Origin of the sequence: Streptomyces sp. NPDC048696, from assembly GCF_043198895.1 — a bacterium.
Lineage (GTDB): Bacteria > Actinomycetota > Actinomycetes > Streptomycetales > Streptomycetaceae > Streptomyces.
On the sequence record NZ_JBICVJ010000022.1, the window covers coordinates 56,230 to 99,601 of the forward strand.

Annotated in this window: 45 protein-coding genes (1 of these 45 cut by a window edge); 21 read left to right on the plus strand and 24 right to left on the minus strand. The window is 71.1% G+C overall.

Annotated features, from left to right (window positions below):
* Positions 1–292: the beginning of a family 20 glycosylhydrolase gene (locus tag ACGFRG_RS32710; protein WP_393269832.1), read on the minus strand. Its footprint begins 1,352 nt before the window's first position; 292 of the gene's 1,644 nt are visible here — the first part of the coding sequence; it begins with the start codon at positions 290–292; its stop codon lies off the left edge, out of view.
* 381 nt (positions 293–673) lie between these two features.
* Between ACGFRG_RS32710 and ACGFRG_RS32715 the strand changes: the two genes are divergently transcribed.
* The 5 genes from ACGFRG_RS32715 to ACGFRG_RS32735 all read left to right on the plus strand — a co-directional run bounded on the left by ACGFRG_RS32715 (position 674) and on the right by ACGFRG_RS32735 (position 4,827).
* Positions 674–1,189 (plus strand): 2-oxo-4-hydroxy-4-carboxy-5-ureidoimidazoline decarboxylase, encoded by a 516-nt coding sequence (locus tag ACGFRG_RS32715; protein WP_393269901.1) that lies wholly within the window; start codon positions 674–676, stop codon positions 1,187–1,189.
* A 228-nt stretch (positions 1,190–1,417) separates the two neighbouring features.
* Positions 1,418–1,798 (plus strand): succinate dehydrogenase, cytochrome b556 subunit, encoded by a 381-nt coding sequence (sdhC, locus tag ACGFRG_RS32720; RefSeq protein WP_361429674.1) that lies wholly within the window; start codon positions 1,418–1,420, stop codon positions 1,796–1,798.
* An 8-nt stretch (positions 1,799–1,806) separates the two neighbouring features.
* Positions 1,807–2,283: a succinate dehydrogenase hydrophobic membrane anchor subunit gene (locus ACGFRG_RS32725; protein ID WP_361429672.1), complete on the plus strand. Its 477-nt coding sequence runs from the start codon at positions 1,807–1,809 to the stop codon at positions 2,281–2,283.
* A 31-nt stretch (positions 2,284–2,314) separates the two neighbouring features.
* Positions 2,315–4,069 carry a succinate dehydrogenase flavoprotein subunit gene (gene sdhA / locus ACGFRG_RS32730; RefSeq protein WP_361429670.1) on the plus strand — a complete coding sequence of 585 codons (1,755 nt, stop codon included), beginning with the start codon at positions 2,315–2,317 and terminating at the stop codon, positions 4,067–4,069.
* Complete coding sequence (locus ACGFRG_RS32735; RefSeq protein ID WP_361429668.1) at positions 4,069–4,827, plus strand: succinate dehydrogenase iron-sulfur subunit; 759 nt, start codon at positions 4,069–4,071, stop codon at positions 4,825–4,827. Before sdhA ends, ACGFRG_RS32735 begins: the two co-directional genes overlap by 1 nt.
* Positions 4,828–5,052: 225 nt before the next feature.
* Here ACGFRG_RS32735 and ACGFRG_RS32740 read toward each other — a convergent pair whose 3' ends face one another.
* Positions 5,053–5,565 (minus strand): MarR family transcriptional regulator, encoded by a 513-nt coding sequence (locus ACGFRG_RS32740; RefSeq protein ID WP_361429666.1) that lies wholly within the window; start codon positions 5,563–5,565, stop codon positions 5,053–5,055.
* 93 nt (positions 5,566–5,658) lie between these two features.
* Here ACGFRG_RS32740 and ACGFRG_RS32745 point away from each other — a divergent pair, with 93 nt between their 5' ends.
* The gene (locus ACGFRG_RS32745) at positions 5,659–6,915 is read left to right on the plus strand and encodes an MFS transporter (protein ID WP_393269837.1); all 1,257 of its coding nucleotides are present in this window, start codon (positions 5,659–5,661) and stop codon (positions 6,913–6,915) included.
* Between the two features lie 62 nt (positions 6,916–6,977).
* Complete coding sequence (locus ACGFRG_RS32750) at positions 6,978–7,721, plus strand: TetR family transcriptional regulator (protein ID WP_393269904.1); 744 nt, start codon at positions 6,978–6,980, stop codon at positions 7,719–7,721.
* Positions 7,722–7,913: 192 nt separating this feature from the next.
* Here ACGFRG_RS32750 and ACGFRG_RS32755 read toward each other — a convergent pair whose 3' ends face one another.
* Both ACGFRG_RS32755 and ACGFRG_RS32760 read right to left on the minus strand, forming a co-directional pair.
* A complete protein-coding gene (locus ACGFRG_RS32755; RefSeq protein ID WP_393269840.1) occupies positions 7,914–9,470 on the minus strand; it encodes an ABC transporter substrate-binding protein in 1,557 nt (518 codons plus the stop codon).
* Positions 9,471–9,660: 190 nt separating this feature from the next.
* On the minus strand, positions 9,661–9,936 hold the full coding sequence (locus ACGFRG_RS32760; protein ID WP_393269843.1) for an SCO4848 family membrane protein: 276 nt from the start codon (positions 9,934–9,936) through the stop codon (positions 9,661–9,663).
* Positions 9,937–10,045: 109 nt separating this feature from the next.
* Here ACGFRG_RS32760 and ACGFRG_RS32765 point away from each other — a divergent pair, with 109 nt between their 5' ends.
* Positions 10,046–11,377 carry a D-alanyl-D-alanine carboxypeptidase gene (locus ACGFRG_RS32765; protein ID WP_361429640.1) on the plus strand — a complete coding sequence of 444 codons (1,332 nt, stop codon included), beginning with the start codon at positions 10,046–10,048 and terminating at the stop codon, positions 11,375–11,377.
* Here ACGFRG_RS32765 and ACGFRG_RS32770 read toward each other — a convergent pair.
* The 4 genes from ACGFRG_RS32770 to ACGFRG_RS32785 are packed head-to-tail and all read right to left on the minus strand — an operon-like array spanning position 11,331 to position 14,246.
* Positions 11,331–12,314, minus strand: a complete 984-nt coding sequence (locus tag ACGFRG_RS32770) for a YihY/virulence factor BrkB family protein (RefSeq protein ID WP_361429638.1) — start codon at positions 12,312–12,314, stop codon at positions 11,331–11,333. The two genes, ACGFRG_RS32765 and ACGFRG_RS32770, sit on opposite strands and share 47 nt — an antisense overlap.
* Entirely contained in the window at positions 12,302–12,778 is a 477-nt protein-coding gene (locus tag ACGFRG_RS32775) for a GtrA family protein (RefSeq protein WP_393269847.1), read from the minus strand. Before ACGFRG_RS32775 ends, ACGFRG_RS32770 begins: the two co-directional genes overlap by 13 nt.
* Positions 12,775–13,716, minus strand: coding sequence for a decaprenyl-phosphate phosphoribosyltransferase (locus tag ACGFRG_RS32780; RefSeq protein WP_393269850.1), 942 nt, complete (start codon positions 13,714–13,716; stop codon positions 12,775–12,777). Before ACGFRG_RS32780 ends, ACGFRG_RS32775 begins: the two co-directional genes overlap by 4 nt.
* Positions 13,713–14,246, minus strand: a complete 534-nt coding sequence (locus ACGFRG_RS32785) for a phosphatase PAP2 family protein (RefSeq protein WP_361429634.1) — start codon at positions 14,244–14,246, stop codon at positions 13,713–13,715. The genes ACGFRG_RS32780 and ACGFRG_RS32785 overlap by 4 nt, the downstream gene beginning before the upstream one ends.
* 198 nt (positions 14,247–14,444) lie before the next feature.
* Between ACGFRG_RS32785 and ACGFRG_RS32790 the strand changes: the two genes are divergently transcribed.
* Positions 14,445–15,797 carry an FAD-binding protein gene (locus ACGFRG_RS32790; protein WP_393269853.1) on the plus strand — a complete coding sequence of 451 codons (1,353 nt, stop codon included), beginning with the start codon at positions 14,445–14,447 and terminating at the stop codon, positions 15,795–15,797.
* Between the two features lie 35 nt (positions 15,798–15,832).
* Complete coding sequence (locus ACGFRG_RS32795; protein WP_361429630.1) at positions 15,833–16,588, plus strand: decaprenylphospho-beta-D-erythro-pentofuranosid-2-ulose 2-reductase; 756 nt, start codon at positions 15,833–15,835, stop codon at positions 16,586–16,588.
* Between the two features lie 9 nt (positions 16,589–16,597).
* On the opposite strand, the gene ACGFRG_RS32800 is transcribed toward ACGFRG_RS32795, so the two are convergent.
* From ACGFRG_RS32800 to glyA, 3 genes are all read right to left on the minus strand, one after another.
* The gene (locus tag ACGFRG_RS32800) at positions 16,598–17,173 is read right to left on the minus strand and encodes a 2'-5' RNA ligase family protein (protein ID WP_361429628.1); all 576 of its coding nucleotides are present in this window, start codon (positions 17,171–17,173) and stop codon (positions 16,598–16,600) included.
* 95 nt (positions 17,174–17,268) lie between these two features.
* Complete coding sequence (gene trpS / locus ACGFRG_RS32805; RefSeq protein WP_361429626.1) at positions 17,269–18,282, minus strand: tryptophan--tRNA ligase; 1,014 nt, start codon at positions 18,280–18,282, stop codon at positions 17,269–17,271.
* Positions 18,283–18,446: 164 nt separating this feature from the next.
* Positions 18,447–19,718, minus strand: a complete 1,272-nt coding sequence (gene glyA, locus ACGFRG_RS32810; protein WP_361429624.1) for a serine hydroxymethyltransferase — start codon at positions 19,716–19,718, stop codon at positions 18,447–18,449.
* A gap of 258 nt (positions 19,719–19,976) precedes the next feature.
* Here glyA and rocD point away from each other — a divergent pair, with 258 nt between their 5' ends.
* Entirely contained in the window at positions 19,977–21,185 is a 1,209-nt protein-coding gene (gene rocD / locus ACGFRG_RS32815) for an ornithine--oxo-acid transaminase (RefSeq protein WP_361429622.1), read from the plus strand.
* A 360-nt stretch (positions 21,186–21,545) separates the two neighbouring features.
* Complete coding sequence (locus ACGFRG_RS32820) at positions 21,546–22,241, plus strand: polysaccharide deacetylase family protein (protein WP_393269858.1); 696 nt, start codon at positions 21,546–21,548, stop codon at positions 22,239–22,241.
* A gap of 9 nt (positions 22,242–22,250) precedes the next feature.
* On the opposite strand, the gene ACGFRG_RS32825 is transcribed toward ACGFRG_RS32820, so the two are convergent.
* Positions 22,251–23,441 (minus strand): glutathionylspermidine synthase family protein, encoded by a 1,191-nt coding sequence (locus tag ACGFRG_RS32825; protein WP_361429618.1) that lies wholly within the window; start codon positions 23,439–23,441, stop codon positions 22,251–22,253.
* A gap of 3 nt (positions 23,442–23,444) precedes the next feature.
* Positions 23,445–23,756, minus strand: coding sequence for a hypothetical protein (locus ACGFRG_RS32830; protein ID WP_361429616.1), 312 nt, complete (start codon positions 23,754–23,756; stop codon positions 23,445–23,447).
* A gap of 120 nt (positions 23,757–23,876) precedes the next feature.
* Here ACGFRG_RS32830 and ACGFRG_RS32835 point away from each other — a divergent pair, with 120 nt between their 5' ends.
* Together ACGFRG_RS32835 and ACGFRG_RS32840 are read left to right on the plus strand one after the other, a co-directional pair.
* Positions 23,877–24,731 (plus strand): hypothetical protein, encoded by an 855-nt coding sequence (locus tag ACGFRG_RS32835; protein WP_393269907.1) that lies wholly within the window; start codon positions 23,877–23,879, stop codon positions 24,729–24,731.
* Positions 24,732–24,856: 125 nt separating this feature from the next.
* On the plus strand, positions 24,857–25,687 hold the full coding sequence (locus ACGFRG_RS32840; protein ID WP_361429614.1) for an alpha/beta fold hydrolase: 831 nt from the start codon (positions 24,857–24,859) through the stop codon (positions 25,685–25,687).
* Here ACGFRG_RS32840 and ACGFRG_RS32845 read toward each other — a convergent pair.
* Entirely contained in the window at positions 25,684–27,168 is a 1,485-nt protein-coding gene (locus ACGFRG_RS32845; protein WP_393269863.1) for an XRE family transcriptional regulator, read from the minus strand. The two genes, ACGFRG_RS32840 and ACGFRG_RS32845, sit on opposite strands and share 4 nt — an antisense overlap.
* Before the next feature lie 307 nt (positions 27,169–27,475).
* On the opposite strand from ACGFRG_RS32845, the gene ACGFRG_RS32850 reads away from it, so the two are divergent.
* Complete coding sequence (locus tag ACGFRG_RS32850; RefSeq protein WP_361429610.1) at positions 27,476–27,664, plus strand: hypothetical protein; 189 nt, start codon at positions 27,476–27,478, stop codon at positions 27,662–27,664.
* A 5-nt stretch (positions 27,665–27,669) separates the two neighbouring features.
* The gene (locus ACGFRG_RS32855; RefSeq protein ID WP_393269867.1) at positions 27,670–27,888 is read left to right on the plus strand and encodes a hypothetical protein; all 219 of its coding nucleotides are present in this window, start codon (positions 27,670–27,672) and stop codon (positions 27,886–27,888) included.
* A 126-nt stretch (positions 27,889–28,014) separates the two neighbouring features.
* Here the strand turns inward: ACGFRG_RS32855 and ACGFRG_RS32860 are convergent, their stop codons facing one another.
* The gene (locus ACGFRG_RS32860) at positions 28,015–29,445 is read right to left on the minus strand and encodes a PLP-dependent aminotransferase family protein (protein ID WP_393269870.1); all 1,431 of its coding nucleotides are present in this window, start codon (positions 29,443–29,445) and stop codon (positions 28,015–28,017) included.
* Positions 29,446–29,526: 81 nt separating this feature from the next.
* On the opposite strand from ACGFRG_RS32860, the gene ACGFRG_RS32865 reads away from it, so the two are divergent.
* Genes ACGFRG_RS32865 through ACGFRG_RS32875 form a run of 3 tightly spaced genes read left to right on the plus strand, consistent with a single transcriptional unit; the run spans position 29,527 to position 31,198 of the window.
* Positions 29,527–30,033, plus strand: coding sequence for a carboxymuconolactone decarboxylase family protein (locus ACGFRG_RS32865; RefSeq protein ID WP_361429604.1), 507 nt, complete (start codon positions 29,527–29,529; stop codon positions 30,031–30,033).
* Positions 30,030–30,479: a carboxymuconolactone decarboxylase family protein gene (locus ACGFRG_RS32870; protein WP_361429602.1), complete on the plus strand. Its 450-nt coding sequence runs from the start codon at positions 30,030–30,032 to the stop codon at positions 30,477–30,479. The genes ACGFRG_RS32865 and ACGFRG_RS32870 overlap by 4 nt, the downstream gene beginning before the upstream one ends.
* Positions 30,467–31,198 carry an isocitrate lyase/phosphoenolpyruvate mutase family protein gene (locus ACGFRG_RS32875; protein WP_393269874.1) on the plus strand — a complete coding sequence of 244 codons (732 nt, stop codon included), beginning with the start codon at positions 30,467–30,469 and terminating at the stop codon, positions 31,196–31,198. Before ACGFRG_RS32870 ends, ACGFRG_RS32875 begins: the two co-directional genes overlap by 13 nt.
* 24 nt (positions 31,199–31,222) lie before the next feature.
* On the opposite strand, the gene ACGFRG_RS32880 is transcribed toward ACGFRG_RS32875, so the two are convergent.
* The 7 genes from ACGFRG_RS32880 to ACGFRG_RS32910 all read right to left on the minus strand — a co-directional run bounded on the left by ACGFRG_RS32880 (position 31,223) and on the right by ACGFRG_RS32910 (position 38,831).
* Complete coding sequence (locus tag ACGFRG_RS32880; RefSeq protein WP_393269877.1) at positions 31,223–32,269, minus strand: hypothetical protein; 1,047 nt, start codon at positions 32,267–32,269, stop codon at positions 31,223–31,225.
* Positions 32,270–32,273: 4 nt separating this feature from the next.
* Positions 32,274–32,657, minus strand: a complete 384-nt coding sequence (locus tag ACGFRG_RS32885; RefSeq protein WP_361429596.1) for a hypothetical protein — start codon at positions 32,655–32,657, stop codon at positions 32,274–32,276.
* Positions 32,644–34,338 carry a hypothetical protein gene (locus tag ACGFRG_RS32890; protein WP_393269880.1) on the minus strand — a complete coding sequence of 565 codons (1,695 nt, stop codon included), beginning with the start codon at positions 34,336–34,338 and terminating at the stop codon, positions 32,644–32,646. Before ACGFRG_RS32890 ends, ACGFRG_RS32885 begins: the two co-directional genes overlap by 14 nt.
* A gap of 243 nt (positions 34,339–34,581) precedes the next feature.
* Positions 34,582–35,571 carry a malate dehydrogenase gene (locus ACGFRG_RS32895; protein ID WP_361429592.1) on the minus strand — a complete coding sequence of 330 codons (990 nt, stop codon included), beginning with the start codon at positions 35,569–35,571 and terminating at the stop codon, positions 34,582–34,584.
* 213 nt (positions 35,572–35,784) lie between these two features.
* Positions 35,785–36,849, minus strand: a complete 1,065-nt coding sequence (locus ACGFRG_RS32900) for a DUF2690 domain-containing protein (protein WP_393269884.1) — start codon at positions 36,847–36,849, stop codon at positions 35,785–35,787.
* A gap of 359 nt (positions 36,850–37,208) precedes the next feature.
* Positions 37,209–37,937, minus strand: coding sequence for a DUF3017 domain-containing protein (locus tag ACGFRG_RS32905; RefSeq protein ID WP_393269887.1), 729 nt, complete (start codon positions 37,935–37,937; stop codon positions 37,209–37,211).
* A 33-nt stretch (positions 37,938–37,970) separates the two neighbouring features.
* Complete coding sequence (locus ACGFRG_RS32910; RefSeq protein WP_361429586.1) at positions 37,971–38,831, minus strand: bifunctional methylenetetrahydrofolate dehydrogenase/methenyltetrahydrofolate cyclohydrolase; 861 nt, start codon at positions 38,829–38,831, stop codon at positions 37,971–37,973.
* A gap of 205 nt (positions 38,832–39,036) precedes the next feature.
* Here ACGFRG_RS32910 and ACGFRG_RS32915 point away from each other — a divergent pair, with 205 nt between their 5' ends.
* Positions 39,037–39,657, plus strand: a complete 621-nt coding sequence (locus ACGFRG_RS32915) for a hypothetical protein (RefSeq protein WP_361429584.1) — start codon at positions 39,037–39,039, stop codon at positions 39,655–39,657.
* A gap of 216 nt (positions 39,658–39,873) precedes the next feature.
* Here the strand turns inward: ACGFRG_RS32915 and purH are convergent, their stop codons facing one another.
* Together purH and purN are read right to left on the minus strand one after the other, a co-directional pair.
* The gene (purH, locus tag ACGFRG_RS32920) at positions 39,874–41,430 is read right to left on the minus strand and encodes a bifunctional phosphoribosylaminoimidazolecarboxamide formyltransferase/IMP cyclohydrolase (RefSeq protein WP_393269891.1); all 1,557 of its coding nucleotides are present in this window, start codon (positions 41,428–41,430) and stop codon (positions 39,874–39,876) included.
* A complete protein-coding gene (gene purN / locus ACGFRG_RS32925) occupies positions 41,427–42,062 on the minus strand; it encodes a phosphoribosylglycinamide formyltransferase (RefSeq protein WP_361429580.1) in 636 nt (211 codons plus the stop codon). The genes purH and purN overlap by 4 nt, the downstream gene beginning before the upstream one ends.
* A 357-nt stretch (positions 42,063–42,419) precedes the next feature.
* On the opposite strand from purN, the gene ACGFRG_RS32930 reads away from it, so the two are divergent.
* Positions 42,420–43,253: a hypothetical protein gene (locus ACGFRG_RS32930; RefSeq protein WP_393269895.1), complete on the plus strand. Its 834-nt coding sequence runs from the start codon at positions 42,420–42,422 to the stop codon at positions 43,251–43,253.
* Positions 43,254–43,372 lie beyond the last annotated feature (119 nt).

The following is a 43,372-nucleotide window of genomic DNA, read 5'->3' on the forward strand; positions in this document are numbered from 1 at the left end:
CGGGCCGGAAACCGGGACCGCGCGCGGGCTCGTGCCGGGCCACGGCGGGAATGGTGCGCGGCGGCGAGGAGAGCGGGTAGATCTGGGTGGGCGAGGAGGACGCGCCCGGCTCGGCCTCGGCCCGCCCGCCGTGGCCGCCGTGGGTGTCGTCCTCGGGCCAGACCACCACGGTGAGCGCGAGGGCGGCGACCGCCGCCACGGCGACGCGCGCCACCAGGGCGCCCCGGGATATCCGGGTCGTCCGGTCACCCCGGGCGCCATCGGCGCCGCCGGCACTCCTGGACTGCGACATTACTCAGAATCCTCCCATACGGGAACAAGTCCGGCGAAAGCGAGCGGCAGCGCCCCGGAGGCGTCCACTATGCGCACCTCACCCCGCACGTCCGGGTGAAATGCGCGCATCCGTCGGGCACCCCCCACCCCGCGTCGATAGCGTGGCGGCACTCCCACCTCCGCTTCCCCTCCCGCCTCCGCGTCGTCTCCGTCTCCCCGGCGGCGTGCGCATGAAGCCGCCGTTCCCCCGTACGTTCCACCAGCTCGTCGCCCGCTCTAGGAGCCCACGCTGTCCAGCGAATCCCACGCCGGCCCCCGGAAGCGACCTTCGCCACTTCATCACACTCCCTGCCCGACGACCCGTCCGGCCGTAGCGGGGCAAGCACTTACGAATGCCAGCATTCCGGACGCGTACGAGCCCATCACCGACGGACTCCGGCGTCTCAACCATGCCCCGGCGGCGGCCGCCGAAGCCGCGCTGCTCGCCTGCTGCGCCAGCCGTCGCTGGGCGCTGCGGCTGGCCGCCCACCGCCCCTATCCGGACCTGGACGCGCTGCTCGCCGCCGCCGACGAGGCCAGCTACGACCTCTCCCCCGCCGATCTCGCCGAGGCCCTCGCCGACGAGCGCTCGCCCGGTCTGCGCCCCTCGGCCCCGCAGTCGGCGCACACCGCGCTGCGGGCCGCGCACGCCGCGTACGAGAGCAGGTTCGGGCACGTCTTCGTGATCTGCCTGGAGGGGCTGCGGCCCACCGAACACCTCAACCAGCTGCTGGCGGGCATCCGGGTGCGGATGACCAACGAGCGCCACGCGGAGTCCGCCATCGCCGCCGAGGAGCTGCGCCGACTCGCCCGCGCACGGCTCGCCCATCTCGTAACCAATCATCCAGAACCGGACACCGCGGTCGCCGTCCGCTGAACACCTGCCCGCCACCGGCCCGCTGACGGCTCGTCCAGGGCCGCGCGGGGCCCGCTCCATAGCCCGTCCGTGGCTGTTTGATTGCCTGTTTGATCACACCTGCGGACCCCGCGCGAACGAACCGACATCTCGTCGCTACGATGACCGGGGCCGGTGGACCGTACCCGGCCGGGTCAGACCGACAGTCAAGCCGGCCGGCCCTAGTCCCCGCTCCCGGAGGGTTTTTCCGTGCCGGCTGGAACGCTGTACCGCGGCCGGGAAGGTATGTGGTCGTGGGTGGCTCATCGAGTCACCGGTGTCCTCATCTTCTTCTTCCTGTTCGTCCATGTCCTCGACACCGCACTCGTGCGGGTCTCCCCCGAGGACTACGACAAGGTCGTCGCTACCTACAAGACGCCCATCGTGGGTCTTCTGGAGTACGGCCTCGTCGCCGCCATCCTCTTCCACGCGCTCAACGGTCTCCGCATCATCGCGGTCGACTTCTGGGCCAAGGGTCCGCGCTACCAGAAGCAGATGCTGTGGTCCGTCGTGACCATCTGGCTCGTTCTGATGATCGGCGCGCTGTACCCGGTGCTCGGTCACGCCGCCCGTGAACTGTTCGGGAGCTGAGGTCTGACATGTCTGCCGAAACCACTTCCGCGATCGGCGAGGTCGAGGGCGCGAGCCTGTACGACGCCGACAACCCGGCGCCGCTCATCGAGGCCCCGCGCCAGCGGACCAAGAAGACGCCGAAGTCGACGCGCACCAACTTCGAGCTGTACGGCTGGCTGTTCATGCGGCTGTCCGGCGTCGTCCTGGTCGTGCTGGTCATCACCCACCTGTGCATCCAGCTGGTGCTCGACGGTGGCGTCTCCAAGATCGGCTTCGCCTTCGTGGCGGGCCGCTGGGCGAACCCCTTCTGGCAGGTCTGGGACCTGGCCATGCTGTGGCTCGCGATGCTGCACGGCGCCAACGGCCTGCGCACGGTCATCAACGACTACGCGCAGCGGGACAACACCCGCTTCTGGCTGAAGATGCTGCTCTACACCGCCACGGTGTTCACCGTCCTGCTGGGCACGCTGGTGATCTTCACCTTCGACCCGAACATCCGCTAGGCCACGGGCTGAGGGACAGAGGAATTCACTGATGAAGATCCACAAGTACGACACCGTCATCGTCGGCGCCGGCGGCGCCGGTATGCGCGCCGCCATCGAGGCGACGAAGCGCAGCCGCACCGCCGTGCTGACCAAGCTCTACCCCACGCGTTCCCACACGGGCGCGGCGCAGGGCGGCATGGCCGCGGCGCTCGCCAACGTGGAGGAGGACAACTGGGAGTGGCACACCTTCGACACGATCAAGGGCGGCGACTACCTGGTCGACCAGGACGCCGCCGAGATCCTGGCGAAGGAGGCCATCGACGCCGTTCTCGACCTGGAGAAGATGGGCCTGCCCTTCGGCCGTACGCCCAAGGGTGAGATCGACCAGCGCCGTTTCGGCGGTCACTCCCGCAACCACGGCGAGGCCCCGGTCCGCCGCGCCTGCTACTCGGGCGACCGCACCGGCCACATGATCCTCCAGACCCTCTACCAGAACTGCATCAAGGAGGGCGTGGAGTTCTTCAACGAGTTTTACGTCCTCGACCAGCTCATCGCCGAGGTCGACGGCGTCAAGACGTCCGTCGGCGTGGTGGCGTACGAGCTCGCGACCGGCGAGATCCACGTCTTCCAGGCCAAGTCGGTCATCTACGCCTCCGGCGGCACCGGCAAGTTCTTCAAGGTGACGTCGAACGCGCACACCCTGACCGGTGACGGCCAGGCCGCCTGCTACCGCCGCGGTCTGCCCCTGGAGGACATGGAGTTCTTCCAGTTCCACCCGACGGGCATCTGGCGCATGGGCATCCTGCTGACGGAGGGCGCCCGTGGTGAGGGCGGCATCCTCCGCAACAAGGACGGCGAGCGCTTCATGGAGAAGTACGCGCCGGTCATGAAGGACCTCGCGTCCCGTGACGTCGTGTCCCGCTCCATCTACACGGAGATCCGTGAGGGCCGCGGCTGCGGTCCCGAGGGCGACCACGTCTACCTCGACCTCACCCACCTCCCGCCGGAGCAGCTGGACGCGAAGCTCCCGGACATCACCGAGTTCGCGCGTACGTACCTGGGCATCGAGCCGTACACGGACCCGATCCCGATCCAGCCCACCGCGCACTACGCCATGGGCGGCATCCCGACCAACGTCGAGGGTGAGGTCCTGGCGGACAACACCACCGTCGTACCGGGCCTGTACGCGGCCGGCGAGGTCGCCTGTGTCTCCGTGCACGGCGCCAACCGCCTGGGCACCAACTCGCTGCTCGACATCAACGTGTTCGGGCGCCGGGCGGGCATCGCGGCGGCGGAGTACTCGGCCAAGGCCGACTACGTCGAGCTGCCGGAGAACCCGGCCGAGCTGGTCGAGAAGACGGTCAAGAACCTGCTGTCGTCCACCGGCACCGAGCGGGTCGCGGTCATCCGCAAGGAGCTCCAGGAGACCATGGACGCCAACGTCATGGTCTTCCGCACCGAGCAGACGATCAAGACGGCCGTCGAGAAGATCGCCGAGCTGCGCGAGCGCTACAAGAACGTCTCGATCCAGGACAAGGGCAAGCGGTTCAACACCGACCTCCTGGAGGCCATCGAGCTGGGCAACCTGCTCGACCTGGCCGAGGTCATGGCCGTGTCGGCCCTGGCGCGCAAGGAGTCCCGCGGCGGTCACTACCGCGAGGACTACCCCAACCGCGACGACGTCAACTTCATGCGCCACACCATGGCGTACCGCGAGGTCGCGGACGGCGGCAAGGACTCGATCCGCCTCGACTACAAGCCCGTCGTCCAGACCCGCTACCAGCCGATGGAGCGTAAGTACTGATGGCCACCCCCACTCTGGAAAAGGCGGAGGCGGGCTTCGCCGACTCCCCGTACATCACGGTCACCTTCCGGATCCGCCGGTTCAACCCGGAGATCTCGGACGAGGCCACCTGGCAGGACTTCCAGGTCGAGATCGACCCGAAGGAGCGCGTGCTCGACGGTCTCCACAAGATCAAGTGGGACCTCGACGGTTCGCTGACCTTCCGGCGCTCGTGCGCGCACGGCATCTGCGGTTCGGACGCCATGCGGATCAACGGCAAGAACAGGCTCGCCTGCAAGACGCTGATCAAGGACCTGAGCCCGGAGAAGCCGATCACGGTCGAGGCCATCAAGGGCCTCACGGTCCTCAAGGACCTGGTCGTGGACATGGATCCGTTCTTCCAGGCGTACCGCGACGTGATGCCCTTCCTGATCACCAAGGGCAACGAGCCGACGCGCGAGCGTCTGCAGTCCCCCGAGGACCGCGAGCGCTTCGACGACACGACGAAGTGCATCCTGTGCGCCGCGTGCACGTCCTCGTGCCCGGTGTTCTGGAACGACGGCCAGTACTTCGGCCCGGCGGCGATCGTCAACGCGCACCGCTTCATCTTCGACTCGCGTGACGAGGCGGCGGAGCAGCGGCTGGAGATCCTGAACGACAAGGACGGCGTGTGGCGCTGCCGCACCACGTTCAACTGCACGGACGCGTGCCCGCGTGGCATCGAGGTCACGAAGGCGATCCAGGAAGTCAAGCGCGCGCTGATCACTCGCCGCTTCTGAATTCCTTTGCAGTACGCGTGCGAGGCCCCGTTTCCCTTCCGGGAGGCGGGGCTTTCGCGTTCGTCCGCGGGCCGTGCTGGGTTGCGCGCGCCCACGCGGCGGAGCCGCAAATGTCACAGCCCCGCGCCCCTTAGATGGGCCCTTCGGGCCCTCCTTCAGGGGCGCGGGGAACTGCGCGACCAGCCCCCACCCACCCGCAGGCAAAGAACCGCCCCCGCGAAGCGGTCAGCGCGTCTCCGCCAGGACCATGACGCGGCGCAGCATGTCGTTCAACTGCTCCCGCTCGGTGGGCGACAGGGCGCCCAGGACCCGGGACTCCTCGTCCCCGAGTACATCCATCGCCCCGTGCCACGCCGCCCGACCGGACTCGGTCAGCTCGACGTGGACCCGGCGCCGGTCGGTCGTGGACGGCGTGCGGCGCACGAACCCGCGGCGCTCCAGCGCGTCGAGCCGCCCCGTGACGGACGCGGGCGCCAGATCCAGATCCGTGGCGAGCTGCGACGGCGTCGCCGTCCCCCCGCGCCCCGCCAGCTTGTGCAGCGTGTCGAACTCCGGCCGGTCCAGCGCGAAGTCGACGAGGGACTGCTCCCGTACCCGCCGCAGGTGGTCGGAGAGCTTCTTCATCCGGGTCACCGCGCCCTCGACCACCGGGTCGAGCCCCGGCAGCACCGGCAGCCACTGCTCCACATGCCCGTCGGTCCAGTCCCGCGTCCCGTCGGCCCCTGCTGCGCGCTCCATACCTTGATCGTACGTACGTCGCCGGAAGAAGCCATCACTTCGGCACCAGATATTTCGTTGACGAATTATTCGGTACCGAAATACATTGCGCTCATGAGCTCCCCACCCCACTCCCTGCCGCACCCCCTGCGCACCCGCTCGTTCCGGCTGCTGTTCATCGGCCGGTCGCTCTCGCTGCTCGGGGACGCGGTCATCCCCGCCGCCCTCGCCCTCGCCGTCTACATGGCGACCGGCTCCACCGGTCAGCTCGCGATCGTGCTCGGCTGCGCGATGGTCCCCAAGCTGCTGCTCCTGCCGTTCGGCGGGGTGGCGGGCGACCGCTTCAACGCCCGTACGGTCGCGCTCACCACCGACCTCGTACGGTGTGCCACCCAGCTCTTCGTCGGCTTCGAACTGCTCGGCGGGGACCCGAGGTTGTGGCAGATCGCGCTGGCCGAGGCGATCGGCGGCAGCGCGTCCGCGTTCGCGATGCCCGCGCTCGCGCCGCTGCTCACCGGCACGGTCGACAAGGAGAACCGGCAGCGCGCCAACGCCCTGATGGGGGTGGTCAACAGCGCGACCCGGCTCGGCGGCCCGGCGCTCGCGGGCGTGCTCATCCTCACCGCGGGACCCGGCTGGGCCTTCATCCTCGACGCCTCGTCCTTCGCGGTCAGCGCCGTGCTGCTGAGCGCGATACGGGTGCGCCATGTGCCGCCGGAGCGGCGCTCGCTGGCCGCCGACCTCAAGGAGGGCTGGGGCGAGGTGCGGTCCCGCGACTGGTACTGGACCAGCCTGTTCGCCCACTCCGCGTGGAACGGCGCGGCCGCCGTCCTGATGACGCTCGGCCCGGCCATCGCCTTCAAGGAGTTCGACGGGAAGACGTTCTGGCTGGCGTTCCTCCAGGCGGGCGCCATCGGGCTGCTGCTCGGCTCGCTGGTCGCCGGGCGCGCCCGGCCCAGGCGGCCCATCCTCACCGCGAACCTGGGCCTGGCCACCTACGCCCTGCCGCTCACCCTGCTCGCCGTCTCGGCCCCGGCGCCGGTCGCCATCGCCGCGTACGGCATCGCCCAGGCGGGCCTCGGCTTCCTCTCGCCGGTCTGGGAGACCTCGGTCCAGTCGGCCATCCCCGCGCACATCCTGGCCCGCGTCACCTCGTACGACTGGCTGCTCTCCCTGGCGGCGGCCCCCGTCGGCTACGCGCTCGCGCCGCTGGCCGCCGATGCCTGGGGGCCCGAAGTCCCGCTCCTCGCGGCCGCGTTGCTGGTCGGCGGGGCGTGCCTGGCGACGGCGGCGGTCCCGGGCGTACGCCGGTTCGGGCGGCCCGAGCGGACTCCGGCGGCGCGGCCGGAACCGGTGCCCGCGAAGGGGTGACCTGCGGCGAGCGCCGTCGGATGGCCGATTACGCTCGTGCCGTGCCAGCAGAGAACGAGCGTGTGCCCGTCGGGTCCGAGCCTTCCCACTCCGAGCCTTCCCGCAGCGCGTCGAGCCCCGCCAAGGGCGAGCAGACCCGCACCCTGATCCTGGAGACCGCCATGCGGCTGTTCCAGGAGCTCGGTTACGACAAGACGACCATGCGGGCCATCGCCAAGGAGGCGGGGGTCTCCGTCGGCAACGCGTACTACTACTTCGACGGCAAAGAGCACCTGATCCAGGGCTTCTACGACCGGATCGCCGCCGAGCACCAGGCGGCGGTCCGGGACGTGCTCGACCGCGAGACCGATCTGGAGGCGCGGCTCGCCGGGGTGCTGCGCGTCTGGCTGGACATCGCGGCGCCGTACCACGAGTTCGCCGCGCAGTTCTTCAAGAACGCGGCGGACCCGGACAGCCCGCTCAGCCCGTTCTCCGCCGCCTCGCAGCACGCCCGCGAGGCGGCGATCTCCGTGCACCGCGAGGTGCTGGCCGGGACGAGGACGAAGGTCCCGGCCGAACTCGCCGACGTACTGCCCGAGTTGATGTGGCTGTCCCAGATGGGACTCGTCCTGTACTGGGTCTTCGACCGCTCCGAGGACAGCGAACGCAGCTACCGCCTGGCGGCACGCGGCGCCAGACTCACCACCCGGGGCGTGTCCCTGGCCCGCTTCCGCGTCCTGCGCCCCCTGGTCCACGAGGTCCACGAACTGTTCACGGACTTCCTGCCGGGAATGGCGCAGACGGTGACGTCCCGCAAGCAGCGCTGAACCCTAGGGCCTGTCCGGTGGATCTGGCCGCCTTCGGTGCCGGTCGCCGTTTCGGTACTGGTGAGCGGGGTCGTGGTGCGTGCAGCTGCAAGGCGGAGGAGGGCGGCGACGCGGAGCGTCGGCAACCGACGACAACGCGGCAGATGTGCGTGCCACGACCGCGCGGCCCAGGCAAGATCCACCGGACAGGCCCTAGATCCACCCCAGCTCCCACAGCCTCCACACCCCCGTCCCGTCGGACAGATACTGCAACCCGCTCACACTCCGGTGGCTGACCACATAGTCCTTGCCCTGCCAGAGCGGAATCAGCGGCACGTCCTCCGCGACCTTGTCCTGGAGCGCCTTGAAGTCGTCGGCCGTCCGGCCCCGGTCGCTGTACTGCTGCGTACGCCGGATGATCTCGTCGACGGACTTGTCCGAGTACCCGGTGTGCAGGCTGTTGCCGGTGCCGACCAGCGGCTGGCTGAAGTTGTCGGGGTCCGGGAAGTCGGCGATCCAGCCCGCCGTGTACGCGTCGTACACACCCGCCGCGTAGTTCTTCTGCATCTTCGGCCAGTCGGACTCGGCGATCAGCTCGACCTTGAAGAGGTCGCCCCTCTCCAGCTGGGCCTTGAGCTGCTCGGCCTCCGCGCCGTTGGCCCCCAGCTTGCGGTACGCCAGCGTGAACTTCACCGGCGTCTGCACCCCCGCCGAGCGCAGCAGCCCCTTCGCCTTCGCCACGTCGACCTTGGGATAGGTGTCGAAGAACGCGGTGCTGTGGCCGGTGAAGCCCTGCGGGATCAGCGAGAACAGCGGCTCGACCGTGCCCTGGTAGACCGAGGCCGCCAGCGCGGGCCGGTCGATCAGCGTGGCCGCGGCCTCGCGGACCTTGGCCTTGGCCAGCGGACGGCCGAGGCGGACGTTGAGGTTGAGGTTGCGGGTCTCGGCGCCCGGCGTCTCGCTGATGCGGATGCTCGGGTCGCCCGGCGACAGCTTGGCGAGCACGGCCGGCGGCATCTCGCGGTGCGCCACCTGGACGTCCCCGGCCTGCCACGCCCGGTTGAGCTGGTCGGACTCGGCGAAGTAGTGGACCTCGACCGGCAGGCCCCTGCGGGTCACCGCGCCCCGGTAGTGCGGGTTGGGCTCAAGCACCGCGCTCTGCCCGCGCTTGTACGTCTTGAGCAGATACGGGCCGGAGCCGACGACCGAGTTGCCCTTGCGCAGCGCCTTGTCCGGGTACGCGCTGCTGTCGACGATGGCCCCGGCGCCGGTCGCGAGCTTCGAGGGGAAGGTCGCGTCCTTGGTCTTCAGATGGAAGACGACGTTGGGCCCATCGGCCTCGACCGAGCCGATGACGGCGAGCAGCGGGGACGGCCCCAGCTCGCTGTTGATCTTCGCCACCCGGTCGAAGGAGAACTTCACGTCGGCCGGCGTGACCTTGCGACCGGACGAGAACGTCAGGTCGTCGCGGAGCACGCACTGATACGTCGTCAGCTCCGGGCCGGTGAACTTGCAGCTGCGCGCGGCGTCCGGCACCGGCTCCGCGGAGCCGGGCCGGAAGGTGAGCAGCGACTGGTAGACGTTGCTGTAGAGCGCCCAGGAGCCGGCGTCATAGGCGCCGGCCGGATCGAGCGAGGTGATCACGTCGGTGGTGCCGACCGTGATCGGGTCCTTCTTCTGCTGATCGGACGGCAGCAGCTGCCATCCGCCCACCCCGACGACCACCAGGGCCGCACAAACCGCCAGAATCCGCATACGGATCGACCGCATCGCCGTGCTCTCCTCGGAACGCCCACCCGCCCCCAAGCTCTTAAAGAGCAGGGGGACCCCCCTCGCCGTGCCGAACCCCCTCGTGCACAGCCTGTGATGGCGCTCACCCAATCACACGGGTTTCACATTCGGAAGAGGAAATCTTCACCGCACAGGTACTCGTTGGCCGCGCGTGACAAGGGGGTTGAGGCTAGTCGTTAGCAGCCCGTGACCCGGCCGCACCTGCGGTTTCGGTACGCAGCTGGCGCAGCGAACGCAACCCGATGAGGCCGACGGCCGTCCCCAGAAGAAAGGACACGATGGCGAGCGTCAGGTGCACCCAGAAGTACGCGGTGGGGTCGCCGGCGGCGTCGAAGGCGAGCCCGCTGCCGTCCTTCCACAGATTCTTGACGAAAGTGGTCCAGATGACCCAGCTCCATCCTCCGAACGCGAGCAGGAACCAGGAGAGGGGGCGGTTGAGCTTCATGGGTTCAGTATCCGACGCGGGGGCCGGGCACCCCCGGGCGGGTGGGAGCTCCCGGCGGGTCCCCCCGCCGGTGTCGGGATCGCCGGGCCGGACCTGTACGTTCTCGTCCGTGTCTGCTGTGAAGAAGCCCGCGAGAATCGCACTGGCGGCGGCCGTCGCCGCGCTGCTGCCCGTACTCGCCGCCGCGCCCGCCGCGGCCGTGCCGTACGACGACAAGCCGGGCACGCCGGGCCCCTCCCCCAGCCGGTCGGCCTCGCCCGGCCCGTCGGCCTCCCCGGGCAAGCCCGGCGCCGACGCCAAGCCCGGCCGGACCCGCAAGGACCCCGACCCGCCGCCGGCCTCGATGTCGACGGTCGGCGGCGCGCTGCTCGGCCGGCCGGGCACCCAGGCCAAGCTCGGTCCCGGGGCGCCGGTGCTGCCGATGGATCTGTCGGGCCGTTCCTGGATCGTCGCGGACGCCGAGAGCGGCCAGGTGCTCGCCTCGCACAACGCGCACTGGCGGCTGCCGCCCGCCTCCACCCTGAAGATGCTCTTCGCGGACACCGTGCTGCCGACGCTGCCCAAGACCGAGGTGCACAAGGTCACCGAGGCCGATCTGGAGGGCGTCGGCGAGGGCAGCAGCATGGTGGGGGTCAAGGAGCACGAGTCGTACACCGTGCACGACCTGTGGCTCGGTGTCTTCCTGCGCTCGGGCAACGACGCGGTGCACGTCCTGTCGGCGATGAACGGCGGTGTGCCCAAGACCGTCCAGGACATGCAGGCGCACGCCGACGACCTCCAGGCGCTCGACACCCATGTGATCTCGCCGGACGGCTATGACGCGCCGGGCCAGGTCTCCAGCGCGTACGACCTCACCCTGTTCGCCCGCTCGGGGCTGCAGAAGAAGGACTTCCGCGAGTACTGCGCCACCGCGTCCGCGAAGTTCCCCGGCGGCGAGGGCAAGAACAACGAGCGCGACTACTTCGAGATCCAGAACACCAACCGGCTGCTCACCGGCGACTACGGCATCAGCCCGTACAAGGGCATCGCGGGCGTGAAGAACGGCAACACCACCAACGCGGGCGCGACCTTCACCGGGGTCGCCGAGCGCGACGGCCGGGTGCTGCTCGTCACCGTGATGAACCCGGACTCCGGCGAGAGCCAGGCCGTCTACAAGGAGGCCGCCCGGCTGCTCGACTGGGGCTTCGCGGCGGCCGGCAAGGTGACTCCGGTCGGCGAGCTGGTCCCGCCCAGGTCGGCGCTGCCCAGCGGTTCCGCGTCCAGCCGGGCCGGGGCCAAGGACCCGGTGAAGGCGACGGTCGCCGCCCGCAAGGAGCCCGGCTCCGGCGGCGTCGGGACCGCGCTGGCGATCGCGGGCGGCGCGCTGGTGGTGATCGCGGGCGCGGTGTTCCTGCTCAACCGCCGCTGGCCGCTCCCGGAGCTGGTCCGCCGGAAGAAGTGATCCCGGGGGCGCCCGGCCCGGTCGGCGAGGCGGGCTCGGCCGGGCCGTCGGGCTTCGCCGGTTCGTCCGCCCCGGCCGGCTCGTCCTCCTTGGACCCGGTGGCCGTCCAGGCCGCGCAGAACAGCAGCAGCTTCGCGGTGAAGTTGATCCACAGCAGCAGCGCGATGGGCACCCCGAAGGCGCCGTACATGCTCTTGCCCGCGACCCCCTGCATATAGCCGCCGAGCAGCAGTTTCAGCAGTTCGAACCCCACCGCGCCGATCAGCGCGGCGACCATCAGACGGCGGCGCGGCGGGGACACCCCGGGCAGCAGGGTCAGTACGTACAGCAGGACCAGGAAGTCGGCGGCGACCGCGACCGCGATGGCGGCGATCCGCAGCAGGAGCCGGCCCGCGCCGTTCTCGTCGATGCCGAGGTGGTTGGCGCTCCAGCCGACGGCCGTCGAGCCGACGGACGAGGCCAGGAACGAGGCGAGGCCCGCGCCGCCGAGGCCGAGCAGGATCCCGCCGTCCTTGAGCTTGCGCAGGAACGGGTTCTCGCCCTCCTCGTCGTCCCGGTCCCACACCGCCCGCAGACAGCCCCGCATCGAGCCGATCCAGCCGATGCCGGTGAACAGCAGCAGCGCCCCGGCGACGACCCCGACCGTGCCCGCGTTACGGGTGAGGTCCTGGAGGTTGAGCTGGTCGGAGATGCCGGGGACCTGGTCGGCGAGGGTGTTCTGGAGTTTCTGCACCCGGCCCGGGGTCAGCACGGCGGCGGCGACGGCCGCGCTGACCGTGAGCAGCGGGAAGAGCGCCAGGAAGCTGATGAAGGTGATCGCGGCGGCGAGCCGGGACCATTTCACCCGGTCGAGCCGCTCGTACGAGCGCCACACGTGCGTCCGCATGAAACGTGCCACCAGCGGCCCGATGACGGGAAGATTCTTCAGCCAGTCCATGAAGTCCGAGTACCCCTCTGAACCCTGTGCTCATCCGGGGGACGACCCCCGGCTCCCCGGCCGAAGACCAGGGTGCGGGTCCCCCAGAACCGTACGCAGGTGGCGAGCGCCATGCCGAAGACCGCGCCCGAGAGCGTGTCGGCGCGCGGCGAGGTGAGGCCGAGGCCGTAGTGCGTGACGCCGAGGCACAGCAGTTGCACGAGCGCGCCCGCGAGGTTCACCGCGAAGAAGACGACGTACTCGCGCCGCCCGGCCCGGCTGCCCCGGTAGGTACCGAAGGCGTTGCCCAGGTACGCGACCGTGCAGCCCACCACGAACGAGAGGGACTTGGCGGCGATCGGATCCCAGCCGAGGCCCGAGCGCAGCCAGACGAACAGGCCCAGGTCGGCGGCGTACGCGCAGATCCCGGCGAGCGCGAACCCGACGAGCTCGGCGCGCCGCACACCGGCATGCGCGCGCCTCACAGGTCCGCCACCGCGAGGCCGTAGAGCGCGATCCAGACCAGGCCGATGACCGCCAGCGCCCGGTCGTGCAGGATCACGTCCTCGGGGGCCCCGGCCGTGCCCCGGTCGGCGAACACCGCGTACCGCAGGATGCCGCCGATGAACGGGACCATCGACAGCTGCCGCCAGGGCAGCAGCGAGCCGCCCGTCATGCCGCCGCTCTCCAGCGCCCACATGCAGTACGCGAGGACCGCGACCCCGGCCGCGAGCTGCCAGACGAACCGCAGATAGCCGGTGGTGTACGCGTCCAGCAGCGCCCGGGTGGCGCCGCCGTGCCCCTCCATCTGGACGGCTTCCGAGTACCGCTTGGCGGCCACCATGAACAGCGCGCCGAACCCGGCGGTGATCAGGAACCAGCGCGAGAGCGGAATGGCGAGCGCGACCCCGCCGATCATCGCCCGCATCAGGAACCCGGCGGTGACGACCACCAGGTCGACGACGAGGACGTGCTTGAGCTTCACGCAGTAGGCGAGCTGCATCACCACATAGCCGGTGAGCAGCGTCGCGGTCATGGCGTTGCAGGTGAGGGCGGCGGCGAGCAGGGCGAGCACCGCGAGCAGGGCGCCGACCGCGTACGCGAGGGGCACCGGCACCTGTCCGGTCGCCACCGGCCGGTGGCATTTCTGCGGATGCGCGCGGTCGGCGGCCGCGTCGCGCGCGTCGTTGACGAGGTAGACGGCGGACGCGGCGGCCGTGAACAGCAAGAAGACGACGGCGAGTTGACGCAGGGTGTGGCGCGAGTCCAGCTGTCCGGCGGCGGCGGGCGCGGCGGCGACCAGCACGTTCTTGATCCACTGGCGCGGCCGCGCGGTCCTCAGCAGCCCGGCGGGCAGCGCGAGCGCCCGCCGCGCGGGCCCGGCCGGACGCTCGTCGAGGACGGCGAGCCCGGGCCGGTTCACGCGCTCGCCCCGGGCGCCTGCGGCCGCCGCATCCAGCCCGCGCCGAGGCGTGCCGTGGCGCCGCCGAGGAGGGCGCCGACCAGCACGTCCGAGGGGTAGTGGACGCCGACGACCAGCCGGGACACGCACATCGCGGCCGCGAGCGGCGGCGCGAGGCGGGCCCCGGCGGGCCGCAGCGCGCCGTACGCCACGGCCGCCGCGGCCGCCGAGGTGGCGTGCGAGCTGGGGAAGGAGTGCCGCCCCGCCGTGCGCACCAGCGGCTCGCGGGCGGGCAGCCGGGGCCTGGGCCGCCGCACCACCCGCTTGACCCCCATGCTGGTCAGGTGCGCGGCCGCGACCAGCGCCGTGCCGCGCAGCCAGCCGCCCCGCCGGTCCCGGTCGACGGCGGCGGCCACGGCCCCGGCCGCCAGCCACACCGCGCCGTGCTCCCCGGCCAGCGAGAGCGCGCGGGCGACGGCCGCCACGCGTGGGTCCGCCCCGCAGTCGCGCAGCGCCGACAGGAGCCGGCGGTCCGCGTCGGTGTACCGCATCTGCCACCCCGCTTCCGTAAGACAGCCCGCCGAGCGGCCGCAGTGCACCGCGTCGGCCGTACGCGACTCTCCCGGGCCACGGCGCCGGATCCGCGTCAATGCGGCTTGACACTCACTCAATCACCCATTTCGGTGAGTATCTGAATGAATGGCACATAACGCCACACATGCCTACCAACCGGCGCTACGGTCGGTCTCATGCCTGCCACCCCCCTGACCCCCGTGACCGGCTGGGGCCGCACCGCGCCGACGGCCGCCCGGCTGCTCGCGCCGCGTACGTACGAGGAAGCGGCGGCGGCGGTGCGCGCCCGCGGGCCGCGCGGGGCCATCGCCCGGGGGCTCGGCCGGGCGTACGGCGACGCGGCGCAGAACGCGGGCGGCGCGGTCCTGGACATGACCGGCCTCGACCGGATCCGCACCATCGACGCCGAGGCGGGCGTGGTGGTCTGCGAGGCGGGGGTCAGCCTGCACCGCCTGATGGAAGTCCTGCTGCCGCTGGGCTGGTTCGTGCCGGTCACCCCCGGGACGCGGTACGTGACGGTCGGCGGCGCGATCGGCGCCGACATCCACGGCAAGAACCACCACGGCTCGGGCTCCTTCACCCGCCATGTCCGCGCGCTCGACCTGCTGACGGCCGACGGCACGGTACGCACGCTCGCGCCCGGCGACGAGCTGTTCGACGCGACGGCGGGCGGCATGGGCCTGACGGGCGTGATCCTGTCGGCGACGGTCCGACTCCACCGCGTCGAGACGTCGTTGATGTCGGTCGACACCGAACGGGCGGCGGATCTCGACGACTTGATGGCCCGGCTGACCGCCACGGACCACCGCTACCGCTACTCGGTGGCGTGGATCGACCTGCTGGCGCGCGGCGCGCGCACCGGCCGGGCGGTGCTGACCCGGGGGGACCACGCCCCCCTGGACGCCCTGCCCGCCCGCACCCGCCGCTCCCCGCTCCGCTTCCGCCCGGGCCAACTCCCGCCCGCGCCACGGCACTTCCCGGCCGGGCTGCTGAACCGTGCCTCGGTGACGGCGTTCAACGAGCTCTGGTACCGCCGCGCACCCCGGCACCGCACCGGCGAACTGCAGCGCATCCCCACCTTCTTCCACCCCCTCGACGGCGTCCCGCACTGGAACCGGATCTACGGCCAGGGCGGCTTCGTCCAGTACCAGTTCGTCGTCGGATACGGGCAGGAGGAGGCGCTGCGCCGGATCGTGCGCCGCATCTCCCGGCGCGGCTGCCCGTCCTTCCTCGCCGTCCTCAAGCGCTTCGGCGAGGCCGACCCCGGCTGGCTCTCCTTCCCGCTCCCCGGCTGGACCCTCGCCCTGGACATCCCGACGGGCCTGCCGGGCCTGGCGGGCTTCCTCGACCAGCTGGACGAGGAGGTCGCGGGCGCGGGCGGCCGGGTCTACCTGGCGAAGGACGCGCGGGTGCGGCCCCGGACGCTGGCGGCGATGTACCCGAGGCTGGCGGAGTTCCGGGAGCTGCGGGCGCGGCTCGACCCGGACGCCGTCTTCACCTCGGACCTGTCCCGACGCCTCGACCTCTGACCCACCAGGCCCCCACACAACGGAGTCGGCAGCCCATGAAGGACGCCTTCGGCACCCCGCAGTCCCTGCTCGTCCTCGGCGGTACGTCCGAGATCGCCCTGGCCACGGCCCGCCGCCTGGTGGCCCGGCGCACCCGGCGGGTCTGGCTCGCCGGGCGCCCCTCGCCCGCCCTGGACGCGGCGGCGGCCGAGCTGCGCGAGCGCGGCGCGGACGTGCGCACGGTCGCCTTCGACGCGCTGGACGCGGCCTCCCACGAGTCGGCGCTGGCCAAGGTCTTCGCCGAGGGTGACATCGACATGGTGCTGCTGGCGTTCGGGATCCTGGGCGACCAGGTCCGCGACGAGAGCGCCCCGCTGGCGGCGGTGCGGGTCGCCCAGACGAATTACACGGGTGCGGTCTCGGCGGCCCTGGTCTGCGCGAAGGCGGTGCAGTCCCAGGGCCACGGCTCGCTGGTGATCCTGTCCTCGGTGGCCGGTGAACGCGCCCGCCGGGCCAACTTCATCTACGGCTCCAGCAAGGCCGGTCTCGACGCCTTCGCCCAGGGCCTGGGCGACGCGCTGCACGGCTCGGGGGTGCACGTCATGGTCGTCCGCCCGGGCTTCGTCCGTACGAAGATGACGGCCGGGCTGCCCGAGGCCCCGCTGGCGACCACGCCGGAGGCGGTCGCCCGGGCCATCGAGTCGGGCCTGCGCCGCCGCGCGGAGGTGGTGTGGGTGCCGGGGACGCTACGGGTGGTGATGTCGGCGCTACGGCATGTGCCGCGGCCGATCTTCCGGCGACTGCCGGTCTGAGGGGTGCGCTTACGCCCGTACGGACGGCTCGTCGCGTGACGTGCCCTGGGCCGGGACGCCGCTGAGCCCGAAGCCGTACTCGTACAGCTTGCGCCAGACGCCGTCCGCGCCCTGCTCGTAGAGGGCGAAGCCGCCGCAGGTCCACTCCGCCTCGAAACCGGCCAGCTCCGCGTACGCCCGGTCCATCCCCTCCTCGGAGATGCCGTGCGCCACCGTCACATGCGGGTGGTAGGGGAACTGCAGCTCGCGCACGAGCGGGCCCGCCTCGTCGCGGACCCGCTGCTGGAGCCGGGCGCAGTCCGGCCCGCCGTCGACGACCTGCACGAACACGACCGGCGAGAGCGGCCGGAACGTCCCGGTGCCCGAGAGCCGCATCGGGAAGGCGCGCCCGGCCGCCGCGACCTCGGCGAGATGCGCCCGGATCGCGGGCAGCCGGGCCGCGTCGACCTCGGTGGGCGGGAGGAGGGTGACATGGGTGGGGATGCCGTACGCGGCGGGATCCCCGAAGCCCGCGCGCCGCTCCTGGAGCAGGCTGCCGTACGGCTCCGGGACCGCGATCGAAACGCCGAGCGTTACGGTCCCCACGTCGTTCTCCTCCATCGTTGTCCGGGTACGTCTGTGTGCGTCAGTGTGCAGTGTGGCCCTCGCGCCGCCGTTCTGCCAGAGCCGTCAGGGGCGTCTCAGTGCTTCGCGGGCAGGAACCCGACCCTGTCGTACGCCGTCGCCAGCGTCTCGGCGGCCACCGCGCGGGCCTTCTCGGCGCCCTTGGCCAGGACCGAGTCCAGCGTCTGGGGGTCGTCCAGATATTCCTGCGTACGGGTCCTGAACGGGGTGACGAAGTCCACCATCACCTCGGCGAGGTCCGTCTTCAGCGCCCCGTACATCTTGCCCTCGTACTCCGTCTCCAGCTCGGCGATCGTCTTGCCGGTGAGGGTGGAGTAGATCGTGAGCAGGTTGGAGACGCCCGGCTTGTTCACGGCGTCGTACTTGATCACCGTGTCGGTGTCGGTGACGGCGCTCTTGACCTTCTTGGCGGTCGCCTTCGGCTCGTCGAGCAGGTTGATGAGGCCCTTCGGCGTCGACGCCGACTTGCTCATCTTGATCGACGGGTCCTGGAGGTCGTAGATCTTCGCCGTCTCCTTGAGGATGTACGGCGCCGGGATGGTGAACGTGGCGCCGAACCGGCCGTTGAAGCGCTCGGCGAGGTCGCGGGTGAGCTCGACGTGCTGGCGCTGGTCCTCGCCGACCGGGACCTCGTTGGCCTGGTAGAGCAGGATGTCCGCGACCTGGAGGATCGGGTAGGTGAACAGGCCGACGGTGGCGCGGTCCGCGCCCTGCTTCGCCGACTTGTCCTTGAACTGCGTCATCCGGGACGCCTCGCCGAAACCGGCCAGGCAGTTCATGACCCAGGCGAGCTGGGCGTGCTCGGGCACATGGCTCTGCACGAAGAGCGTGCACCGGTCCGGGTCGAGCCCGGCGGCGAGCAGCTGGGCGGCGGCGAGCCGGGTGTTGGCGCGCAGCTCCGCCGGGTCCTGCGGAACCGTGATCGCGTGCAGGTCCACGACCATGTAAAAGGCGTCGTGGGACTCCTGGAGAGCCACCCACTGACGGACCGCACCGAGGTAGTTGCCGAGGTGGAACGAGCCTGCGGTGGGCTGGATTCCGGAGAGCACACGAGGACGATCAAGGGCCATGTTCATCATTCTCTCAGGTGGCGCCGACAGCTCGGAAACCGTCGCCGGTACGAACCCGGGCGCGCGGGCCGGCAGGAATCCACGACCAGCCCGTACGCGCCTGATGAGACGAGGAACACAGTGGCGAGGTGCCGTCTCCGACGACGACACCTCGCCAGGTCCGGCTAGTCCGTCGGCAGGCCCGGCGCCGGGAACGCGGCCATCAGTTCGGCGACCTCCGCGCGGATCGCGGCGAGCGCGTCCTCGTCTGCGGTACGGGCCGCGGTGACGCCCCGGTCGATCCACTCGGCCACCGCCGCCATGTGCTCGACGCCCAGGCCCCGCGAGGTCAGCGAGGGGGTGCCGATCCGGATGCCCGAGGGGTCGAACGGCTTCCTCGGGTCGTACGGGACGGTGTTGTAGTTGACCACGATCCCGGCCCGGTCGAGCGCCTTGGCGGCGACCTTGCCCGGGACGTCCTTGGGGGTGAGGTCCATCAGGATCAGGTGGTTGTCGGTGCCGCCGGAGACCAGGTCGAAGCCGCGGGCGAGCAGCTGCTCGGCGAGCGCCCGGGCATTGCCGACGACGGCCTGCGCGTAGTCGCGGAACGAGGGCTGGGCCGCCTCGTGCAGGGCGACGGCGATCGCGGCGGTGGTCTGGTTGTGCGGGCCGCCCTGCAACCCCGGGAAGACCGCCTTGTCGATGGCCTTGGCGTGCTGCTCGCGGGACATCAGCATGGCGCCGCGCGGGCCGCGCAGGGTCTTGTGGGTGGTCGTGGAGATGACGTCGGCGTGCGGCACCGGGGACGGGTGCGCGCCGCCCGCGATCAGTCCCGCGATGTGCGCGACGTCGGCGACCAGGACCGCGCCGGACTCGCGGGCGATCTCGGCGAAGGCGGCGAAGTCGATGGTGCGCGGCAGGGCGGTGCCGCCACAGAAGATGATCTTCGGGCGCTCCTTGAGGGCGAGCTCGCGCACCTCGTCGAAGTCGATGAGCCCGCTGTCGTGGCGTACGCCGTACTGGACGCCCCGGAACCACTTGCCGGTGGCCGAGACGCCCCAGCCGTGGGTGAGGTGGCCGCCCATCGGCAGGGCCATGCCCATCACGGTGTCGCCGGGCTCGGCGAAGGCGAGGTAGACGGCGAGGTTGGCCGGGGAGCCGGAGTAGGGCTGGACGTTGGCGTGCTCGACGCCGAACAGCGCCTTGGCCCGCTCCACCGCCAGGGTCTCGACCAGGTCGATGTTCTGCTGGCCCTCGTAGTAGCGGCGGCCCGAGTAGCCCTCGCTGTACTTGTTCTGCAGCACCGTGCCCGAGGCTTCGAGCACCGCCTGCGAGACGTAGTTCTCGCTGGGGATCAGCCGCAGCGTGTCCGACTGCAACCGCTCCTCGGCGGCGACGAGCGCGGCGAGTTCGGGGTCGGTGGCCGAAAGGGCCGGGTGGGAAAGGGGCAGGCTCATGGCGTCCTCCGGGGTCCGTTCAATGGTCCCGGGTGCCCAGGCGGGCGGCACCTCGTGCGCTGGCGACGCACAGCTCCCCCGGGGTCGCTTCCCCGCTCGCCAGTCGCCGTACGCACCTCCCACACTAGCGGCCACGTCACGATTGGAGGTTTCTTCGTCCAGCATCCGAGCGACGATAGAAAACGACGATAGAAAAGGGGACCACCTCAGAAAAGGTGTCCACCCCTGCCCCACGCCGCACGATGAAACGGAGACCCCGTGTCTACAACATCGGACGCCATCCGCTCTGCCGAGGCTCACAGCGCGCACAACTACCATCCGTTGCCTGTCGTCGTCGCCTCGGCCGAAGGGGCGTGGATGACCGATGTCGAGGGCCGGCGGTTTCTCGACATGCTCGCCGGCTACTCGGCGCTCAACTTCGGCCACGGCAACCGACGCCTGATCGACGCCGCCAAGGCCCAGCTCGACAGAGTCACGCTGACCTCGCGGGCCTTCCACCACGACCGGTTCGCACAGTTCTGCGGTCAACTCGCCGAGCTGTGCGGCAAGGACATGGTGCTGCCCATGAACACCGGGGCGGAGGCGGTGGAGACGGCCGTCAAGACCGCCCGCAAGTGGGGCTACCGCGTCAAGGGCGTGCCGGACGGGATGGCGAAGATCGTGGTCGCCGCCAACAACTTCCACGGGCGCACCACCACGATCGTCAGCTTCTCGACCGACCCGGAGGCCCGCGCGGACTACGGCCCGTACACCCCGGGCTTCGAGATCGTCCCGTACGGCGATCTGACCGCGCTCGCGGCGGCCGTCACCGAGAACACGGTGGCGGTGCTGCTCGAACCGATCCAGGGCGAGGCCGGAGTGCTGGTGCCGCCCGCCGGATATCTGCCGGGCGTACGGGAGTTGACGCGCGAGCGGAACGTGCTGTTCATCGCGGACGAGATCCAGTCGGGCCTCGGCCGGACCGGGAAGACGTTCGCGTGCGAGCACGAGGACGTGGTGCCGGACCTGTACGTCCTGGGCAAGGCGCTCGGCGGCGGGGTCGTGCCGGTGTCGGCCGTGGTCGGCTCGGCCGACGTACTCGGCGTGTTCCAGCCCGGCGAGCACGGCTCGACCTTCGGCGGCAACCCGCTGGCCTGCGCGGTGGGCCTTGAGGTCATCGCGATGCTGCGGACCGGGGAGTACCAGCAGCGGGCGACGGAGCTCGGCGAGCACCTGCACCACGAGCTGGGGCTGCTCGCTCACACCGGCGCGGTGGAGGCGGTCCGGGGGCGGGGGCTGTGGGCCGGGGTGGACATCAACCCCGCGTACGGGACCGGGCGGCAGATCTCCGAGCGGTTGATGGACCGGGGTGTGCTGGTCAAGGACACCCACGGGTCGACTATTCGGATCGCGCCGCCGCTGGTGATCTCCAAGGAGGATCTGGACTGGGGGTTGGATCAGTTGCGGGCGGTCCTGGCGGGGGCCTAGGCGGGCTGTTCGACTGCGGGCCGACTTGGCCCCCCCCACCCCACCCCTTCCCTAAAGCCCTGGGCGGGCAGCCGGGTGGTTTGGCTGCGGGCCGGTGGGGGCTGAGCGCGCAGTTCCCCGCGCCCCTAAATACCCAGGGGCGCGGGGAACTGCGCGAGCAACCCAGCACGGTCCGCAGACAAAGCGGGGTGCAGGGGCGCAGCCCCGCTCGGGGTCCGGGGGCGCAGCCCCCGGCAAACCGCCTCCACCCTCACCCACCCCCGGAGGGTCAAGGGAAGGGGCGGGGTGGGGGGCGGCCCCCAACGGACTTCTCCCGCACGGGCGTTGACAATCGACATGGTCCAGACCAATGATGCCGCCATGCCGAGACCCCGCACCGCGCGCCCCGCACCGTCGGCCCGCGCAGCGTTCGCCCTGCTCGTGTCCCTCCTCGCCGTACTCTCCGTCGGCGGCCCCGCGCAGGCGGCGGACTGGCCCGAGCCCGTGCCCGTCGTGTCGCACGTCGACACCGCCGACCCGGTCGTCTTCATCACCCTCGACGACGGCTGGACCCACGACCCCGCGGCCCAGAAGCTCCTGCTCGACCGGCAGGTGCCCGCCTCGCTGTTCGTGCTGCCGGGGGCGTACGCGTACGATCCCGGCTACTTCCGCACCCTGCTCGACCACGGGCCCGCGCGGATGGAGAACCACACCGTCGACCACCCCGATCTGACCACGCTCGACGCGGCGGGCCAGCGCGCGCAGCTGTGCGGGGCGCGGGACCGGACGCTGGCGCGGTTCGGCGCCGAGCCGAGGCTCGTGCGGCCGCCGTTCGGCACGTACGACGACGTCACCCGGACGACGGCCCGGGCGTGCGGCGCCAAGGCGCTGGTGACCTGGACGTACGACTTCACGACCTGGGGCCAATGGACGCCGCCCACGCCGAAGTTGAAGGCCGGTGACATCGTGCTGCTGCACTTCAACGACACCGTGGCGAGCGACCTGACGCGGGCGCTGGCCGCCGCCGACGCGGCCGGGCTGCGGCCCGCGCCGCTGCGGGACTACATCCCGGAGTAGCCCGGGGCGCTACCGGATCACGTGCGGCAGGAACCTCGCGTATCCGTCCGTGACCAGGCCCGACGACTCGCGGATGCCCAGGCCCGCCGGCTCGTCCTCGACGACCCACGCGCCCAGCACCACCCGGTTCCCGTCGAAGTCCGGGAGCGGGGACAGGGCCTGGTAGCAGCGGGGTTCGTCGGGCGGGGCGCCGGGGGCATCCGGGGTGCCGGGGGCGTGGACGCTCACTCCGGCGCCCTCCCGGCCGAGCAGCGGCTTCGCGACGTAACCGCAGGTGTGGGCCAGCTCGCGCGGGCCGTCCAGGTACGCCGGGAGCAGGTTCGGGTGGCCGGGGAACAGCTCCCACAGGACCGCCAGCAGCGCCTTGTTGGAGAGCAGCATCTTCCAGGCGGGCTCGATCCAGCAGGTGGTGCCGGTGCCGCCGCCGTTGTCGAGGGTGGCGAGGACGTGCGGGCCGAACCGGTCCGAGGCCAGCCACTCCCACGGGTAGAGCTTGAAGCAGCCGCGGATGAAGCGGAGGCGGTCGTCGACGAACCGGCCGGTCAGGCCGTCCCAGCCGATCCGCTCCACCGACAGCGCCGCCGTCTCGATGCCCGCCTGCTCGGCCGTCTCGCGCAGATACGCGACGGTCATCAGGTCCTCGCCGAGTTCGTCGTCCTCGGAGTGGGCGAAGTGGAGCGGGCCGGGCGGAAGCAGCGGGGCCTGCCGCCGCCAGGCGGCGACCAGGCGTTCATGGAGCGAGTTCCACTGGTCGGCGCCGGGGAAGCGGTCCTCCATCCAGAACCACTGCGGGCTCGCGGCCTCGACCAGCGAGGTGGGGGTGTCGGCGTTGTACTCCAGCATCTTGGCCGGGCCGGTGCCGTCGTAGCGCAGGTCGAACCGCCCGTACAGGGAGGGCAGTTCGGCCCGGCGGTGCCAGGACTCGGCGACGCGCGCGACGAGCGCGGGGTCGGTGATCCCGAGATCGGCGAAACGATCCTGCTCCACCATGTGCGCGGCCGCCGCCAGACACATCCCGTGCAGCTCCTCGACGACCTCCTCCAGCGCCTCGACCTCGGGGAGCGTGAAGGAGTAGTACGCGCTCTCGTCCCAGTACGGGCGCAGCGAGTCGTCCGGGTAGCGGGTCAGGGGGTAGATCAGGCCCTGCGCCTCGACGATCTGCTGCCAGCCGGGGCGGGGCTCGATGCGGTGCCGCTCCATGGGTCAGCCGCCGCCGGAGCCGGAGTGACCGCCGATGCCGCCGCGCTCGACGCCGGAGCCGTGTCCGGACTCGTGCCCGGAGCCGGAGCCCGACCCCGACTTCCTGAACGAGCCGCCGCTGACCAGTCCGTTGCGGCTGGAACCGCCGTAGTAGTACGAGCCGTGGCCGCCGCTCCCGCACTCGTACGAAGGGAGTTCCTTGTGCGTGACGGGGTCGACGCAGCGGCGGTCGGGCTCGGAGGAGCAGGCGGCGAGGGCGGCGGCGAGCATGCCCATGCCGCCGAGCACCACGGTGGTGGACCGGAACCTGCGCATAAGCCTCTCCCCGTTGATTTCCATCTGCACACGTCTGGGACGTGATCCGGCCACACCCTAGTTCCCGGCCGGGGACGGGTGGCATCCGGCGTCCACTACAGTCCGTGCGTGCTCCTTGGGATGATCTGCGCGCTGGGTTCGGCGGTCTGCTACGGCACCGCGACGGTTCTTCAGGCCGTGGCGGCCAGGTCTGCGGCGGCGCCCGGCCCTGACACCGGCGGCTCCGGGGTCGACCCCGCGCTCCTGCTGCGGGCGGTGCGCCAGTGGCGCTACATCGTCGGGCTCGGGCTCGACGGGCTCGGGTTCGTCCTCCAGATCGTCGCCCTGCGGTCCGTGCCGATCTACGCGGTCGGGGCGGCGCTCGCGTCCTCCCTCGCGGTGACGGCGGTGGTCGCGGCCCGGGTGCTCGCGGTACGGCTGTCCGGTACGGAGTGGGCGGCCGTCGGGGTCGTCTGCGCGGGCCTCGGGATGCTCGGGCTCGCGTCCGGCTCCGAGGGCCATCGGGACGGACCCGCCGCGCTGCCCTGGGCGCTGCTCGCGGTCGCCGCGGCGATCCTGGTGGCGGGGGCGGTCGGGGGCCGACTGCCGGACCGGGCGCGGGCGTTGGTGCTCGGGCTCGGCGCGGGCTGCGGTTTCGGGGTGGTGGAGGTCGCGGTCCGCCTCATCGACTCGCTCGACCTCACCAACCCGGCGTTGTACGCGCTGCTGCTGGGCGGGGGCGCGGCGTTCCTGCTGCTGACGTCGGCGCTGCAGCGGGGTTCGGTGACGACGGCGACGGCCGGGATGGTTCTCGGCGAGACGATCGGGCCCGCGCTGGCGGGGGTGGTGTGGCTGGGCGACCACACGCGGGACGGGCTTGGGTGGCTGGCGGTGACGGGGTTCGCGGTGGCGGTGGTGGGGGCGCTGGCGCTGGCGCGCTTCGGCGAGGCCCCGGATTCGCCCCCCACCCGGTCCCTTCCCGAAGTGCCGAGGTAGGGGTTCTGGCGGACAGCTGCCGGTCAGGACAGAAGACTCTCGGTGCCGTCTGCGGGCCATTCCCGACACTTGAGGTGGGCGTCGAACGGGGCGCGCTCGGTTTGCGTCAGTACTAGGCTCGCGCCATGCCTACAGCTGACAGCGTGACACTTCGAACGCTTGATGGTCTGCACCTGGCTGGCACCCTCGTGAGCCCAGATACGCGCACCTCGCGCGGTGTCGTACTTGTGCATGGCGGTGGCGTCACCCGTGAAGAGGGCGGGTTCTTCACGCGATTGGCCGCAGGACTGGCTGATAGCGGTGCGGCGTCTCTCCGCTTCGACATGCGAGGCCACGGCGATAGTGAGGGCCGACAAGAAGAGCTGACGCTCGCCACGATCCTCAATGACATTCGTGTGGCCATCGCCTATCTGCGCAACGCCACGGCCGCACAGGAAATTACACTGTTGGGCGCCAGCTTCGGAGGCGGCATCTGCGCGTACTACTCCGCAAGGCGCCCGATGGACCTTTCGCGGCTAGTGCTGTTCAATCCCCAGTTGGACTACAAATGGCGGACCATCGATACGCGTTCCTATTGGGTGGATGATTCGATCAGCGAGGAAGCAGCACAGCAACTCACCGAACACGGATTTATTCAGTTTACACCGACACTACGACACGGACGGCCTCTACTCAATGAGGCGTTCTGGCTGCACCCATATGAAGTGCTCGGCGAGGTGCAGGCCCCGACACTTATCGTGCACGGCACCCGAGACACTTTTGTGCCCATCGACTCGTCGCGGTCCGCTGTACAGAATTTCCACGCCCCGTGTAAACTCATTGAGATTGAAGGGTCACAGCACGGTTTCGCCGTACATGATGATCCAAAATATCTAGACCCTCAGAGCCTGGAATGGCAGGCGTTCGTCATTCACGCCGTAACCGAGTGGCTGAATACAGACCCTTCGCAGGTCTAGGCCGTCTTGAGCATTTCACGGAATTCATGCACCTTGGGGCGACCGCGCCAGCGACTCAATGTTTGCGATACTTCACGCAATACTCGCATGGTGCGTTCGGACTTCATCGCGTGAGCCACCTCTGCCGAGGCGGAACCAATCCGGGCCGCCTCGTCCGGCTCGCCGCTCAGTGCCAAGGCTGCCGAACGCCGGGCATTGAAGAATCCAACGTCACGGCGGGAGAGTGTTCCGGCGGCAATGATTTTTCCGAACAAGTCAGCGGCGAGACTCGGCTTACCTGCCTCGGTGTAGCTCACTGCATTCCGGAGCAACAACGTGTGTTCGTTGAAATAGGTGCCAAGGTCGCTTGGTTCACTGTCGGCAGCGTGGGCCAGTAGTTCATGAGCCGTACCGAGTTTCTGCTCTACCAGCGAGAACGGTTCACCCATCATGGCGCACCCTAGCGCTTCCTGTTGCAGCAACTCCGATTGCACGCGCACCGGGAGTTGCCACCTCTCATGCTGTCCCGCTTGTGCCAGGGTCAAAATGCGCCCAGCATCCCCGTCGTCATACGCCATTTGGGATTTCTTCAGCAGCATATATCCCTGCATGGCAGGGTCGTTGGCTTCTTGCGCCCATTCCATGGCCCGGTCATACCAGAAAACAGCAATGGCGGGTTGCTGGATATCACGGAATAGCCATCCTGCAAACTCCGCACCGTCGGCACCAACCGACAGCAGCTCTCGCCGCACCCCGGGCTTCACATCGCGGGCTCTCTGCTCAATAGCACCCAACAGACCAAGAACTAGCGGTAGGGTTTTCCACGCACCCAGCGCACCATCATCATTCTTGGCCACTTCGAGCTGTTTGCGGAAATAATCAACCACCGGACCATCAAGGTAACGGTACGCATCTTCCAGCGCTGCGGCCACGTGTTGGATTTCTTCTAGGTCGACCCCTGCCATGTCGGCAGCGACGGCCCCTCCTTTGAGGAGGGTGCGACGACTAAGCAGGCTCTCAGCCTCGCGTTCCGCAGTCGGGGCGATTCTCCATGCGGAACTACCCTGGGCTGCCAATTGGTTGTGGAGACCAAGAATAGTGGCGGGTGCGTCATGCTGCGACTTCACCCCAAATTCGGTTACAGACCCGACGCTGGTGCAAGCGCCGGTGGTTCCGTCAATGCTTTCCGGGGAATCCTCCCACGACCTTCTCGGCAGACCCATCATTTCCCCGGGAATGCCGAATCCGTCAGCCACGCGTTCGATGACCTCGCGTCCCCGGATACCACGGACACCTCGAATGATGTCGCTGACGCGTGAGCTGGTCATCTTGCCGATGGCTGCCGCCATGGCCGCATGGCTTGAGCCGGTGCGCCGGTTCACGAGTCGGAAGATCTCTTGGAAGTCCCTTGCGACGCAGGCTTGTTGCATGGCGTCACTCTGTAGAAGCGCGTCGGGGATCGTCAGCGGATAACCGCTGCGCTGGGTCTCGCGTTCGTCCATGGACGCCACCTGGGAGGGACGGGAGTTGATTTTCTTCCAGAGTAGTCCCGGGCCGTGAGCGGGGTTCCCCGAACGCCTCGGAACGGGGTTCCCCAAAGTGTCTTGCGGGGTTCCCCGTTCGCTGTTCCCTGATACGTCCTGCCGGACTGAAGCTCTTCAGACGGCACTTCTCGCGTGCCGGACAGCACGTACCCCCGCGACGCTGCGAACGTCCGGGGGCGTGGCCACCAACCGCATGGAGGTTGACGACAGTGCTCAAAGCTACAACCAGGCTCATCCCCCTGCACCAACGAGCAGGGGGCACCGCATGACTGACACCGACGCCGCGCAGTGGGAGTACTCGACGTACGCACCCAAAGGCGAGGCGTGCCCCGCGTGCCTGAAGCCTGTCAAGAGCCTCGAACCCTGCCGCCGGGGCATGCTGGCCCGCCGGGACTCCTCTCCCGTCGTCGCGTACTGGCACATGGGCTGCGCTCAGAAGGAGGAGGGGCAGTGATCCCCATGGACCAGTACAAGAGCGCACTCGCGGAAGCAGAACACACGGCGGAACTGCTGCGAGCAGCACTGCAACGCGCAGGAATCCCCGAACATGAGGCCACGCAGGTACGCCCGCTCGTCACCAGTAAGGGACGTGCATACGTGGAAATCGGTGCGCTTCCGGTCGGCTCGGCGGTGAAGCTGCTGAACACGCTTCCCCCGGCATCGGAGACGACGGGATGACCCGCGCCATTCTCCGATTCGTGGACCGCACCATCAGGCGCGAGACGGTACACGGGGAACTGCGCGATCAGCCACAGACAACCCGCAGCCGAAACTCAACGCGCTCCAAAAACGCGCCGCCACCCGCTAAGGCAGCACCCGACACAGCGCGTCCAACGCCCCCGCCCAAGAGCTGTCGGCCGGTGCCGCGTACCCCACCACCAACGCGTCCCGCCCGGACGGGAGTTCGGGGTGGCGGAAGTGGGACAGGCCCTGGAGGGCCAGGCCCTGCCAGGCCGCGGCCTGGATCACCGCGCGCTCGGTGCCGGGCGGCAGCTCCAGCACCGCGTGCAGACCCGCCGCGATCCCGCTCACCCGCACCTCCGGCGCACGCGCCGCCAGCGCCGAGACCAGCTGATCCCGACGGCGCCGGTAGCGCAACCGCATCGACCGCACATGCCGGTCGTACGCCCCCGACGCGATGAACTCCGCCAGCGTCAGCTGCTCCAGCGCGCCGCACGACCAGTCGACGGCTCCCTTCGCCTCGGCCACCTCCCCCGCGAGCCGCTCCGGCAGCACCATCCACGCGAGTCGCAGGCCGGGGGCGAGGGACTTGCTGGCCGTGCCGAGGTAGACCACGTGCTCGGGGTCGAGGCCCTGGAGCGCCCCCACGGGCTGGCGGTCGTAGCGGAACTCGCCGTCGTAGTCGTCCTCCAGGATCAGCCCGCCCGTGCCCCGCGCCCAGTCCACCGCCGCCGAACGCCGCTCGGGCGGCAGCGCCACCCCCACCGGGAACTGGTGCGCGGGGGTCAGCAGCACCGCCCCCAAGCCCTTGTACGCCGAGGCCGAAGCCAACTCCTGTGTTCGCGTGCCCAGTTCGTCGAAGCCCAGCGCCGCCGCGCGCAGGCCCGCCCCGGACACCAGGTCGCGGTGCACGTCCAGGCCGTACGCCTCGACCCCGACCTCCCGTACCCGGCGCGCCCGCAGCACCCGGCCGAGCAGCATCAGGCCGTGCACGAACCCCGCGCAGACCACGATCCGCTCGGGGGCCGCGTACACCCCGCGCGCCCGCGCCAGATAGTCGGCAAGCACCGTGCGCAGCTCGACGCGGCCGCGCGGGTCGCCGTAGCCCAGGGCCTCGTTCGGCGCGGCCGTCAGCGCCCGCCGGGACGCCTTCAGCCACTCCGCGCGCGGAAAGGACGCCAGGTCGGGGGTGCCCGCGACCAGGCTGTACGTCGGCTTGCGGCGGGTGGCCGAGCGGGGCGCGGCCGCCTGCGGGCGCCGGGGCGCGGCCCGCTGGGCGACCCGGGTGCCGGAGCCCTGGCGGGCGGTGAGCCAGCCCTCGGCGACGAGTTCGGCGTACGCGTCGGCCACCGTGTTGCGGGCGACGCCCAGGTCGGCGGCGAGCGAGCGCGAGGAGGGCAGCCGGGTGCCGGGCGCGAGCCGTCCGGTGCGTACGGCCTCGCGCAGCGCGTCCATGAGACCGGCGCGCAGCCGCCCGCCGCCCATCTCCACATGGAGATCGACACCGAAGACTTCGGCCAGTGTTCCGGAAGAAGTGGCCCAGGATTCCGCCATGAAAATGGACCATACCTGTGTGACATGCCGCGCGTAGCGTCGGCTCCGTACGCGAATGGGACACGACGAACGGGATATCCGGTGAGCGAGACCAACGACAGCCAGCCCGCCTCCTACGCGGCCGAGCACACCCCCCGGCTGCACTGGGCCAAGGCCGCCCCCGAGGTCTACAAGGCCATGGTCAAGCTGGACGCGGCGGCCGGGCGGGGTGTCGACCCGGTGATCCACGAGCTGGTGAAGATCCGCGCCTCGCAGCTCAACCACTGCGCCTTCTGCCTGGACATGCACACCAAGGACGCGCTGGCGGCGGGCGAGTCGGTCGAGCGGATCGTGCAGCTCAACGCGTGGGAGGAGTCGCAGCACTTCTACACCGCCAAGGAGCTCGCTGCGATCGAGCTCACCGAGGCGATCACCGTGCTCACCGACGGCTTCGTGCCCGACGACGTGTACGCGCGCGCCGCCCGCCACTTCGACGAGACCGAGCTCGGCCACCTCATCGCCGCGATCACCGTGATCAACGCCTGGAACCGGTTCGGCGTCACCACCCGTATGGTCCCGGGCCACTACACCCCGGGGATGTACAAGTGACCGCGCGCGGCTGGCAGGTTCCGCAGGAGGTCTATGTGGCGCTCGCCGGGGTCAGCGCGGCCGCCAAGAAGGAGCTGGACCCGACGCTCGCGGAGCTGGTCATGGTCCGCGCCTCGCAGCTCAACCACTGCGCCTTCTGTCTCGACATGCATCTCGACCTCGCCCGCAGGCACGGCGAGACCGAGGGACGGCTCGATCTCGTCGCGGCCTGGCAGGAGGCCGGGGACCGCTTCACCGAGCGCGAGCGCGCGGCCCTCGCCCTCACCGAGGGCATAACGATCCTCACCGAGGGATACGTTCCCGACGACCTGTACGAGCAGGCGGCGAAGTACTTCGACGCGTCCGAACTCGCCCATCTCATCGCCGCGATCATCGCCATCAACAGCTGGAACCGGCTGATGGTGGCCCGCCGCACCGCACCCGGAGAGACCGAATGGCACAGCTGAACCCCACCGCCGCCTTCCGCGCCCTGCACCAGGGGCGCGCCTCCGGCGACCCGCTGATCCTGCCCGGGCCGTGGGACGCCGCCAGCGCCCGCGTCTTCGAGGAGGCGGGCTTCCCGGCGCTCGCCACGCCGAGCGCGGGGGTCGCCGCCTCGCTCGGGTACGCGGACGGCGAGACGCCCGGCGACGAGATGTTCGCGGCGATCACCCGGATCGTGCGGGCCGTCTCCGTACCGGTCTCGGCGGACGTCGAGCGCGGCTACGGCCTGTCCCCCAAGGAGCTGGTGGCCCGGCTCCTTGAGACCGGCGCGGTGGGCTGCAACCTGGAGGACTCCGAGGACGGCGCGCTCGTCGACCCGGCGCGTCACGCCGACTGGCTGGCGGAGGTGCGCGCGGAGGCCGGGGACCGGCTCTTCATCAACGCGCGCGTGGACACGTACATCATGGGCGTGCAGGACCTCGACGCGACCATCGCGCGGGCGCGCGCGTATGTGACGGCGGGCGCGGACGGCGTCTACCCGTACGGGGCGCCCGCCGATCACCTGCCGAAGATCGCGGCCGCCGTGCCGGCCCCGGTCAACCAGGTCGCCAAGACCGACGGCCCGACCCCGCGCCGCCTGGGCGAACTGGGCGCGGCCCGCGTCACGTTCGGACCGGGACTCCAGAGCCGCGCGATGAACGCGGTACGGGACATCGCCCAGCAGCTGCGCACCGGCGGCTGACCACCGCCCGGCCGGACGCCGCGCTCAGCTCGGTACGAACGTCCTGAGCGCCGCGTCCAGCACCGCCGTCTGCGCGGGCCAGTCGGCGACGGGCCCGGAGACCAGGACGGTGTACGGGACCCCGTTCGCGGCGACGAAGGCGCGGGCGACGCCCTGGACGCGTACGCCCGTACTGGGCCGGTCGAACGCGTAGACCAGCTCGGCCGCGTCGGTGCTCGTCACCCCGGTCGTCCGGCGCAGGCTGATCTCCTTGTAGCCGAGGTTCGCGGCGAGGTCGCCCGAGGTGACGGTGAGCGCGGCGTACGGGGTGATGCCCGGTTCCGTCAGCCGGTAGATCTGGAGCAGATACGCCTGGTCGGGCGGGCGGTACAGCGCGCTGCCGCGCTCCTCGGTGCGGCTCCAGCCGTCCCGTACGGCGACACTCCAGCCGAGGGGGTCGGCCACCCGGTGGTAGCCGCTCGGCACGGTGGTGCTCCCGGGCGGGGACACCGACGCGGACGAGCTGTCGGTGGGTTCGTCCGTCGAGGTCCCGCCGGTCGCGGTCCCGCCCGTCGGGGTCCCGCCCGTCGGGGTCCCGCCCGTCGAGCCGTCGGTGGGGTTGTCGGTCGGTGTGTCCGTGGACGGGGTGCTCGGGGTGTCCGTCGGCGTGCCCGTCGTGTCGTCCTGCGGCGAGGTCGGCGACGCCGAGGCCGACGAGACCGAGCCGGATCCCGAGCCGCCGTCCCTGCCCCACAGCGCCCAGCCGCCGACCGCACCGCCCGCGAGCACCACGGCCGCCACGGCCGCGACGACCAGCCGTTGCCGCCGCTGCCCGGCCGGGTCGACGGGGGCGTACGGCGAGTACACCGGCTCCCTCGGCAGCTCGTACCCGGCCTGCGTCTCCACCTCGTACGAAGGGGGCGCGTACGGCGTCGCGTGCGGCGGGCCAGGCTGACCCGGCGGGCCGAACGGCGGTGGGGCCGGGGGCGGCGGGGGCACGGGCGCGCTGTACCGGCGGGGCGGGGGCTCGCCCCGCTCCCAGCTCTGCGTCTCGTCGTTCCAGTGGGCGGGGCCACCGTATCGCTCGTTCATCGGCTCAGCCGCCCAGGAGCTCGGCGAGGGCGCGGCCGACCGTCGCCGCCGAGGTGAGCAGGCCGGTCAGACCCTCCGCCTCGGTGAGCGCGCGGCGCAGCCGGGCCAGTCTGCCCGGACCCGCCGCGCCCGTCGACGCGATCTCCTCCTCGGTGTCGGCCGCCGCCGCGTCCAGCGCCCGGGTGCGGTCGGTGGCGACCGCGCGGGCGAGATCGGCTCTCAACTCCCGCACCGCTTCCAGTAGTTCCGCCTGCGCCGGGTCGGCGGCCGGTACGCCGTGATGGCTGGTCACCGTGTTGTGGTCGCCGATGGCCATCGCGCCCACCACGCTGCCGATGCTGATCCCCCGCTGTTCGCCGTCCCGCTTGTGCCCGTCATCCGTCGCCACGGCCGCCTCCCGTTCCCGTTCTGGTCGTTCTGTTGACCACGGTGTTGCGGTCGCCGATGGCGATGGCGCCCTTCGCGGTCTCGATGAACGTGGCCCCCTCGGCGACGTTCACGATCTTCTGCACGAACTCGTCCGTCTCCCAGCCCGCCTCCTGGAGCGCGAGCCGTACGCCGTTGGCCACCCGGTCCTGAATGGACTTCAGATAGCGGCTGACGTCCATCTCCTGGAAGAGCGAGGCGTCGTTGTCGGAACCCATTTCGCGCACCGACCTGGCGGGCCCCTCCGGCAGCGCCCTGCCATAGCCGCCGGTGGCCAGGCGCCACAGCGAGACCGCGCCCCGGCACAGCGTGAGCACCGCGCGCCCGGCGGCGGCCGGGGCGTGCCCCATCGCCCAGACGGCCTTGCCGAAGTGGTTGTTGTGCCGGTAGCGGTGGGCGGAGAGGTCGACGTCCTGGTAGAGCCGGTTCACCGGGCGCAGCACATGCGGGGCGACCTCCAGCATCAGCATCCCGCCCTGGGTGTGGACCCGTACGAAGACCGTCGTGACGATCTCCTCGCCCCAGCCGCCGACCCGGATCCGCAGGAAGTGCCGCCGGGTCTCGCCGCCCTCCTCGATCGCGCGCGAGCGGTGCTCCTCGAACTGCCGGGTGGTGTACGGCGCGTCGGCGCGGGACGGCAGCCCTGTCACCGGCAGGAAGACGATCTCGTCGAGCTCCAGATCGCGCAGCCGGTCGCGGACCGCGGCCGCCAGCTCCGGCGAGCCGTGCGGAGACGGGACGCGCAGGGCCTCCAGGAGCGGGACGACGCGGCGCAGGATCGCGCTGTTGTCGAGCGGTTCCGGCTCCCGGTCCCGGCCGGGGCGCAGCTCGACGGAGAGGGACCACGGCTCGTACGGCTGTCCGGCGCCGCAGAACGGCCGGGTCACGCGGTAGAGCACCAGCGGCGCGTGCTGCTCGGCCCGGATGCGGCGGGCCAGGCGCTGGAAGCGCCGGCCGTCCGCCGCCTCGGCCGGGTCGGCCGCGACCTCGGGGAAGCGATGTCTGGAGAGCTCCTCGGTGAGCGATCTGGCGAACTGGCCGCGCTGCATGGCGACGGCCCACGCGAGCACCAGCGGCAGCACCAGGGCGCACCACGCCTGGAGGCGGTCGCCCCCGTATGACCGGCCGCCGAACGGGCCGGGCAGCCCCACGGTGTCCGCCGCACCGCCTTGCAGCGCGGGCCCCAACAGCAGCACCAGGGTCCCCAGATAGAACACCCACCCGATCCCGCGTACGTACCAGCCGGCGATCCTGCGGTACCACGCGGGCCGCTCCTGCGGGCCCCGGATCCAGCCCGCCACGGTGAACAGCGCGAACGCCGGCAGATAGAGCAGGATCAGCCACTGGGTGAGCGGCACCGCCACGATCCACAGCAGTACGATCGCGGCCGCCCAGCCGAGCTCAAGGCGCCGGGCGCGCAGCGCGTGGGCGAGCACGCGGGCCGCGTCGATGCCGAGCGAGGGGGCGGCGATGCGCTCCTCGTGGACGTACAGCTCGTCGATGACCGCGTCCCGGAACACCGCGTCCTGATAGGCGCCCGCGCACAGCAGGCGGGTGGCCTCGCTGGACCCCGGCGCCTTCGGGTCGACGGCCCCGCGAGGGCCGGACGCACCTGGCTGCCGGGGTGCGTAGGTCTGCGTCAACGGTCCCCCCCGATGAGCGAACTTCCGGCGTCCGCAGGCGAGTTGCCTGTGACGAAGGCCACAGCGTAGAGGAGGCCCGGGCTCCGTGTCGTACGCCAAAAAGACCACCCCCGGCAGCCTGGTGAGGCTGCCGGGGGTGGTGTTACCGCTGGGGGTGCGGGAGTCGGCTGAATCCGCGCTCGCGCACGCCGGTCAGATGAGACCGCGCTCGCGCACGGCGACGCTTATCAGATGAGCGCGGGCTCAGATGAGGCCGAGCTCGCGGACCGCGTCGCGCTCTTCCTTGAGCTCCTGCACCGACGCGTCGATGCGGGCGCGCGAGAAGTCGTTGATCTCCAGGCCCTGGACGATCTCGTACTTGCCGTCCTTGACGGTGACCGGGAAGGACGAGATGAGGCCCTCGGGGACGCCGTAGGAGCCGTCCGACGGGATGCCCATCGAGGTCCAGTCGCCCTCGGCGGTGCCGTTGACCCAGGTGTGCACGTGGTCGATGGCGGCGTTGGCGGCGGAGGCGGCCGACGAGGCGCCACGGGCCTCGATGATCGCGGCGCCGCGCTTGGCGACGGTCGGGATGAAGTCGTCGGCGAGCCACTGCTCGTCGTCGACCAGCTCGGCCGCGTTCTTGCCGCCGACCGTGGCGTGGAAGATGTCCGGGTACTGGGTGGCCGAGTGGTTGCCCCAGATCGTCAGACGCTGGATGTCCGAGACGGCCGCGCCGGTCTTCTTCGCCAGCTGCGAGATCGCGCGGTTGTGGTCCAGACGGGTCATCGCGGTGAACCGCTCGGCCGGTACGTCCGGAGCCGCGGCCTGCGCGATGAGCGCGTTGGTGTTGGCCGGGTTGCCGACGACGAGCACCTTGATGTCGTCCGCGGCGTTGTCGTTGATGGCCTTGCCCTGCGGCTTGAAGATGCCGCCGTTGGCGGAGAGCAGGTCGCCGCGCTCCATGCCCTTGGTGCGCGGGCGGGCGCCCACGAGGAGGGCCACGTTGGCGCCGGCGAACGCGACGTTCGGGTCGTCGGTGATGTCGATGCCGCGCAGCAGCGGGAAGGCGCAGTCGTCGAGCTCCATGGCGGTGCCCTCGGCGGCCTTCAGGCCCTGCGGGATCTCCAGGAGACGGAGCTTGACCGGCACGTCCGCGCCGAGCAGGTGACCGGAGGCGATACGGAAGAGCAGCGCGTAGCCGATCTGTCCGGCCGCGCCGGTGACGGTGACATTCACGGGAGTGCGGGTCATGGCGATCTCCGTTGAGAACAGCAGGTGGTGGGGGTTGTGCCCCTGGTTCCGGCTATCTCTTCACGTCAAGGTCCCGCTCGGGAATCGTCGTGATCCCGAACTGAATCTTGACGTGAAGAGATATCCAGCGGTCAGGCTATCCGACACCGGCCGCCGCCAACCCCCACCCCCCTGTGGGACGCCTCACCTCGTGTCCCATGCGTCCCGTACGGGTCACTGGGGAACGGTGCAGCCCTTCTTGCCGGACACGAGCGTGGCGCACGCCTTGGCCGCCGTCGGGCCGTCCACCGCGAGCATCTTGGTGTACGCCTCCTTGTCCGCGCCCACCGTCCCGCTGCCGCCCGCCGTGGTGGCCGTGCTGATCTGCACCTTGTCGCCGGGCACGCCCTGCTGGAGACGGGCCCAGGCGGCGCCGCAGGTCTGGCTGTAGCGGACCTGGACGAGGGTCGCGCCGACCTTCGCGGACGACACCGTCTTGGCGAACGCGCCGCCGCAGCCCATCACTTCGGGGTCCTGGCCGGTGCAGCCGCCCTTGGTGCACTTCACGCCCGCCGGGAGCGACGGCGTGACGGACGCGCTGGGCGTCGCCGTGGGCGTCGCGGCCGCCTTGTCGTCGCCGCTGCTCCCCAGATCGGTGAGCAGGAAGGCCGCCGCGATGACGAGCAGGGCGCCGACGACGCCCGCCGCGAACATCATCAGCCTGCGCCGCCCGCCGGTGCCGCCACCGGATGCGCCGGGGCCTTTGGGTCCACCGGGTCCGCCGCGTCCCCGGTCCGGGCCGCGCAGCGGTATGCCCTTGCCGCGTTCCGTGCCCGGCACGATCAAGGGCGGCGCGCCGAGACCGGCCGACGGGGACGCCGTCGGCAGCGACTCGGCGGGCCGCCGTTCCTGGGCGGCCGGAGCCATGGGAGACGTCTGCGGACCGCCGGGAACGGGGCCGAACTCACCGAGCGCCGCGCGCGCCTGGGAGATCCGGATCTGCTCCATCGTCATGTCGTGGCGCATCTCGGAACGGCTCCAGGCGCGCTCCGCGAGCTCCCACATGGTGGTCAGATGGATGGGGTTGGTGCCGGTCACCTCGGCGAGCGCGACGATCGCCCCCTTGGGCGCGAGCAGTCGGCCGCCCAGATACCTCTCCCACGAGGTCTTGCTGTAGCCGGTGCGGTCGGCGACCGCGGCGAGGCTGAGTCCGCTGCGGTCCACGAGTCTGCGCAGCTGACTCGCGAACTCCCGTACCTGCGGGTCCAGTTCCTCCGGCAACGCCTTCCAACGCGGCATGTGCTCCCCCTGTCCCCCCATACGTACCCGATGTACCCCCGAGGCCCGATGCGGCCCCCGCCGCGCCCTTGGCCCCTGTTCCGCCCCCATCCTCCCATCGGCGGGAGGTGCCGTCACCCACGCCCTGAGTGCGTCTGGGGCGGCTGTTGCGGGACGTACACACAGTTGCGGAACGGTCACCTCCGCGCCACAGGCCACGGGCTTCCCTTGTAGCGGGTTGGCGGGTGCATGACGCTTATCTCCACGGGGGACAGACGGCGCCCGTCTTCCCACGGGGGAGAGGACGGGCGCCGTTCTGTTTTACGTGTGTACGCGGGGCGGGTACGGGATGTTCAAGGACCCGGCTGTTCGCGCGCGCCTCAGCGCACGGTGAAGCGGACCGCGTCCTCCAGGAACGGGATGTCCAGCCACGGCTTCGGCTGCGCCACCAGGGCGAGCAGCACGATCACGGTGCCGAGCACGCCGTACGTGGTGATGTCGGTGAACCGGGACCGGACCGCCAGCATGCCCACCGACGGCAGGATCCAGCGCAGCACCGCGCCCGCGAGCAGCGCCAGGCCGATGATGATCAGGCCGACGCGGAACAGGTCCACGGAGACCAGCAGCAGCCCGAGCCCGACCGACCCGAGCACGGCGAGCAGCGGCCACTGCCGCGCGGGCGCGGGCGACGCCCCGGAGGCCGCCCGCCCGCCCCCCTCCGGGCGCGCGGTGTCCCGCGTGATGGAAGGGAACCGCCGCGAGACCTTGCGCGGCGCGGGCGCGGCGGCGGCGGTGCCGTTCACCGAGGGCTGGACCCCGTTGACGGACGGCTTGGCGCCGTTGGCCGACGCCTTGACCCCGTTCACGGACGGCTTGGCGCCGTTCGCGGACGACGCGGCGCCGTTCACCGACGCCCTGCCCCCCGTCACGGACGACGCTGCACCGTTCGCCGACGCCCTGCCCCCCGTCATGGACGGCTCGGCGCCGTTCGGTGACGGCTCCGGGCCCGTCGTGGTGCTGCTCGGGGGCGGCTGGGCGCCGTTCGTCGGCGGGTGGGCGCGGTCGTCCGCGCCGGCCCCGCCGTCCCCCGTACTCATCTCGGCGTCCATGCCTCGTGTTCCTTCCGTCCGGCTCGCGGCGGCTCAGCCGGCGGCGGCGTTGCGCTCTGCCGCCTCGACGACGTTGACCAGCAGCTGGGCGCGGGTCATCGGGCCGACGCCGCCCGGGTTGGGGGAGATCCAGCCGGCCACCTCGGTGACACCGGGGTGCACATCGCCGAGGATCTTGCCGTTCTCGTCCCGGCTGACGCCGACGTCGAGGACGGCCGCACCGGGCTTGACGTCCTCGGGCTTGACCAGGTGCGGCACACCGGCGGCGGCCACGATGATGTCGGCCCGGCGCAGGTGCCAGGCCAGGTCGCGGGTGCCGGTGTGGCACTGCGTCACCGTCGCGTTCTCCGAGCGGCGGGTCAGCAGCAGCGGCATCGGGCGCCCGATGGTGACGCCACGGCCGATCACCACGACCTCGGCCCCGTTGATCTCCACGCCGTGCTTGCGCAGCAGCTGGATGATCCCGTACGGGGTGCACGGCAGCGGGCCCGGCTCGTTGAGCACCAGCCGGCCGAGGTTGGTCGGGTGCAGCCCGTCCGCGTCCTTGGCCGGGTCCATCAGCGTCAGGATCCGGTTCTCGTCGATGCCCTTGGGCAGCGGGAGTTGGACGATGTAGCCGGTGCACTCCGGGTCCTCGTTGAGCTCCCGTACGACCGCCTCGATCTCCTCCTGCGTGGCGGTGGCGGGCAGTTCGCGCTGGATGGAGGCGATGCCGACCTCGGCGCAGTCGCGGTGCTTGCCCGCCACGTACTTCTGGCTGGCGGCGTCCTCACCGACCAGCACCGTGCCGAGACCGGGGTGGATTCCCCTCTCCTTGAGGGCCGCCACGCGGACGGCCAGATCGGACTTGATCGCTGCGGCGGTGGCCTTGCCATCGAGAATCTGGGCGGTCATGTTTCCCATTCTTCCAGGGCGACTGATGATCGCCCAAGTTGCACTCGCACAACACATCCAGCATCCGGCTGGACAAACTTATGTCTTGTTTAGAACGATGATCCGAGCAGTACCGCGGGCAGTGCCGGGGGGCGAACCGCTCACAGACCAGCTTTCCTCCGCTCGGGCCGCGACGTCCCCGCACGAACAACGGAGGAATCCCGCCATGAGCTTCGGCGACCCGAACAACCCGTACGGCCAGGCGCCGCCGCCCCCGCAGGCGCCCCCGGCCGGCTACGGCTACCCGGCGGCCCCGCCTCCGCAGCAGCCGTACGGCTACCCGCAGCAGCCCGCGTACCCGGGCTACCCCGGCGGCGTCGTCATGCCGCCGCAGATGCCGGGCCTGATGCAGACCGCCCGCGTCTTCCTGTTCATCGTGGCGGCCGTCCAGGCGCTCGGCGGCATCGGCATCCTGTTCGTCGCGGCCGCGGCCAACGACGTGTCGAACAAGTCGGACGACACCTTCGGCAGCACGCCCTTCGGTGACATAGGGCACGCCGCCGCCGGCATCCTCTTCGTGTTCGCCATCTTCTTCCTCGGCCTCACCGCGCTGTCGATCACACTCGGTGTGCGGCTCTCCAAGGGTGGCCAGGGCGTCCGTATCACGACGATGGTCTACGGCATCCTGGGCGCGATCGTCGGCCTGCTCGCCCTGATCGGCGCCGCGAACGGCCACTCCTCGGGCGCGCTGATCTGGGCGATCCTGTGGATGACCTTCGGCGGCATCATGGCGGCCGCCATGATGACCCGGGACGGCGCGGCCTGGTTCAACCGCCCGCGTTACTGACCCACTTGGCAAAGGGCCGCACCCCGCACGGGGTGCGGCCTTTCGCATGTTCTGAGGCAGTAACCGACGTTCCCCAGCGCCGCTAAGGGGCGCGGGGCTGCGTCATTGTGCGGCTCCGCCGCGATGGGGGTCCCCCCTGTTCGAGCGGAGCCGAGAACTTGGGGGAGCGGCCAGCCACCAACGGTCCGCAGCCGAAGACCCACCAGAGCACTCCACTCAGTGGAAGAAGTGCCGCGTCCCGGTGAAGTACATCGTGACGCCCGCCTTCGTCGCGGCCTCGACGACAAGCTCGTCCCGCACGGAGCCACCCGGCTGGACGACGGCCTTGACGCCCGCGGCGGTCAGGATCTCCAGCCCGTCCGGGAACGGGAAGAACGCGTCGGACGCGGCGTAGGAGCCACGCGCGCGCTCCTCACCGGCCCGCTCCACCGCCAGCTTCGCGGAGTCGACCCGGTTGACCTGCCCCATCCCGACGCCGACCGACGCCCCGTCCTTGGCCAGCAGAATCGCGTTGGACTTCACGGCCCGGCACGCCTTCCAGGCGAACGCGAGCTCGGCCAACTCGGCAGGCGACAGCGCCTCTCCGGTCGCCAGCGTCCAGTTCGCCGGGTCGTCGCCCTCGGCCTGGAACATGTCCGTCTGCTGGAGCACGGCGCCGCCGGAGACCGGCTTGATGTCACCGGGCTGGTGCGGGGTGCCGTCGACCTTCAGTACGCGGATGTTCTTCTTGCGCGCCAGGACCTCGACCGCGCCGTCCTCGTACGCCGGAGCCGCGATCACCTCCGTGAAGATCTCCGCGACCTGCTCGGCCAGCTCGACCGTCACCGGGCGGTTGACGGCGATGACGCCGCCGAACGCGGAGAGCGGGTCGCAGGCGTGCGCCTTGCGGTGCGCCTCGGCGAGGTCCGCGCCGATCGCGATGCCGCACGGGTTGGCGTGCTTGATGATCGCGACACAGGGCTCGTCGTGGTCGTAGGCGGCGCGCCGGGCGGCCTCGGTGTCCACGTAGTTGTTGAAGGACATCTCCTTGCCGTGCAGCTGCTCGGCGTTGGCGATGCCGCCCGGCTGGCCGTCCGTGTACAGCGCGGCGGCCTGGTGCGGGTTCTCGCCGTAGCGCAGGGTCGACTTGCGCTCCCAGGTCCCGCCGAGGAACGGCGGCAGTACGGCGCCGTCCTCGGGCGCGTACACATTGGTCATCCAGGAGGCGACGGCCACGTCGTACGCGGCCGTGTGCTGAAACGCTTCGGCGGCCAGGTGCTTACGGGCGTCCAGGTCGAACCCGCCGTTCTTGACCGCCGCGAGCACGTCCGCGTACCGCTCGGGGCTGGTGACGACGGCCACCGACGGGTGGTTCTTGGCGGCGGCGCGGACCATCGACGGGCCGCCGATGTCGATCTGCTCGACGCACTCGTCGGGGGACGCGCCCGAGGCGACGGTCTCCTTGAACGGGTACAGGTTCACGACCACCAGCTGGAACGGCTCGACGCCGAGCTCCGCCAGCTGCTCGCGGTGCGAGTCCAGGCGCAGATCGGCGAGGATCCCGGCGTGCACACGCGGGTGCAGCGTCTTGACCCGGCCGTCCAGGCACTCGGGGAAGCCGGTCAGCTCCTCGACCTTGGTGACGGGCACGCCCGCGGCCGCGATGCGCGCGGCCGTCGACCCGGTGGAGACCAGCTCGACGCCCGCCTCGTGCAGCCCGCGCGCCAGCTCCTCCAGTCCGCTCTTGTCGTAGACACTGACCAGCGCGCGACGGATCTCCCGCTTGCTACTCACGGCAACAGAACCTTTCGTCCCTCAATGCGATAGCCGTCGCGGGCCAGCCGCCCCACGACGTCGACGAGCAGCCTTCGCTCGACTTCCTTGATGCGCTCGTGGAGCGCTTCCTCCGTGTCGTCCGCCCGGATCTCGACCACGCCCTGGGCGATGATCGGTCCGGTGTCGACGCCGTCGTCGACGAAGTGGACGGTGCATCCGGTCACCTTGGCGCCGTACGCGAGCGCGTCACGGACGCCGTGGGCGCCGGGAAAACTGGGCAGCAGGGCGGGGTGCGTATTGACCACCCGCCCGCCGAACCGGGCGAGGAATTCCTTGCCCACGATCTTCATGAACCCCGCCGAGACGACGAGGTCGGGCTCGTACGCGGCGGTGGCCTCGGCCAGCGCGCGGTCCCACGCGTCGCGGGTGGGATGGTCCTTCACCCGGCAGACGAAGGTGGGGAGCCCGGCGCGCTCGGCCCGCTCCAGACCGGCGATGCCGTCGCGGTCGGCGCCCACGGCCACGATCCGCGCGCCGTAGCCGTCCGGATCGGCCTCGATGGCGTCGAGGAGGGCCTGCAGATTCGTACCGGACCCGGAGACCAGCACGACAAGGCGGGCCGGAGCGGCGGAAGGGGACGGGGAGGCCACGGCTGGGCCCTTTCTCGCGGTGCGGGGTGAGGCGTGGTGGTGCGTGCTGAGGCGTGGGTGTGGCTCGGTGGTGCGGGTGGGGTGGGCGATGCGCGGTGCGCGGCCCACCTTTGTATGGTCGTACGAACGAGTCGCACCCCTCGATACGGGGAACCCTACGAATGCGCCGACCGTCAGCAACGATACCGGCACACCGAACCGCCCCCACGGGACGGGGGCAGGCCCGGCAGGTAGCGTCTGGGGAGGCGCCGTCCGAGGACGGCACCGCGACGACGACAAGAGCCGTACGTGACGAGCAGTACGGACTCGACGAATGCGACCCCCTGGCCCGGGGTCCGAGGGGAAGACGTTCACCAGATGCCGGACCGACGCGACCAGCCGTTCGCAGAACGCCAGTCCCCCGCGACGACGGATTCGACGGACCCGAATGCGCCGAAGAACCCGGATCCGTCGGGGGACGGCAAGCCGCGCGGCGGGACTTCGGGGGACGCGCCCGCCGACGACAATCCGTTCGCGCCGCCGCCGGAGGGCCGCCCGGACCAGCCCTGGCGCCCGCGCCACCCCTCCGGCTCGTCCCCGCAGGGCGACTCGCCGTGGGGGCCCGGGACCCCGCCGCCGGACTCCTCGCAGTGGGGCAGCCAGTGGAGCAGCCGTCAGCCGGGCCCCGGCAAGGGCGGCTTCGGCAACCGCCCCGACGACCCGGAGCGCGGCCCCGGCCAGAAGCTCCCGCAGGGCCAGGTCCCGCGCTGGGACCCGACCGACCCGGCCCAGCGCCGGGCGCGCTACGCGCTGCTCGCGGGCATGTGGGCGTTCTTCTTCGCCCTGTTCGACATGATGGAGATCTCACTGCTGCTCGGCTCGCTGGCCCTGTACTGGGCGATCAGCTCGCTGCGCGCCAAGCCGGGGCCCGCTCAGAGCGCGGCGGCTCAGAACGCGGCGGCCCGGCCGGGCTCGCCCGCGACCCCGCCGCCTCCGCCGGCCCCGCCCGGCAGGCAGCAGACGACGGCGGCGGTGACGGGGCTGGTGACGGCGATCCTGTCGCTGTCGATCGTGGCGGCGACGTTCACGATGCAGATCGTGTACCGCGACTACTACACGTGCGTGGACGACGCTCTGACCAAGACGGGGTCGCTGTCCTGCAATGACTTGCTGCCGAAGCCGTTGCGGCCGTTGTTCGGGGTGAAGGAGTAGAGCCGGGGGGGGGGGGGGGGGGGGGGGGGGGGGGGGGGGGGGGGGGGGGGGGGGGGGGGGGGGGGGCCGCGGGCCCCCCCCCCCCCCCCCCCCCCCCCCCGCCGCGCGGGCGCGGCGGG

Bases quoted from the DNA above. Each gene is read 5' to 3' on its own strand.
- ACGFRG_RS32760 (WP_393269843.1), bottom strand. From the start codon at position 9,936: ATGAAGCTCAACCGCCCCCTCTCCTGGTTCCTGCTCGCGTTCGGAGGA.
- ACGFRG_RS32740 (WP_361429666.1), bottom strand. From the start codon at position 5,565: ATGGAGCGCGCAGCAGGGGCCGACGGGACGCGGGACTGGACCGACGGG.
- ACGFRG_RS32825 (WP_361429618.1), bottom strand. From the start codon at position 23,441: ATGGAGCGGCACCGCATCGAGCCCCGCCCCGGCTGGCAGCAGATCGTC.
- ACGFRG_RS32915 (WP_361429584.1), top strand. From the start codon at position 39,037: ATGAGCTTCGGCGACCCGAACAACCCGTACGGCCAGGCGCCGCCGCCC.
- ACGFRG_RS32875 (WP_393269874.1), top strand. From the start codon at position 30,467: ATGGCACAGCTGAACCCCACCGCCGCCTTCCGCGCCCTGCACCAGGGG.
- ACGFRG_RS32850 (WP_361429610.1), top strand. From the start codon at position 27,476: ATGACTGACACCGACGCCGCGCAGTGGGAGTACTCGACGTACGCACCC.
- ACGFRG_RS32820 (WP_393269858.1), top strand. From the start codon at position 21,546: ATGCCGAGACCCCGCACCGCGCGCCCCGCACCGTCGGCCCGCGCAGCG.
- ACGFRG_RS32895 (WP_361429592.1), bottom strand. From the start codon at position 35,571: ATGACCCGCACTCCCGTGAATGTCACCGTCACCGGCGCGGCCGGACAG.
- ACGFRG_RS32910 (WP_361429586.1), bottom strand. From the start codon at position 38,831: ATGACCGCCCAGATTCTCGATGGCAAGGCCACCGCCGCAGCGATCAAG.
- ACGFRG_RS32735 (WP_361429668.1), top strand. From the start codon at position 4,069: ATGGCCACCCCCACTCTGGAAAAGGCGGAGGCGGGCTTCGCCGACTCC.
- ACGFRG_RS32790 (WP_393269853.1), top strand. From the start codon at position 14,445: ATGCCTGCCACCCCCCTGACCCCCGTGACCGGCTGGGGCCGCACCGCG.
- ACGFRG_RS32770 (WP_361429638.1), bottom strand. From the start codon at position 12,314: ATGGACTGGCTGAAGAATCTTCCCGTCATCGGGCCGCTGGTGGCACGT.
- sdhA (WP_361429670.1), top strand. From the start codon at position 2,315: ATGAAGATCCACAAGTACGACACCGTCATCGTCGGCGCCGGCGGCGCC.
- ACGFRG_RS32930 (WP_393269895.1), top strand. From the start codon at position 42,420: ATGCCGGACCGACGCGACCAGCCGTTCGCAGAACGCCAGTCCCCCGCG.
- ACGFRG_RS32860 (WP_393269870.1), bottom strand. From the start codon at position 29,445: ATGGCGGAATCCTGGGCCACTTCTTCCGGAACACTGGCCGAAGTCTTC.
- ACGFRG_RS32785 (WP_361429634.1), bottom strand. From the start codon at position 14,246: ATGCGGTACACCGACGCGGACCGCCGGCTCCTGTCGGCGCTGCGCGAC.
- ACGFRG_RS32725 (WP_361429672.1), top strand. From the start codon at position 1,807: ATGTCTGCCGAAACCACTTCCGCGATCGGCGAGGTCGAGGGCGCGAGC.
- ACGFRG_RS32755 (WP_393269840.1), bottom strand. From the start codon at position 9,470: ATGCGGTCGATCCGTATGCGGATTCTGGCGGTTTGTGCGGCCCTGGTG.
- ACGFRG_RS32855 (WP_393269867.1), top strand. From the start codon at position 27,670: ATGGACCAGTACAAGAGCGCACTCGCGGAAGCAGAACACACGGCGGAA.
- ACGFRG_RS32905 (WP_393269887.1), bottom strand. From the start codon at position 37,937: ATGGACGCCGAGATGAGTACGGGGGACGGCGGGGCCGGCGCGGACGAC.
- ACGFRG_RS32845 (WP_393269863.1), bottom strand. From the start codon at position 27,168: ATGGACGAACGCGAGACCCAGCGCAGCGGTTATCCGCTGACGATCCCC.
- trpS (WP_361429626.1), bottom strand. From the start codon at position 18,282: ATGGCCCTTGATCGTCCTCGTGTGCTCTCCGGAATCCAGCCCACCGCA.
- ACGFRG_RS32745 (WP_393269837.1), top strand. From the start codon at position 5,659: ATGAGCTCCCCACCCCACTCCCTGCCGCACCCCCTGCGCACCCGCTCG.
- ACGFRG_RS32880 (WP_393269877.1), bottom strand. From the start codon at position 32,269: ATGAACGAGCGATACGGTGGCCCCGCCCACTGGAACGACGAGACGCAG.
- ACGFRG_RS32795 (WP_361429630.1), top strand. From the start codon at position 15,833: ATGAAGGACGCCTTCGGCACCCCGCAGTCCCTGCTCGTCCTCGGCGGT.
- ACGFRG_RS32835 (WP_393269907.1), top strand. From the start codon at position 23,877: ATGATCTGCGCGCTGGGTTCGGCGGTCTGCTACGGCACCGCGACGGTT.
- ACGFRG_RS32840 (WP_361429614.1), top strand. From the start codon at position 24,857: ATGCCTACAGCTGACAGCGTGACACTTCGAACGCTTGATGGTCTGCAC.
- glyA (WP_361429624.1), bottom strand. From the start codon at position 19,718: ATGAGCCTGCCCCTTTCCCACCCGGCCCTTTCGGCCACCGACCCCGAA.
- ACGFRG_RS32900 (WP_393269884.1), bottom strand. From the start codon at position 36,849: ATGCCGCGTTGGAAGGCGTTGCCGGAGGAACTGGACCCGCAGGTACGG.
- ACGFRG_RS32830 (WP_361429616.1), bottom strand. From the start codon at position 23,756: ATGCGCAGGTTCCGGTCCACCACCGTGGTGCTCGGCGGCATGGGCATG.